The sequence below is a fragment of the Streptomyces sp. CB02261 genome (assembly GCF_001905665.1).
In the GTDB taxonomy this organism is placed as follows: domain Bacteria; phylum Actinomycetota; class Actinomycetes; order Streptomycetales; family Streptomycetaceae; genus Streptomyces.
The window spans coordinates 336,622-393,730 of sequence record NZ_LIVX01000007.1 but is presented as its reverse complement, the minus strand read 5'-3'; the positions used below and the strand labels follow the sequence as shown (position 1 = coordinate 393,730).

The 57,109-nt window shown below is 74.3% G+C and carries 49 protein-coding genes (1 of these 49 cut by a window edge); 27 read left to right on the top strand and 22 right to left on the bottom strand.

The genetic code is table 11. The features are described 5' to 3' along the window. Nucleotides 1–100: 100 nt before the first annotated feature. The 4 genes from AMK29_RS24415 to AMK29_RS24400 all read left to right on the top strand — a co-directional run bounded on the left by AMK29_RS24415 (nt 101) and on the right by AMK29_RS24400 (nt 6,502). Nucleotides 101–352, top strand: a complete 252-nt coding sequence (locus AMK29_RS24415; protein WP_073816657.1) for a hypothetical protein — start codon at nt 101–103, stop codon at nt 350–352. A gap of 129 nt (nt 353–481) precedes the next feature. Then, entirely contained in the window at nt 482–1,258 is a 777-nt protein-coding gene (locus tag AMK29_RS24410; RefSeq protein WP_073816654.1) for an HlyD family efflux transporter periplasmic adaptor subunit, read from the top strand. A gap of 149 nt (nt 1,259–1,407) precedes the next feature. Continuing rightward, nucleotides 1,408–3,525 (top strand): NHLP family bacteriocin export ABC transporter peptidase/permease/ATPase subunit, encoded by a 2,118-nt coding sequence (locus AMK29_RS24405; protein ID WP_241845703.1) that lies wholly within the window; start codon nt 1,408–1,410, stop codon nt 3,523–3,525. Nucleotide 3,526: 1 nt separating this feature from the next. Next, on the top strand, nt 3,527–6,502 hold the full coding sequence (locus tag AMK29_RS24400) for an NHLP bacteriocin export ABC transporter permease/ATPase subunit (RefSeq protein WP_073816648.1): 2,976 nt from the start codon (nt 3,527–3,529) through the stop codon (nt 6,500–6,502). 167 nt (nt 6,503–6,669) lie between these two features. On the opposite strand, the gene AMK29_RS24395 is transcribed toward AMK29_RS24400, so the two are convergent. Continuing rightward, a complete protein-coding gene (locus AMK29_RS24395; protein WP_073816645.1) occupies nt 6,670–7,908 on the bottom strand; it encodes an aminotransferase class V-fold PLP-dependent enzyme in 1,239 nt (412 codons plus the stop codon). Nucleotides 7,909–8,110: 202 nt separating this feature from the next. Here AMK29_RS24395 and AMK29_RS24390 point away from each other — a divergent pair, with 202 nt between their 5' ends. From AMK29_RS24390 to AMK29_RS24385, 3 genes are all read left to right on the top strand, one after another. Further along, a complete protein-coding gene (locus AMK29_RS24390) occupies nt 8,111–8,845 on the top strand; it encodes a FadR/GntR family transcriptional regulator (protein ID WP_073816641.1) in 735 nt (244 codons plus the stop codon). 124 nt (nt 8,846–8,969) lie between these two features. After that, nucleotides 8,970–9,347, top strand: a complete 378-nt coding sequence (locus AMK29_RS35310; RefSeq protein ID WP_158071354.1) for a PAS domain-containing protein — start codon at nt 8,970–8,972, stop codon at nt 9,345–9,347. Further along, a complete protein-coding gene (locus tag AMK29_RS24385) occupies nt 9,263–11,317 on the top strand; it encodes a SpoIIE family protein phosphatase (RefSeq protein WP_079197104.1) in 2,055 nt (684 codons plus the stop codon). Before AMK29_RS35310 ends, AMK29_RS24385 begins: the two co-directional genes overlap by 85 nt. A gap of 30 nt (nt 11,318–11,347) precedes the next feature. Here the strand turns inward: AMK29_RS24385 and AMK29_RS24380 are convergent, their stop codons facing one another. The 9 genes from AMK29_RS24380 to AMK29_RS24340 all read right to left on the bottom strand — a co-directional run bounded on the left by AMK29_RS24380 (nt 11,348) and on the right by AMK29_RS24340 (nt 20,850). Then, nucleotides 11,348–11,977, bottom strand: coding sequence for a LutC/YkgG family protein (locus AMK29_RS24380; protein ID WP_073816638.1), 630 nt, complete (start codon nt 11,975–11,977; stop codon nt 11,348–11,350). Further along, complete coding sequence (locus AMK29_RS24375) at nt 11,974–13,512, bottom strand: lactate utilization protein B (RefSeq protein ID WP_073816635.1); 1,539 nt, start codon at nt 13,510–13,512, stop codon at nt 11,974–11,976. Before AMK29_RS24375 ends, AMK29_RS24380 begins: the two co-directional genes overlap by 4 nt. After that, nucleotides 13,509–14,276, bottom strand: coding sequence for a (Fe-S)-binding protein (locus AMK29_RS24370; protein ID WP_073816632.1), 768 nt, complete (start codon nt 14,274–14,276; stop codon nt 13,509–13,511). Before AMK29_RS24370 ends, AMK29_RS24375 begins: the two co-directional genes overlap by 4 nt. 168 nt (nt 14,277–14,444) lie before the next feature. After that, nucleotides 14,445–15,188: a FadR/GntR family transcriptional regulator gene (locus AMK29_RS24365; RefSeq protein ID WP_073816629.1), complete on the bottom strand. Its 744-nt coding sequence runs from the start codon at nt 15,186–15,188 to the stop codon at nt 14,445–14,447. A gap of 113 nt (nt 15,189–15,301) precedes the next feature. Next, nucleotides 15,302–15,979: an SDR family NAD(P)-dependent oxidoreductase gene (locus AMK29_RS24360; RefSeq protein WP_073816626.1), complete on the bottom strand. Its 678-nt coding sequence runs from the start codon at nt 15,977–15,979 to the stop codon at nt 15,302–15,304. An 18-nt stretch (nt 15,980–15,997) separates the two neighbouring features. Continuing rightward, nucleotides 15,998–17,236: an NAD(P)/FAD-dependent oxidoreductase gene (locus tag AMK29_RS24355; RefSeq protein WP_073816623.1), complete on the bottom strand. Its 1,239-nt coding sequence runs from the start codon at nt 17,234–17,236 to the stop codon at nt 15,998–16,000. A gap of 121 nt (nt 17,237–17,357) precedes the next feature. Further along, a complete protein-coding gene (locus AMK29_RS24350; protein WP_079197103.1) occupies nt 17,358–18,914 on the bottom strand; it encodes an FAD-dependent oxidoreductase in 1,557 nt (518 codons plus the stop codon). Next, nucleotides 18,911–19,630, bottom strand: coding sequence for a class I SAM-dependent methyltransferase (locus AMK29_RS24345; protein ID WP_073816619.1), 720 nt, complete (start codon nt 19,628–19,630; stop codon nt 18,911–18,913). Before AMK29_RS24345 ends, AMK29_RS24350 begins: the two co-directional genes overlap by 4 nt. Before the next feature lie 32 nt (nt 19,631–19,662). Further along, the gene (locus AMK29_RS24340) at nt 19,663–20,850 is read right to left on the bottom strand and encodes a lycopene cyclase family protein (RefSeq protein ID WP_073817212.1); all 1,188 of its coding nucleotides are present in this window, start codon (nt 20,848–20,850) and stop codon (nt 19,663–19,665) included. Between the two features lie 219 nt (nt 20,851–21,069). Between AMK29_RS24340 and AMK29_RS24335 the strand changes: the two genes are divergently transcribed. From AMK29_RS24335 to AMK29_RS24320, 4 genes are read left to right on the top strand one after another with little or no spacing between them, the layout of a single operon-like run. Then, entirely contained in the window at nt 21,070–22,599 is a 1,530-nt protein-coding gene (locus AMK29_RS24335; RefSeq protein ID WP_073816616.1) for a polyprenyl synthetase family protein, read from the top strand. After that, a complete protein-coding gene (locus AMK29_RS24330) occupies nt 22,596–24,116 on the top strand; it encodes a phytoene desaturase (protein WP_073816612.1) in 1,521 nt (506 codons plus the stop codon). The genes AMK29_RS24335 and AMK29_RS24330 overlap by 4 nt, the downstream gene beginning before the upstream one ends. Next, nucleotides 24,113–25,129: a phytoene/squalene synthase family protein gene (locus AMK29_RS24325; RefSeq protein WP_073816608.1), complete on the top strand. Its 1,017-nt coding sequence runs from the start codon at nt 24,113–24,115 to the stop codon at nt 25,127–25,129. The genes AMK29_RS24330 and AMK29_RS24325 overlap by 4 nt, the downstream gene beginning before the upstream one ends. Then, nucleotides 25,126–26,136, top strand: coding sequence for a DUF5914 domain-containing protein (locus AMK29_RS24320; protein WP_073816605.1), 1,011 nt, complete (start codon nt 25,126–25,128; stop codon nt 26,134–26,136). Before AMK29_RS24325 ends, AMK29_RS24320 begins: the two co-directional genes overlap by 4 nt. Nucleotides 26,137–26,243: 107 nt before the next feature. Here the strand turns inward: AMK29_RS24320 and AMK29_RS24315 are convergent, their stop codons facing one another. Next, entirely contained in the window at nt 26,244–27,173 is a 930-nt protein-coding gene (locus AMK29_RS24315; protein WP_073816602.1) for a zinc-binding dehydrogenase, read from the bottom strand. A 96-nt stretch (nt 27,174–27,269) separates the two neighbouring features. On the opposite strand from AMK29_RS24315, the gene AMK29_RS24310 reads away from it, so the two are divergent. Continuing rightward, on the top strand, nt 27,270–27,935 hold the full coding sequence (locus tag AMK29_RS24310; protein WP_073816599.1) for a TetR family transcriptional regulator: 666 nt from the start codon (nt 27,270–27,272) through the stop codon (nt 27,933–27,935). A gap of 173 nt (nt 27,936–28,108) precedes the next feature. Further along, on the top strand, nt 28,109–29,374 hold the full coding sequence (locus tag AMK29_RS24305) for a cation:proton antiporter (protein ID WP_073817210.1): 1,266 nt from the start codon (nt 28,109–28,111) through the stop codon (nt 29,372–29,374). 60 nt (nt 29,375–29,434) lie between these two features. Here AMK29_RS24305 and AMK29_RS24300 read toward each other — a convergent pair whose 3' ends face one another. Then, the gene (locus tag AMK29_RS24300) at nt 29,435–30,013 is read right to left on the bottom strand and encodes a fasciclin domain-containing protein (protein WP_073816594.1); all 579 of its coding nucleotides are present in this window, start codon (nt 30,011–30,013) and stop codon (nt 29,435–29,437) included. A gap of 116 nt (nt 30,014–30,129) precedes the next feature. Then, entirely contained in the window at nt 30,130–31,053 is a 924-nt protein-coding gene (locus tag AMK29_RS24295) for an SDR family oxidoreductase (RefSeq protein ID WP_073816591.1), read from the bottom strand. 272 nt (nt 31,054–31,325) lie between these two features. Between AMK29_RS24295 and AMK29_RS24290 the strand changes: the two genes are divergently transcribed. Beyond that, entirely contained in the window at nt 31,326–32,066 is a 741-nt protein-coding gene (locus AMK29_RS24290; protein ID WP_079197101.1) for a restriction endonuclease, read from the top strand. A gap of 24 nt (nt 32,067–32,090) precedes the next feature. Here AMK29_RS24290 and AMK29_RS24285 read toward each other — a convergent pair whose 3' ends face one another. From AMK29_RS24285 to AMK29_RS24270, 4 genes are all read right to left on the bottom strand, one after another. Next, a complete protein-coding gene (locus AMK29_RS24285; RefSeq protein ID WP_073816586.1) occupies nt 32,091–32,459 on the bottom strand; it encodes a hypothetical protein in 369 nt (122 codons plus the stop codon). A 301-nt stretch (nt 32,460–32,760) separates the two neighbouring features. Continuing rightward, nucleotides 32,761–33,582 carry a class I SAM-dependent methyltransferase gene (locus tag AMK29_RS24280; RefSeq protein WP_241845676.1) on the bottom strand — a complete coding sequence of 274 codons (822 nt, stop codon included), beginning with the start codon at nt 33,580–33,582 and terminating at the stop codon, nt 32,761–32,763. 114 nt (nt 33,583–33,696) lie between these two features. Next, complete coding sequence (locus AMK29_RS24275; RefSeq protein WP_073816583.1) at nt 33,697–34,842, bottom strand: RNA polymerase sigma factor; 1,146 nt, start codon at nt 34,840–34,842, stop codon at nt 33,697–33,699. Nucleotides 34,843–34,850: 8 nt separating this feature from the next. After that, nucleotides 34,851–35,258, bottom strand: a complete 408-nt coding sequence (locus tag AMK29_RS24270) for a YciI family protein (RefSeq protein ID WP_073816580.1) — start codon at nt 35,256–35,258, stop codon at nt 34,851–34,853. Between the two features lie 213 nt (nt 35,259–35,471). Here AMK29_RS24270 and AMK29_RS24265 point away from each other — a divergent pair, with 213 nt between their 5' ends. Next, a complete protein-coding gene (locus AMK29_RS24265; RefSeq protein WP_073816577.1) occupies nt 35,472–36,071 on the top strand; it encodes a hypothetical protein in 600 nt (199 codons plus the stop codon). A gap of 130 nt (nt 36,072–36,201) precedes the next feature. On the opposite strand, the gene AMK29_RS24260 is transcribed toward AMK29_RS24265, so the two are convergent. The 4 genes from AMK29_RS24260 to AMK29_RS24245 all read right to left on the bottom strand — a co-directional run bounded on the left by AMK29_RS24260 (nt 36,202) and on the right by AMK29_RS24245 (nt 44,887). Continuing rightward, complete coding sequence (locus AMK29_RS24260; protein WP_073816573.1) at nt 36,202–37,434, bottom strand: MFS transporter; 1,233 nt, start codon at nt 37,432–37,434, stop codon at nt 36,202–36,204. A gap of 547 nt (nt 37,435–37,981) precedes the next feature. Next, on the bottom strand, nt 37,982–38,569 hold the full coding sequence (gene lepB / locus AMK29_RS24255) for a signal peptidase I (protein ID WP_241845674.1): 588 nt from the start codon (nt 38,567–38,569) through the stop codon (nt 37,982–37,984). A 68-nt stretch (nt 38,570–38,637) separates the two neighbouring features. Continuing rightward, the gene (locus AMK29_RS24250; protein WP_107422679.1) at nt 38,638–40,623 is read right to left on the bottom strand and encodes an APC family permease; all 1,986 of its coding nucleotides are present in this window, start codon (nt 40,621–40,623) and stop codon (nt 38,638–38,640) included. Nucleotides 40,624–41,242: 619 nt separating this feature from the next. After that, the gene (locus AMK29_RS24245; RefSeq protein ID WP_073816561.1) at nt 41,243–44,887 is read right to left on the bottom strand and encodes an AfsR/SARP family transcriptional regulator; all 3,645 of its coding nucleotides are present in this window, start codon (nt 44,885–44,887) and stop codon (nt 41,243–41,245) included. 156 nt (nt 44,888–45,043) lie between these two features. Here AMK29_RS24245 and AMK29_RS24240 point away from each other — a divergent pair, with 156 nt between their 5' ends. From AMK29_RS24240 to AMK29_RS24225, 4 genes are all read left to right on the top strand, one after another. Beyond that, a complete protein-coding gene (locus AMK29_RS24240; protein ID WP_073816557.1) occupies nt 45,044–45,601 on the top strand; it encodes an SDR family oxidoreductase in 558 nt (185 codons plus the stop codon). A gap of 97 nt (nt 45,602–45,698) precedes the next feature. After that, on the top strand, nt 45,699–46,961 hold the full coding sequence (locus AMK29_RS24235) for an MFS transporter (protein ID WP_073816553.1): 1,263 nt from the start codon (nt 45,699–45,701) through the stop codon (nt 46,959–46,961). A 434-nt stretch (nt 46,962–47,395) separates the two neighbouring features. Next, nucleotides 47,396–48,616, top strand: coding sequence for an IS701 family transposase (locus AMK29_RS24230; protein WP_241845672.1), 1,221 nt, complete (start codon nt 47,396–47,398; stop codon nt 48,614–48,616). A gap of 20 nt (nt 48,617–48,636) precedes the next feature. Beyond that, nucleotides 48,637–49,335, top strand: a complete 699-nt coding sequence (locus AMK29_RS24225; RefSeq protein ID WP_073816546.1) for a response regulator transcription factor — start codon at nt 48,637–48,639, stop codon at nt 49,333–49,335. Between the two features lie 61 nt (nt 49,336–49,396). Here the strand turns inward: AMK29_RS24225 and AMK29_RS24220 are convergent, their stop codons facing one another. Continuing rightward, a complete protein-coding gene (locus AMK29_RS24220; RefSeq protein ID WP_073816542.1) occupies nt 49,397–50,155 on the bottom strand; it encodes a maleate cis-trans isomerase family protein in 759 nt (252 codons plus the stop codon). A gap of 245 nt (nt 50,156–50,400) precedes the next feature. Here AMK29_RS24220 and AMK29_RS24215 point away from each other — a divergent pair, with 245 nt between their 5' ends. From AMK29_RS24215 to AMK29_RS24180, 8 genes are all read left to right on the top strand, one after another. Beyond that, entirely contained in the window at nt 50,401–51,555 is a 1,155-nt protein-coding gene (locus AMK29_RS24215; RefSeq protein ID WP_073816539.1) for a LeuA family protein, read from the top strand. 28 nt (nt 51,556–51,583) lie between these two features. Continuing rightward, nucleotides 51,584–51,769, top strand: a complete 186-nt coding sequence (locus AMK29_RS24210) for a lysine biosynthesis protein LysW (RefSeq protein ID WP_073816536.1) — start codon at nt 51,584–51,586, stop codon at nt 51,767–51,769. Between the two features lies 1 nt (nt 51,770). Continuing rightward, entirely contained in the window at nt 51,771–52,625 is an 855-nt protein-coding gene (locus AMK29_RS24205; RefSeq protein WP_073816533.1) for an ATP-grasp domain-containing protein, read from the top strand. Then, entirely contained in the window at nt 52,622–53,677 is a 1,056-nt protein-coding gene (gene argC / locus AMK29_RS24200; RefSeq protein WP_073816530.1) for an N-acetyl-gamma-glutamyl-phosphate reductase, read from the top strand. The genes AMK29_RS24205 and argC overlap by 4 nt, the downstream gene beginning before the upstream one ends. Continuing rightward, the gene (locus AMK29_RS24195) at nt 53,674–54,498 is read left to right on the top strand and encodes an amino acid kinase family protein (protein WP_073816526.1); all 825 of its coding nucleotides are present in this window, start codon (nt 53,674–53,676) and stop codon (nt 54,496–54,498) included. The genes argC and AMK29_RS24195 overlap by 4 nt, the downstream gene beginning before the upstream one ends. After that, the gene (locus tag AMK29_RS24190) at nt 54,495–55,058 is read left to right on the top strand and encodes a type 1 glutamine amidotransferase (RefSeq protein WP_073816523.1); all 564 of its coding nucleotides are present in this window, start codon (nt 54,495–54,497) and stop codon (nt 55,056–55,058) included. Before AMK29_RS24195 ends, AMK29_RS24190 begins: the two co-directional genes overlap by 4 nt. A 104-nt stretch (nt 55,059–55,162) precedes the next feature. Then, a complete protein-coding gene (locus AMK29_RS24185; RefSeq protein ID WP_073816519.1) occupies nt 55,163–56,278 on the top strand; it encodes a Glu/Leu/Phe/Val dehydrogenase dimerization domain-containing protein in 1,116 nt (371 codons plus the stop codon). Further along, nucleotides 56,278–57,109, top strand: the 5' portion of a protein-coding gene (locus AMK29_RS24180) for an AMP-binding protein (RefSeq protein ID WP_079197098.1). The gene runs 869 nt beyond the window's last position; the window shows 832 of its 1,701 coding nt (coding positions 1–832); it begins with the start codon at nt 56,278–56,280; the stop codon falls past the right edge of the window. Before AMK29_RS24185 ends, AMK29_RS24180 begins: the two co-directional genes overlap by 1 nt.

Below are 57,109 nucleotides of genomic sequence, written 5' to 3'. Positions count from 1 at the left end.
CACGCCGCGGCGAAACGGAAGAGCGGCTTCCCCCCTCTTATCCGCCCCCCGGGCAGCCACGGCACAAGGATTCCCCCCATGGAGAAGAAAGGTGCGCCCCATGCGTAACGACATCGAGACCCGCGAGATCGACGACACCGAGCTCGACGCCGTCTCCGGCGGTCTCGTCAGCATCGACGGCGGTCTCGCCGGCGCCGTGACCGGCGACGTCACCCACCTGCTCGGCACCGTCGGCAACCTGCAGACCGTGCAGGGTGTCGAGGGTCTCGTCGCCGGCGTCCCGGGCCTGGCCCAGGGCATCACCGGCGTGTCGGTGAACACCGGCGCCGTCACCGGTCTCGCCGGTCTCTGAGCGAGCCTGCCGCCGTGAATTCCGGACCCTTCACCGGTCCGGGATTCACGGCGGATCCCGTGGGCACAGGACATCGCCGCGCCGAGATCCCGGTGAGCAGAATGCAGTCGAAGGAATAGTCACCCGCCCATGCAATTCCGCCAGAAGGCCCTTTCCAAGCTGCAGTCGCCCGAGGAACTCGAACTGCCGGTGCGCTTCGCGCGCCCTCAGGGACGGCTGGTCCTGGCAGTCACCGCCCTCGTCATCGCCGCCGCCGGATTCTGGGCCCTCACGGGCACCGTCACCGACCGGCTCACCGCCCCCGGCATCCTCACCCACGCCCAGGGCAGGTACCTGCTGCAGAGCCCCGTCGCCGGACAGGTGACCGAGGTGCTCGTCACCGAGGGCACCCGCGTCGCCGCCGGCACACCGCTCGTCGTCGTCCGCACGGCCCAGGGCGACACACCCGTGCGCGCGGTCGCCGCGGGCCGTCTCACGGCGCTCCTCGCCCGCACCGGCGCGGTCGTGGCGATCGGCGCCGACGTCGCGACCGTCGAACGCGTCACGGACCCGGACGAGCCCCTCGTGGCCGTCCTCTACGTACCGGGCGGCGACACCGCCTCCCTCCGCGTCGGCGCCCCCGTGGACGTCAGCGTCCGCTCGGCGGGGCGGAGCGCGTACGGCTCCCTGCGCGGCCGCGTCACCTCCGTCGGCGGCGCTCCCCAGACCCCCGCCCAGATCGCCGGCTTCCTGGGCGACGACGGGCTCGCCGCCTCGTTCAGCCGCCAGGGCAACCCGGTGGCCGTCCTCGTCTCCCTGGAACACCCGCCCGCCGGCGGCGCCGCGCCCGCCGCCGCCTCGGGAACGCCGGTCACCGGCGCCGTCCACCTCTCCGCGCACCGCCCCGTCGACTGGCTGCTCCCGTGAACCGCGCCGTACCGCACGACCGCCGTGCCCGCCGCGCCCGGCACACTCCCCGGACCCGCGCCGCCGCGCACACCCCGCGGAACCGCCGCCGCGCGAGCACGCCCCGGGGCAGGACACCGCGTCCGGTCCGTACGCCCACCGTCCTCCAGATGGAGGCCGTGGAGTGCGGGGCGGCCGCTCTCGCCATGGTGCTCGCGTACTACGGCCGGTTCGTCCCGCTGGAGGAGCTGCGCATCGCCTGCGGCGTCTCGCGCGACGGCTCGCGGGCGAGCAACCTGCTGAAGGCCGCCCGGAGTTACGGCCTCCAGGCCAAGGGCATGCAGATGGACCTGGCCGCCCTCGCGGGCGTCGCCGCACCGGCCGTGCTGTTCTGGGAGTTCAACCACTACGTCGTCTACGACGGCATGACCCGTCGCCCCGGCCGCCGCGGCGTCCACGTCAACGACCCCGGCAAGGGCCGCCGGTTCGTGCCCATGGAGGAGTTCGACAGCGCCTTCACCGGCATCGTCCTCGTCCTCGAACCCGGCCCCGGCTTCCGCCGCGGCGGCCGCAGGCCCGGGATCCTGGGCGCCGTACCGGGCCGGCTGCGCGGCATGTCCGGCACCATGGCCGCCGCCGTCCTCGCCAGCCTCCTGCTGGTCGTCGTCGGCGCGTGGGTGCCCGCCCTGAGCCGGACGTACATCGACATGTTCCTCATCGGCGGACGGTCCTCCCTGCTCGGCACGCTGCTCGCCGCCATGGCCGTCACACTGGTCCTCACCGCCACCCTCACCGCCCTCCAGCAGGCCAACCTCCTGCGCGGGCGCATCGTCTCGTCGACCCTGACCGGCGCCCGCTTCCTGCGGCACCTGCTCCGCCTCCCCGTCGCCTTCTACGCCCAGCGCGGCCCGGCCGACCTGGTGCAGCGGCTGCGGTCCAACGACACCGTCGCCGAGACCCTCGCCCGCGACCTGTCGGCGGCCGGCGTGGACGCCCTCGTCGTCATGCTCTACGCCGTCCTGCTGTGGACGTACGACCCCCAGCTCACGGTCGTCGGCGTCGGCGTGGCGCTCCTGAACGTGGTGGCGATGCGGATCACGGTCCTCGTCCGGGCCACGGGCGCCGGGAAACTCCGCGCCGAGAGCGCCCGCCTGGCCAACACCTCGTACGGCGGGCTCCAGCTCATCGAGACGATCAAAGCCACCGGCGGCGAGGACGGCTTCTTCCGCCGCTGGGCGGGCCAGCACGCCGTCACCCTCGACGTCCAGCAGCGCCTCGGCGTGCCCACCGCCTGGCTGGCGGTCGTCGCGCCCACGCTCGCCGCCGTCAACAGCGCCCTGATCCTGATGATCGGCGGTCTGCGGGCCGTCGAGGGGCATCTGACGGTCGGTCTGCTCGTCGCCTTCCAGGCCCTGGTGACGGCCTTCACCGCGCCCATCGCCCGACTGGGCGGCGTCGTCGGCCGCGCGCAGGACGTCGCCGTCGACGTCGCCCGCCTCAGGGACGTCGAGAACTTCCCGGTCGATCCGGTCCACACCCGCCGCGATCCCGCCGGGCCCGCCCGCCGCCTCGCGGGACACGTCGAGCTCGACCACGTCACCTTCGGGTACAGCCCGCTCGACGCGCCCCTGCTCAAGGACTTCTCGATGACGGTCGGACCCGGGCGGCAGGTCGCGCTCGTCGGCGGCTCCGGCAGCGGCAAGTCCACCGTCTCCCGGCTCGTCGCGGGCCTGTACGCCCCGTGGGAGGGCACGTTGCGCATCGACGGGATGCCGCTGGCGGACATCCCGCGCGGCGCCCTCGCCGCCTCGGTCTCCTTCGTCGACCAGGACGTCTTCCTCTTCGAGGGGACCGTCCGCGACAACGTGGCCCTGTGGGACCCCTCCGTCCCGGACGAGGCCGTCGTCGCGGCCCTCGCCGACGCCGCCGTCCTCGACGTCGTCTCCCGGCGGCCCGGCGGCATCCACAGCCGGGTCGAACAGGACGGCCGGAACTTCTCCGGCGGCCAGCGCCAGCGCCTGGAACTGGCCCGAGCCCTCGTCCGCGACCCCAGCGTCCTCGTCCTCGACGAGGTGACCAGCGCGCTGGACGCGGACACCGAGCGGGCCGTCATCGACAACCTGCGGCGCCGCGGCTGCGCGTGCGTGGTCATCGCCCACCGGCTCAGCACCGTCCGCGACAGCGACGAGATCCTCGTCCTGGACCGGGGCACGGTCGTGGAACGCGGACCGCACGCCCACCTGCTCGCCGCGGGCGGCCGGTACGCCGACCTCGTGAAGGAGCACTGAGGTGACGTCCCCGACCCCCGCCACGGCGACCACCGGCGCTCCGCCCGCGGACCCGGTGGTCGCCGCCCTGGGCGCGCTCGGCACGCCCGTCGACGGCACGGGCCTGCGCAGCCTTCCGCTGGAGGGGCCGTGGGTGCTGTGGCTCGTCGTCCACGGCCATCTGGACCTGTTCGCCGTCGACGTGGCGGGGCTCGGACCCTGGCACTTCCTGGGCCGCCTCGGCGCGGGCGCGCTGCTGCTCGGCCCGGCCGAGGGCCCCGGCCACACCCTCGTGGGGCGCCCCTCCCAGGAGTGTCTGCTGCGCCGGATCGAACTGCGCGAGCCGGCCGCCCCGTCGTACCCGGACCCGTGGCAGGCGGGCGGCTGGTACGAGGGGCAGGAGCACGGATACGGGTACGGCTCCGCGTACGGGGACGGGGACGGCTCCGATTACGGGGACGGGTACGGATCCGCGTACGGGGCCACGCAGGGGATCGGCGCCGTCGGCGCGCCCGCGCTGAGCCCGCTGGAGGAGGCCTTCGCCCGGGGGATCGGCCGTGGCCTGCGCGTCCTGTACGAGGCTCCGCTCGACGGCCGCGCCGACGCCGGGCGGGGCGCGGAGGACGACGAGATCGTCTGGATGCCGATCAGCCCGGGGAGCGTCGGCTACGGCGCCGCCTCCGCGTCGCACGCGGCCGGCACGCTCCTCGTCGACGCGGCGCTGTGGCAGGGCATGGTGGAGCAGCAGCACCGGCTCCTGTACGCCCTCGACGCCTGGATCGAGCAGCGCCGACGCGACCACGAGGACCGTACGGCCGCCGGTCTCGCGGCGGGTCGCGCGGCGGGCAGCGAAGGGGACCGGGCGCTCCTGGCCGCCCTCGGCCGCCCCGGCGGCGGCGTGCGGCGGGGCGGGGCGGACGCGACCCGGACCGTGTGCCGACTGGTCTTCGCGGACGCCCGGATCACCCTCGCCGACGCGACCGGCGCTTCCGGTGCGGGGAGTCCGTCGGCGTCGCCGACCGACCCCGGACGGAACGACCCGGTCGAACGTCTCGCCCACGCCTCCCGCGTCCGCACCCGCACCGTCGGGCTGCGCGGCCGCTGGTGGCGGGAGAACTGCGGTCCCCTGCTGGGCCGACGCGAGCCGGACGGCGCGCCCGTCGCCCTGCTGTGGCGGCGCGGCGGCTACGTGGCGGCCGACCCCGACGGCGGGCGGGAGCGGATCGACGAGGACAACGAAGCCGGGTTCGAGCGGCGGGCCGTCATGTTCCACCGCCCGCTGCCCGAGGGCCGGCTCGGTCTGCCGCGGCTCCTCCGCTTCAGCCTGAGCGGGACCCGCCAGGACCTGCGCGGCCTGCTCCTGGCCGGGCTCGTCTCCGTCGTGCTGGGGGCGACGGTGCCGGTGGCGACCGGCCGGATCCTCGGGCAGTACGTACCGCAGGGGCGCGGCGACCTCATCGTCGTCACGGCGATCGCCCTCGTCGCGGCCACCGCCGTGGGCGCCGCGTCCCTCCTCGCGCAGAACATCGCCCTGCTGCGGATGGAGGGCCGGATCGAGGCCACGCTCCAGCCCGCCGTCTGGGACCGGCTCCTGCGCCTGCCGGCCACGTTCTTCACCGGCCGCTCGACGGGCGAACTGGCCAACGCGGCCATGGGCATCAGCGCCGTGCGCCGGATGCTGTCCGGCATCGCCCCCGTCTGTCTCCAGGCCGGCACCGTGGGCACGGTGAACCTGGTGCTGCTGCTCGTCCACAGCGTGGAACTGGCCCTGGTGGCCCTCGCGCTGATCCTCGGGGTCGCCGCGGTCATCCTCGTCCTCGGGCTGTGGCAGCTGCGCCATCAGCGACGGCTGACCGAGCTCGGCAACCGGCTCGACAACCAGACCTTCCAGACCCTGCGCGGCCTGCCCAAGCTGCGGGTCGCGGCGGCGGAGAGCTTCGCCTACGCCGCCTGGGCGCGGGAGTTCGCCCGGACCAGGGTCCTCCAGCAGCGCGCCGGCCGGATCCAGAACGCGCTCACGGTCCTGGGCGCCGTGTGCCTGCCGCTCTGCACCCTGGTGATGTTCGCCCTGCTCGCCGGTCCCGCCCGGGGCACGATGTCCGCCGCCTCGTTCCTCACCTTCTCCACCGCCCTGACGATGCTGCTCTCCTCGGTGACGCAGGCGACCGGCGCGCTCCTGTCGGTCGCCGCCGTGCTGCCCGTCTTCGAACAGGTCGTGCCGATCCTGAAGGCCGCCCCCGAGGTACGCGGCGACGCAGCCCACCCCGGCACGCTCGGCGGCGCCGTCGAGGCCCGCGGCCTCTCGTACCGCTACGGTCCCGACGGCCCTCTCGTCCTCGACGGCGTCGACCTCCGGGTGCGGCCCGGGGAGTTCGTCGCCATCGTCGGCCCCAGCGGCTGCGGCAAGTCGACCCTGCTGCGCCTGCTCATCGGCTTCGACCGGCCCACCGACGGCAGCGTCCTGTACGACGGCCAGGACCTCGGCGCACTCGACCTGGCCGCCGTGCGGCGCCAGTGCGGGGTCGTCCTGCAGAACGCCCAGCCCCTCACCGGCTCGATCCTCGACTGCGTCCGGGGGGCCGGTGACCACACCCTGGAGGAGATCGAGCGGGCCGTCACGCTCGCGGGGCTCGCCGACGACATCCGGGCGATGCCGATGGGCCTGCACACCATGGTGTCCGACGGCGGCGCCACCCTCTCCGGGGGACAGCGCCAGCGCCTGATGATCGCCCAGGCGCTCGTCCGCACGCCCAGGATCCTGTTCCTCGACGAGGCGACGAGCGCGCTCGACAACGAGACCCAGCGTCAGGTGATCGACGCCACCCGCGCGCTGCGCGCCACCCGTGTGGTCATCGCCCACCGCCTCTCCACCATCATGGGCGCCGACCGCGTGATCGCCATGACGGACGGCCGCATCGTCCAGGAGGGCACCCCCGCCGAGTTGCTCGCCGACCCGACCGGCCTCTTCCACACCCTGGTCCGCCGCCAGCTGGGCTGACGGCTCTGTCCGGGCCGGGTGTTCAGCCCTTGACGGCCCCGGCGGTCAGGCCCTGGACGATGTGCCGGCCGGCGAAGGCGAAGGGGATCATCTGGGTGACCAGGGCCGCCATGAGCAGCGCGGTCCTGGTCCGGAACCCGCGTCCGGCCGGGACGTAGGCCGAGAGTTCATCGCCGTCCTCCGGGGGAGTCGGTGCGGGACCAGGCGCCGAGCACGGGGACGCAGTGCTCGGCGAAGTACTCGAAGTCGGCGGCCGTGTTGTAGACGTGGGTCGACAGGCGCAGGTAGCCCACTCCGCCGAAGCTGGTGAACGCGGCGGCGACGCCCAGTTCCCGGCCCACGCGGTCGCGCAGCGCGTCGGCCTCGGCGCGGGTGGCGGCCAGCGGGGCGGGGAGCCGCACGAGCCGCAGGGCGTCGACCGGGGTGCCGACGTCCACGCGGCAGTCCTCGCCGGTCAGTTCGGAGAAGGCCGCGGCCACGATCCGCTCCGCGTAGTCCGCCAGTTCGCGCATGTACGTGCGGGCCGGGTCCCACCCCCAGGTGTCCGCCACGAAGTCGAGCGCGGTGGGGGCCGCGAGGTAGCCGGTGGCGTCGATGGTGCCCTGGGTGTCGAACCGCTCCGGGAACGGGGCGGGGGCGCCCCAGGAGTCGATCAGGGGGTGGAGGTGGTCCCGCAGCGGGGTGCGCGCGACCAGGGCCGCGGTGCCGCGGGGGGCGCAGCCGAACTTGTGGAGGTTGCCGACCCAGACGTCGCAGTCGACGCCGGCGAGGGGATCGGCGGCGAGTCCGGGCACATGGGCTCCGTCCACGAGGACGGGGACGCCTCGGCGGCGGGCCTCGGCGGCGATGCGTCCGACGGGCATCCAGCGGGCGGTGGCCGAGGTGATGTGGTCGATGACGACGAGGCCGGTCGCCTCTCCGATCGCGTCCACGACGCACGCGTGGGCGGTGTCGGCGTCGGCGTCGAGCGGGACGTGGGCGGTGCGCAGGGTGCCGCCCCAGCGCCGGGCGAGGCGTTCGGCGCCCATGGTCACCGCGCCGTACCCGTGGTCGGTGACCAGCACCTCTCCGCCGGGGCGCGTCGGCACGCCGCCGTAGACTACGCTGGCGCCGGCGCTGGCGTTCGGGACGAGGGCGAGGTCGTCGGGCCGGACCCGCAGGAAGCGGGCCAGTGCTCCGCGCGCGGCGGCGATCTTCTCCGGCAGCGCGGGGAACCACTCGACGGGCGACGCCTCCATCTGCCGGCGCCTGCGGTTCTGCTCCTGCTGGGCGACGAGGGGGACGGCCCCGAAGGAGCCGTGGTTGAGGTGCTTGACCGCCGGGTCGAGCGTCCAGGCGGCGACGGCCGGGCGGCCGTCGGGCAGCACCAGGGGGCGCGGCGCGGGGGCAGGGTCAGGGGTGCTCACAGGACTCCCAAGGGCGCAGGACATCAGACAGAGAAGCAAAGACGTGTGATGACGTGGCCGAGATTCTGTCCAGCACCGGCGGTATTGGCAAGTGTCGAGCCTTTTCATCTGATGACTTTTGATCGGTACACGGCGATGTCGGAGGACTCGCCTAGACTGGGGGCGGCTCGGCGGAGGGCCGGGCGAGGCAGGAGAGGAAGCGATGTCCGCAGTCGACACGGCGTTCCACGGTTTGCGCCGCATGATCTCCAGCGGCCGTCTGGGGGCCGGGCAGAGGTTTCCGCCGGAGGGCGACCTCTGCGAGGAGCTCGGCGTATCCCGGGGGTCGCTCAGGGAGGCGGTGCGCATGCTGGCCGCCCTCGGGGCGGTCGAGGCGCGGCACGGCTCCGGCACCTACGTCTCGGCGCTGCGGCCCGAGGACCTGCTGGGCAGGCTGTCCCTGACCGTCGAGCTGCTGCCGCTGGACGGCCTGCTGGAGCTGTTCGAGATCAGGCGCGTCCTGGAGGCCCATGTGATGGCACAGGCCGCGGCGCGGATCACGCCCGAGGAGGTGACGAACCTCTACGGCCTCCTGGACACGATCGAGGCCGGCGAGGATCCCGCGGAGTTCGCCGACCACGACCACCGCTTCCACGCGGAGATCGCGCGCATCGGCGGCTCTCCCTCCATGCAGGCGCTGCTCACGGTCTTCCGGTCGCGCTCCCGCCACTACCGCGTCTTCGCCCTGCCCGAAGGACCGGAGTTCAAGCGGGCGGGCGACGAGGACCACCGGGCGATCGTGGCCGCCCTGGCGAACCGCGACCCGGCCGCGGCGGCGAGCGCGGCGGCCGCCCACATCGCCCGCAGCGAACGCTGGCTCGGCGCGACCCGGCCGCCGGTCACGGAGGACGCGGTCGACGACGCCCCGGCCCCCGCGGAGGGGCCGCTGCCGGGCTGACCCGAGGTGCCGCGCGGCGGGCGAGAGAGCATCCTGGAGAGCAGCAGCGGCCCGCGGGACCCCAGGGTCGAGCCGACAAGGGGAGACGCATGTGACACCTCCCGCCGGTGGCGATGGGCATCACGTGCCCGACACGGACCGTGTCGCGGCCGCGCTGCTCGACGCCCGCGGCCGTGTCGTCTGGTGGTCACGCGCGGCCGAGGACCTCCTCGGCTGGACGAGCGCCCAGATCGCCGGGACGTCCGCCAGGGACCTCCTGGAGCCGGACGCGACCGGTTCCCGGCCGTCGGGGAGCGCTCGGCGGCTGCGGCTGCGCCACAGCTCGGGCGCGGTGGTCGAGGCCGACGTCCACCTGGTGAGGTCCGACGCCGCCGCGGGCGGGACCCTGGTACTCACCGCCGGCCCCGACGGCCTGGTGTGGGCTGGGACCAGGACACCGCCTTCGCCCGCGCCGTCCTGGGCCAGGACCGCATCGCCGTCGCCGAACTCGACATGGACCTGAGGGTCGTCCGTACCAACGCCGCCTTCGAGGCGATGCGTCCGGCCGGACAGGGCGACGACTGGTTGCGCGACCTGCCGGGCTCGGGCATCCACGGGACCGTGCGGAGTTTCATGGCGCTGGTGGCCGAGACGGGAGCGCCCGTCATCGCGGCCGAGTACCCGTTCGGGGCGGACCGCGTGCTGTCCCTCACCTGCATCCGGATCAGCGATCCGCTCGGAGCGCCCGTCGGCATCGCCATCGCCGCGATCGAGGTCACCGAGAGGTACCACGCGCAGCAGCGTCTCTCCACGGCCTACCGGAACGCCTTCGAGATCGGCGGCTCGCTCGACGTGGTGCACAGCGCCCGCGACCTGGTGGCCGTCCTGGTGCCCGCGCTCGGCGACCTCGCCTGCGTCGACTTCCCCGACGACGTCCTCCAGGGCCGCGATCCTCCCCTCGGCTACCCCGGGGCGGAGGCGTCCGCGCCCCGGCGGGTCGCGGTCCGGTCGGCCGACGGCGTGTGGCCCCGCGGGCTCGCCCAGGTGGGCGAGCCGACCGCGATCGAGTCCGAGAGTCCCGACCTGGCCGCGCTGGTCGTCCGCGGGGTGCTCGTCGCGGACGCCGACCTGCTCCGGGAGATCATGGGGCACGACCCGCGGCTCCTCGCTCGTTTCATGCCCGAGGGCATGCGCAGCGCCCTCGGCTGTCCGCTCTACCACCGGGGCCGGTTCTTCGGGTACGCCGCCGTGTACCGCACGCACGACCCCGACCCGTTCGACGAGGCCGACATCAAGCTCATGCAGGACCTGTGCCACCGGGCGGCGCTGGCGATCGACAACGCCTTCCAGTTCACGCGCGAGCACCACACGGCCGTCGTGCTGCAGCGGAGCCTGCTGCCCCCGTCGGCCACCGAGAGCGCCGCGGCCGAGACCGCCGGCACCTATCTGCCGGCGGGCGGCAGCGTCAGCGTCGGCGGCGACTGGTTCGACGCGTTCCCGCTGTCCTCGCTGCGGATCGCGCTCGTCGTCGGGGACGTCATCGGCCACGGCCTGCAGGCCACCGCGACGATGGCCCGGCTGCGCACCGCCGTGCAGACCCTGGCCGATCTGGATCTCCCGCCGGACGAGCTCCTGATGCGTCTCGACGACCTGGTGCAGCGCATGATGACCGAGGCCGACGAGTCCGACACCCTCGGAGCCTCGTGTCTCTTCGCCCTCTACGATCCGGTGACGCGGGTGTGCCAGATGGCCAGTGCCGGCCATCCGCCCCCGGCCGTGGTGCTGCCGGACGGCAGCGCCGAGTACCTCGCCGTGGTCCCCGGACCGACCCTGGGCGTCGGTGACAACCCCTTCGAGGTGTTCACGACGACGCTGCCGCCCGGCAGTGTCCTCGCGCTCTACACCGACGGGCTCGTCCGCCGGGACCACGACACCGGCGACGGCGAGGCCGGCCTGCTCGCCTCGCTCTCCCGGCTGGTGCGGGAGGGGGAGCCGCTCGACCGGATCGGCGCCGAGCTGATCGCCGGTCATCCCTCCCACGACTATCCCGACGACGACGTCACCCTTCTCCTGGCCCGCACCCGCGCCGTGGCCGAGCACGACATGGCGACGTGGGAGTACCCGGCCGACCCGGCGGCGGTGCACGAGGCCCGTGCCGACGTCAACGGCCGGCTGGAGGCCTGGGGCCTCGACGAGCCGGCGTTCGCCACGGAACTGATCGTCAGCGAACTCGTCACCAACGCCCTCCGCTACGCCGGTGGTCCCATCGTGCTGCGCCTCATCCGCGACCGCGTCCTCGTCTGCGAGGTCTCCGATCCCAGCAACACCCAGCCCCGGCTGCGCAGGGCCCTGAACACCGAGGAGGGCGGCCGGGGCCTCTTCCTCATCGCCCAGCTGGCGAACCGCTGGGGCTGTCGCTACGGGGCACGCGGCAAGACGATCTGGACGGAGCAGGCGCTCGGCGTGGAGCCGCCGCCCCGCCGCTCCCCCTGACCGTCGCGGGGGTATGACGTCCGGCCCGGGTCACGCGTCCGTGCGGATGACCACCACCAGCGCGCGCGGGCCGTGGACGCCCTCCACCCGCTCCAGCTCGATGTCCGACGTCGCGGACGGTCCGCTGATCAGGGTCGTCGGCCGTTCGGGGACCAGCCGGGCCAGCGCCTCGGGGACTCCGACGGCGACGGAGGAGAGGTCGACCACGCACACGTGGACATCGGGGACGAGGGACAGCGCTCGGCGCCCCTGGTCGGCCGAGCCGTCGAGGAAGATCGTCCCGGTCTCGGCGCAGCTCACCGCCGAGGACGTCACCACCGCGTCGAGGGCGGCCAGGCGGGGTGCGGGCACGTCGGCGCGGTCCTCCTCGGCGGTGCCGTCCCAGCCTGCGAGCCAGGTCCGGTCGAGGCCCGCGGGCACGCCGACCCGCCGGGCGCCGAGTCCGTCGAGCACGTCCGCGAGGGTCGCCGCGGTCTCCCCCGCCGTACAGGTCCGCACCCGTGCCTTGTAGTCGACGAGCCGGTCGGTGAACAGCTCCAGGCGCTCGGCGTCCGGGAGGCTGCGGCCCCGCCGGTAGGTGCGGTCCACCGTCGTCGGCGGCTGCGGGGCGAGCGCCAGCGCGTCGCGTACGCGGCCGAGCACCGTCTCGCGTGCGGTCATCGGTTCTCCTCGGGGGTGTCGTCCTCGCCTCGCGGGGCGGCGTCGGCGAGGGCGCGCCGGCCTTCCTCGGAGGCGTACCAGTCGCGGAAGGTGCGCCGGGGCGGGGCGGGGGTGTCGCGGCTGTCGCTCCAGCCCCGCAGGGGTGGCGGCAGATGGGAGATCGTGCGGTCCCGGCCGGCGGCGATCCGGCCGAGGCCGGCGGCCTTCTGCGCGGCCTTGAACAGCTTGGGCCGGCCCATGACGGCGGCGGCGGCCCTCATGGCGAGCCGCTCGGCGCTGCGGCCGGTCTGTTCGGTGTTCTGGTGGCGCAGCTCCACGAGCAGCGACGGGATGTCGATCTTCACGGGGCAGGCGTCGTAGCAGGCGCCGCAGAGGGTGGAGGCGTAGGGCAGCGAGGAGTTGGGGTCGTTCTTCGCGGCGTGCATGCCGGCGAGCTGCGGAGTGAGCACGGCGCCGATCGGGCCGGGGTAGGTCGAACCGTAGGCGTGGCCGCCGACCCGCTCGTACACCGGGCAGACGTTCAGGCAGGCGGAGCAGCGGATGCAGTTGAGGGCCTGTCGGCCGACGGCGTCGGCGAGTGCGGCGGTGCGTCCGTTGTCGAGCAGCACCAGATGGAACTCCTGCGGGCCGTCGCCCGGTGTCACGCCCGTCCACAGCGAGGTGTAGGGGTTCATCCGCTCTCCGGTGGAGGATCGCGGCAGCAGCTGGAGGAAGACCTCCAGGTCCGCGTAGCGGGGCAGGACCTTCTCGATGCCCATGACGGTGATCAGGGTGCGCGGCAGTGTCAGACACATCCGGCCGTTGCCCTCGGACTCGACGACGGAGAGCGTGCCGGTCTCGGCGATCCCGAAGTTGGCGCCGGAGACGGCGACGGGGACGGTCAGGAACTTCTCGCGCAGATAGGCGCGGGCCGCGGCGGCGAGGTCGGCGGGCACGGAACTGAGATCCGGGTCGACGCCCGGGATCTCCGCGAGGAAGATCCGGCGGATCTCCTCGCGGTTGCGGTGGATCGCGGGGACCAGGATGTGCGAGGGGCGGTCGTCGGCGAGCTGCACGATCAGCTCGGCGAGGTCGGTCTCGTGGGCGGTGACGCCGTGGCTCTCCAGGTGCTCGTTGAGGCCGATCTCCTGCGTGGCCATCGACTTGACCTTGATGACCTCGTCGCTGCCGGTGGCGGCGACGAGCCGGGTGACGATCGCGTTCGCCTCCGACGCGTCGCGGGCCCAGTGCACGGTGCCGCCGGCCTCGGTGACCTTCGCCTCCAGCTGTTCGAGCAGCTCGGGCAGCCGGTTCATGGTGTCGGTCTTGATCGCCGCCCCGGCGGAGCGCAGTTCCTCCCAGTCGGGCACCTCCGCGGTGACGGCCAGGCGCTTGGCGCGGATGGTGTGCGTCGCCTTGTGGAGGTTGGAGCGGAGCTGCCCGTTGCCCAGCTCGGTCGCGGCCGCCTCCGGGAACGTCCGCTCGCCGCGCAGATGGCCCTCGCCGTACGGGGAGCGGGGCGGGGCGGCGGGCATGCCGAGGAACGTGCTGCTCATCGTGCGGCCTCCGGGAGGGGGAGCGGCGAGGTACGGGTGGCGGCGAGGATCTGGGCGAGGTGGAGCGTGCGGGTCCCGGACCGGATGCGGGACAGGCCGCCGCCGATGTGCATCAGGCAGGAGGAGTCCCCGGCGGTGCAGACGGCGGCGCCCGTGGACGTCACGTGGTCGAGCTTGTCGGCGAGCATGGCCGAGGAGGTCGCGGCGTTCTTGACGGCGAAGGTGCCGCCGAAGCCGCAGCAGGTGTCCGCCTCGGGCAGTTCGACCAGGTCGATGCCCTCGACGGCCCGCAGCAGGCGGAGCGGTTTGTCCTCCACGCGGAGCATCCGCAGCGAGTGGCAGGTCGGGTGGTACGTGACGCGGTGCGGGAAGTACGCGCCGACGTCCACGGTGCCGTCGACGTCGACCAGGAACTCGGACAGCTCGTACGTCTTGTCCTTCACCGCCGCGACGCCGGCGCGCAGGGCGGCGTCGCCGTACCGGGCGGCGACGGTCTCGTGCTGGTGGCGCACACTTCCGGCGCACGAGCCGGAGGGCATGACGACGGCGTCGATCGCCCGGTCGCCGAACTGCTCGGCGAAGGCGCGGACCAGGGGCACCGGTTCGCGCTGGTAGCCGGTGTTGATGTGCATCTGGCCGCAGCAGGTCTGGTCCGGCGGGAAGACCAGCTCGTGGCCGAGCCGGGTGAGCAGCAGGGCCGTCGCCCGCACCGCGTCGGGGAAGAGGGTGTCTCCCAGACAGGTGGCGAAGAGTCCGATGCGCATGGGGGGACCTCCACGGTCGAAGTATGGTCCGACCATACGCGCGGGCTTCGCTCCCGCCAAGTACCGACCACCATGTGGTCCGACCTTAAAGCGCCTGGGCGCCGGAACCGACGCGGACGCGGCCGACGCGGATGGTTCCGATGGGCGAGAGGGGGCGCGACGGGACCGTCAGCTCGCGGGTGCGCCGGGCTCCCGCTCGCCGACGACCGCGCCGTGGAATCCGCGGATGTGCCGCTCGACCAGGTCCGCCGCCGCGGCGCCCTCGCCGGCCCGGAGGAGGCGGAGCAGCTCGACGTGCTCGGCGTGGAGCCGGTCCACGGTCACGGCCCGGTCCTCGGCCGCCTCCTCCGCCTGCAGGATCAGCGTGCGCACGGACTCACGGACGGCGGAGGTGAGGGTCGAGACGAGGTGGTTGCCGGAGCTCCGGGCGATCAGCACGTGGAAGGCCGTGTCCAGGTCGTTGTACGTGACGACGTCCGGCCCCGCCTCCCGCATCCGGGCGAGCAACGCCTCCGCCTCGGCCAGGTCCTCCTCCGACGCCGATCGGGCGGCCGCCTCGAAGCTGGACCGCTCCAGGACGACCCGCGCCTCGAGAACATCCTCGACGCCGTAGCTGCCGAGGGCGAGGTGGAGCCGCAGCACCCGGCCGAGCGCGTCGTCGGGATTGCGTACGATGCGCGCGCCCGCGTCGGGACCGCGCCCCACGTTCGCGACCAGCGCGCCGATGGTCTCCAGGACCCGCAGGGCCTCACGCAGGGCGGACCGGCTCACGCCCAGCGCCAGGGCCAGCTCCCGCTCGGGCGGCAGGCGGTCGCCCGCCTTCAGTTCGCCGGCGAGCACCTGCTGCTCGATGCTCTCCAGCACGAGCTCGTGCGTCCGCGACTGCCGCACGGGTCGCCACTGGGCCGTCACGGATGCCTCCCCTGTCGGTGTACGGGCACAGAGACCCGCGCCCCGGTCAGGCCATCCTAACTTTGGTCCGACCACAGCCACGGCGTGCCCGGAGGGCTCGGCGGGCCGGAACGTCACGGGCCGTGCCCCGCCCCCGCCCCGCCGGACGTCAGCGCGTCCAGGATCCGGTCCACGGCCTCGTCGACGGTGCGTCCGCGCGGCAGGGTCGGCGGGGTGCCGCACACGGCGCGTTCCGCGAAGCCCGACTCCACGTGGGACAGCCGGATGTCCACGACGGCCGGGCCGGTCCGCCGGCGTTCACGGCGGACCGACGTCAGCCACGTCGCCAGCGCGGCCTTCGACGCGGCGTAGTCCGCCATGCCGGCCGGCGCGGCGTCCACGACGACGCCGGTCACCGCGGCGAGCACCCCGCCCGCGGGCACGGCGGCGAGGGCCGCGCGGAGGACGGCCACGGGAGCGAGCGCGTTGACCGTCAGGAGATGCTCGGCGACCGTGTCGCCGACCTCCTCGGCCGGACCGAATCCGGCGACCCCGACACAGACCACGACCGCGTCCAGACCGCCGAGTTCGCCCACGGCCCAGGGGATCGAGCGGGCGCACCCGTCCAGGTCGTAGGCGTCGAGGCGGCGGGCCGGCGCGTCGCCGCAGGCGGCCGCGACCCGGGACAGGGAGTCCGGGTCGCGGCCCGCCACCGCGATGCGCGCCCCGAGTCCGTACAGCCGCTCGGCCAGGGCGGCACCGATGACACCGGTGGCGCCGGGCACGAGGACACGCGCGTCCTTCACGTCCACGATCCGTCTCCCGTCCGGTCACCGCAGGTCATGCAGCACCTCCCGGGCCGCCCGCGCGCCGGACGCCAGGGCGCCCTGGACGGAACCGGTGGCGCGGTGGTCGCCGCACACGTACCGGCCCGGCGCCACCCGGGTGGTACGCGAGAGCGGCTGGGGCGGCGCCATGGCGGGGAGCGCGTCCTCGATGGTGCGGACGGTCAGCAGGTCCCAGCCGTCGGTACCGGTCCCGTACGCCTCACCGAGCGCCTCCCGCACCTGACGCTCACGGCCCTCCCCGTCCCGGCCGAGGACCGAGGTGGCGACGAGGGCGTGGCCGGGCGGGGCGTAGGAGGGCACGACGTCGCTGAGGACACAGGTGTTGAGGAAGCGGCGCCGGGTGTCCACGAGCAGCGTCGGCTCGCCGAGGGGCGAGCGCGGGGCGACGTGGTAGTACGTCGTCACGGTCCGGTAGCCGGGCAGGGCGACGCCGGGCAGCAGGGCCGTGACGGGCCCGGGGCCGGTGGCGACCACGACGGCGCGGGCCGGGAGTTCGCGGCCGTCGGCCGTCAGCGCGCCCTCGTCCGTGAGCACCGCCACGGGGCTCTCCAGCGCCAGGGCACCGTGCGGCAGGGCGTCGGCGAGAGCCCGGGGGACCGCTCCGACGCCGGCGGTGGGCAGGCACAGGGTGCCGCGCAGCATGCTCCGCCACACCAGGTGGAACACGCGGGCGGAGGTCTCCAGGTCCTCCTCCAGGAACACCCCTGACAGGAAGGGGCGGAAGAACCTCTCGACCAGCGCTTCGGAGACTCCGGCGTCCGCGAGCGCGGTGCGGGTGGTGGTCTCCGGACGGCGCTTGAGCAGGCCGGGGGGCGACAGCATGTCCCGGGCGGACAGCAGTCCGAGGGCGGCCAGGTCGCGGGGTCCGGCGAGCCGCCCCGGCAGCAGGTCGGGCAGCGTGCGCGGGCGGCGGGTGGGATCGGTGAAGCGGAGGCGGCCCGAGGAGTCGTGGATGAGCACACCGGGGGTGAAGGGCCGCAGTCTCAGGTCCCTCAGCGGCAGCCGGCGCCGGACCTGGGGGTACGAGGTGTTGAAGACCTGGAAGCCCCGGTCCACCACGAAGCCCTCGACCCGGTCCGAGCGCATCCGGCCGCCGACCTCGTCGCCGGCCTCCACCACCCGTACGCCGACGCCGGCGGCCGACAGGTCCCGGGCGCACGCGAGCCCGGCGACACCGGCCCCGACGACCAGCACGTCCGTCGCGTCCTGGGCTGCGGACACACGACCACCTCTCCCACCTGTCGGCACGGCTCGCACCGCTCGTTCCCTGTGTTCCGCACGTCACCCGGCGCCGGATGCGGCGCCGCCCGTCCGCACCGTCCGCGCGCCTGCGGCTGCCCGGTCAGCGCCCGGCCCACGCGGCCGCCTTCCGCAGGACGGCGTCACGGCCCCGGTCCGGCACCGTCCACAGCGTCTGCCCGCGTACGCCCCACCGTTCGAGGAGGGCGTTCGCGGCCAGGAACCCGGTCGTGGCCGCGCGCTCCATCAGCGCGACGGGCAGGTCGGTGCGCACGATGTCCCCGGCCACCACCAGACCGGGGTCGGAGGTGCGTACGGCGGGACGGCCCTCGTGGCCGCCCACGGGGAACAGCGGGCAGTCCTCCCGCCACTCGTGGCGGACGTCGACGACCGTGGCGGTGCGGGTCTCCGGGTACACGCGGCGGAGCTGCTCGACGAGGCGCCGCTCCTCGGTGGCGCGGTCCGCGCGGGGGTCGACGGCGTAGGCGTGGAGTTCCACGACGGACCCGCCGGTGCGCGCCGCCCACCGGGCCGCCTCGTCCTCCCAGCGCTCCAGCACGCTGATGTTGTCGAGGCCGCCGAAGCCGCTGGTGCCGAGGAAGCCGGGCCGGTCGGGGGCGACGGGCCGGTCCAGCCACAGCCGCGTGACCAGGAAGGGCGGGGCCGTACGCAGGCCTTCGACGCGCTCCCGCCAGGCGGGGTCGCCCAGCCGCTCCGAGCGGGCGACGAGGGATCGCAGGCCGACGGCGTCCAGGGCGAGGACCACGGCGTCGTGGCGGCGCTCGCCGTGGTCCCCGGCGATCTCGTAACCGCCGTCCCTGGTGGGTGCGACGTGGGAGACGGGGCTGCCGGTGCGCACCTCGGCGCCGTGCCCCCGCAGGTAGGCGACGAGGGGGTCCCACAGGGCGGTCGGGTAGGGCGAGCGGGGCACGTCGAACAGCAGGCCCTCGGCGGAGCCGAGGAAGTAGATGTGGAACATCAGCGCCATCTCGGCGGCCGACAGCTGCCGCGGGTCGGCGAAGAAGCTCCGGGAGAACACCTCGAAGGCGAGGTGGCGGGCGCGTTCGGGGAAGCGGACGGACGCCAGGAAGTCGTAGGCGCTGATGTCGTCGAGGCGGTCGTACACGTCGGGTACGCGGACGTCGAGCAGCGGCAGTGCCGCGACCGGGTCCATGGCGCGCAGGTCCCGCAGCCCGAAGGAGGGGCTGAACGCGACGAAGCCGAGGGCGCTCCACGGCGGGGTGCGCGGCACGTGCCGGAAGCTGTCGCGCATCCCGTCCGCGTGCAGCAGCGGGTAGTCGGGCAGTCCCCGGAGTCGGGCCAGGGCGGGGTCGGTACGGCGCAGCAGACCCCGCAGGTTGTAGTACTGGCGGAAGAACGCGTGGAAGCCACGGCTCATCGTCACGGTGCTGCCGTCCCGCAGGGTCGTCGGCCAACCGCCCACCCTGCCGCCGACGTAGGGCTCGCGCTCGTACAGCGTCACCGCGACGCCCCGCTCGGCCAGCGCGGTGGCGGCGGCCAGTCCGGCGATCCCGGCGCCGATCACGGCGACGGAGTGCCGGGCGTAGGCGCGGCGCGCCCCCGCGTGGGCCGGCAGGACGCGGGCGCGGCGGTCCCGGCCGCGGCGTGCGGCGGGCAGCGGGTGTGCCGGGCCGGTCATCGGCCGTCCTCCCCGCGCTCGGCCACGAAGGTGTGGGTGATGCCCGTCTGCCAGCCCGGCAGCGGCAGGGTCCGGACCCGGTCGAAGCCGGCCGCGCGGAGCCGGTCGGCGAACCGGCCGGCCGTGTCGAAGTCGAGGACGCTGCGCCACAGGTGGCGGTAGAGCGGCCCGTCCCCCAGGAGGGTCGCGGCGGGCTGGACGACGCCCCGGCACACCGTCGTCCAGACCGCCCGGTCGGCGGGGCGTCCGCTGAGGCTGTACTCGTGCACCCCGAGCCGTCCGCCCGGTCGCAGGATGGTCCGGACCGTGCGGAGGACGGCGTCGGGGTCGGAGACGTTGCGGAACAGGTAGGCGGCGAACACCGCGTCGAACGGCCCGTCGACCCCCGCCTCCGCCAGGTGCTCGGCCGGGGCGTGGACGAACCGCACGCCGTCCGCCCACGGTTTGGCGGCGGCCCGCCCCAGCATGCCGGCGGAGGCGTCGACGGCGGTGACGGCGGCGGCCGGGAGGACGGACCGGATCGCGGCCGTCGAGGCGCCGGTGCCGCAGCCGAGGTCGAGCACGCGCAGCCCCTCCCCCCGGCCCGGCAGGCCGAGGCGGCGGACGGAGCGCCGCAGGTGGGAGTGGTAGCCGGGGTTCGCGGCCACCAACGCGTCGTAACTGCGGGACGCGTGGTCGAACGCGGCGGAGAGGTCCTCGTCGCGCAGCAGGGTCATGCGGTCTCCAGGGTCGGGTGGGGCGGGACGGATCAGGCGTAGGGGCGGCGGGGCAGGCCGGGCAGTTCGATCACGGTGCGCAGCATGGGGCCGACCGGGGTGTGGCGGCCGACGGAGAGGTCCTCGAACAGGCCCGTGCGTCCGTCGAGGAAGCGCAGCACCCGGCCCGTGGGGACGCGGGCGAACAGCCGGGAGAACAGGGCGGGACCGTCGACGCGCCCGCTGTCGAGGGCGCGCAGGAGGACCGCGTCCATGGCGCGGGCCCGCGGGGAGTGGGCGTTCGGCGGCACCGGCGTGCGGCCCTGCCGGAGTGCGGCGGCGACCGCCCGGGTCTGCCGCTGGAGTCCGGCGAAGGCGTATCCGGTGGACGGGCGGGTCGCACCGCCCGCCGCACCGATCCGGAACACCGAGACGCCGATCCGGCGGGGCATCGGGGCGTCCGTCATGGGGATCACCCCGGTCTCGGTCGCCACGGTCTCCAGGTCGCCGAGGCCGAGCACGTCGTCGGCGTAGTGCCGTACCGCGGCCTCGTAGCCGCTCGCCGTCAGGAGGCGCGGGGAGAACTCCGTGTACTCGACGAGGGCTTCGCGCGGGCCGGTGGGCAGGACGTAGCCGAAGGAGAGCCCGTCGGGGGGCTGGGGGGTGCGGAAGTCCATCAGTTCCACGGTGCCGGGGTCGAAGACGGGCCGCGCGGTGCGTACGAACCAGCCGTGGAAGTGCTGGAGCAGGGTGGTGCGGGCGGCCGGGAGGCTGCCCAGGGGCCGCGAGTCGAACACCCACCGGGCCTCCAGGACGTCGGGGCGTCCGTCGGGCCGGGTCGTCAGCACGCGGGCCCCGGAGGGGATCTCCTCCACGGTGTCCACGGTGGCCTCCACCCGGCGGACGTTGGGGCTGCCTTCGAGGTCCCCGGCGACGAGGGCCTCGAAGTCGTCGGAGCGGATCATCTTGTACCGCAGCGGCGCGATGTCCCCCTCGATCGCCGGGCCGGTCGGCGGTCGCACCCGCAGGTGGCTCCACTCGGCCCGGACGGCGGCGTCGAACCGGCCGGGGCCCGCCTCCCAGAAGCACCAGGTGCGCGTGGCCGGCCGCAGCGGCCCGGGCGGAGCGTCGACGAGGACCACGGACGGCGTCCGGGCGCCGGGCACGTGCCCGTTCAGCCGGTGGGCAAGGGAGAGGCCGGCGGCTCCCGCCCCGACGATCACCACATCCGCCTTCAGCACGCGGCTCCCTCCGTCCCGGTTCTGCTGTCCGCCACCCGTACGGGTTCCCCCCTCGGCGTCGATCCGGATGCGGTCTTCGGCGGCCGCCACTCGGACAGGTGCGTCCAGACGGTGGCATTCCCGCGCATTCCGGCTACCCGATCCGCACCGCATCCGTATCACGGGAAGGGACGGAAGACGCGGAGAAGAACGATCGATGCCACGACGAGAGGAACCGGGATGCGCCCGACCCAGGCGAAGGACCACCCCGCGGCCGCGCCGTCGCCCCTCCCCCGCCTGGTGGCCCCGTCGGGGTCCTCGCCGCGGCGGAGGCGCGCGGGCCGAGCGGCCGCCGGCGGGGCCCACGGCGCGGGCCCCCCGCGCGGCGCCGCCCTCCGGCAGGTCGAGCCCGTCGCCGTCGACGAGGACGTGCCCGCCGCGGTCGGGCACGTCCTCGACCAGGTGCTCGCCGACCGGCTCGCCCGGGCCGGCGCCCTGGACGCCCTCTTCGCGCGTGAACTGGCCGAGCGGGTCGCCCGCTTCACCCAGGCCGGCGGCAAGCGCACCCGGTCGCAGCTCCTCTGGTGGTCGATGCGCGCCTGCGGCGGATCCGACGGCTCCACGGCCTCGGCCGCCCTGCGCGTCGGGGCGGCGCTCGAACTGCTCCAGACCTGCGCCCTCGTCCACGACGACGTGATGGACGGGGCGACGCTGCGGCGCGGGCGTCCGGCCCTGCACGCGGACGTGCAGGGCCGCTACGGCGATACCGCGGCACCGGCCCGCGCCGCCCGTTTCGGGGAGGCGGCCGCGATCCTGGCCGGGGACCTGGCGCTGGCGTGGTCGGACGACGTGGTGGCCGAGACGCCGCTCGACCGGTGGACGGCGACCATGGTGCGCCGGCTGTGGAGCGACATGCGCACGGAGATGGTGGCCGGTCAGTTCCTCGACCTCCAGGGCCAGCTGACCGGGTCGCGCTCGCAGCCGCGCGCCCTGCGCGCCGCCTGCCTCAAGAGCGCGTTGTACTCGGTCGAGCGGCCGCTGGCGCTGGGCGCGACCCTTGCGGGCGCGGACGGCCGCACCATACGGGCTCTGTGCGCGGCGGGACGCCGTGTGGGCATGGCCTTCCAGCTGCGCGACGACCTCGACGACGTGTTCGGCGACCCGGAGCGCACCGGCAAGAGCCGCGGTGGGGACATCCGCGAGGGCAAGCCGACGTATCTGGTCGCCCTGGCGGTGGCGCGGGCGGAGGCCGCGGGCGACCGGCCCGCCCTGACGGTGCTCGAACGGACGCTCGGCGACGAGAACCTGTCGCCGGCCGGACTCGACGAGGTACGGGACGTCCTGGTGCGCACGGGTGCCCGGGCGGCGGTCGAGTCGAAGATCGACCGCCTGTCGACGCAGGGGCTGCGGCACTTCGACGGCGCTCTGCCCGCCACGGAGGCAACGGCGCGTCTGCGCGGACTGCTGGCCGCGGCGGCGGTGTCCCGGGCGGCTGCGCCGGACGGTTGCCGGAACGCGCCCTCGGGCGCCGGCCCCGACGACTCCCCCGAGGGCCCCCGGGGCGTCGGCCCTGCCGACGCCCCGGAGGTCCCCCGCGGCGCAGGCCCTGCCGACTCCCCCGAGGGTTCGCCGGGCCTCGCTCCCGCCGCTTCCGCTGCTTCTCGTGCCTCCGGCGTCGCCTCCCCCGCCCCGGACGACCCACCGGCTCGCTCGCGACCGGCAGCCGCTCTCGCTCCGGCGGGCTCCGGAGCTCCGGAGGCCCGTCGATGACGCGCACGCTGTCCGGCCGTACGGACCACGTGGTGGTCGTCGGAGCCGGCCTGGCCGGTCTGTCGGCGGCCCTTCACCTGCTGGGGTCCGGGCGCCGGGTCACCGTCGTCGAACGGGACGACCTGCCCGGCGGCCGGGCGGGTCGACTGGAGCTGAACGGCTACCGGATCGACACCGGCCCGACCGTCCTGACCATGCCCGACCTCGCCGACGAGGCCTTCGCCGCGGTCGGCGACAGCCTGCACAAACGGGTCGACCTGATCCCGCTCCACCCGGCCTACCGGGCGTCGTTCGCGGACGGCAGCACGCTGGACGTGCACACCGAGGGCGACGCGATGGCGGCGGAGGTGGAACGGTTCGCCGGGGCCCGCGAGGCGGCGGGCTACCGGCGGCTGCGTGTCTGGCTGGAGCGGCTCTACCGGGCCCAGATGCGCCGCTTCATCGACGCGAACTTCGACTCCCCCCTGGACCTGCTGACCGGTGACCTCGCCCGCCTCGCGGCGCTCGGCGGCTTCGGGCGGCTCGACCGGCGCATCGGCGCCTTCCTCCGGGACGAGCGGCTGCAGCGGGTCTTCTCCTTCCAGGCCCTGTACGCGGGCGTGCCGCCGGCCCGTGCGCTCGCCGCGTACGCGGTCATCGCCTACATGGACACGGTCGCCGGGGTGTACTTCCCGCGCGGCGGCATGCACGCCCTGCCGCAGGCCATGGCCGACGCCGCCGGGGACGCGGGCGCCGAGCTGCGGTTCGGCGAAGCGGTGACCCGGCTGGAGCGGTCGGGCGGGCGCGTCACCGCCGTCGTCACGGCGAAGGACCGCATCCGCTGCGACGCGGTCGTCCTCACCCCGGACCTGCCCGTCACCTACCGGCTCCTCGGCCGGGCCCCCCGCCGGCCGGTGCGGCTGCGGCACTCCCCGTCCGCCGTCGTGCTGCACGCGGGCACGGACCGCACCTGGCCGCAGCTGGCCCATCACACGATCTCGTTCGGTGCCGCCTGGCGCGCGACGTTCGACGAACTCACCCGTCAGGGGCGGCTGATGAGCGACCCGTCCCTGCTCATCACCCGCCCCACGGCGTCCGACCCGGGCCTCGCCCCGCCGGGCCGCCATCTGCACTACATCCTCGCTCCCTGCCCCAACACCGACATCGGCCCCGGCGTCGCCGCCTGGGGCGAGCTCGGCCCGCGCTACCGGGACGAGCTCCTGGGCGAGCTGGAGCGGCGCGGTCTCGACGGCATCGGGTCGGCCGTCGAGGACGATTCCCTCGTCACCCCGGCCGACTGGGCGGGCCAGGGGCACGCGGCGGGCACCCCGTTCTCGGTGTCCCACACGTTCCTGCAGACGGGTCCGTTCCGGCCGCGCAACCTGGTGCGGGGCACGGAGAACGCCGTCCTGGCCGGCTGCGGGACCACTCCCGGCGTGGGCGTGCCGACCGCCCTGGTGTCGGGGAAGCTGGCGGCGGCCCGGATCACCGGTGGCGCCCGGCGTCCCTCCGCCCGAACCGAAGGGGCGGCACGATGACCGCACGCGAACTCGACTCCGCGGGCATCACCGACCCGGTGCTGCGAGCGGCCTACCGCCGGTGCCGCGAGCTCAACGCGGCGCACGGGAAGACGTACTTCCTCGCCACCCGCCTGCTGCCGGTCGATCGCCGGCCGGCCGTGCACGCGCTGTACGGGTTCGCCCGGTGGGCCGACGACATCGTCGACGTACCGGAACCGGGCGGTGACGACGGCCTGCGCGGTGAGCGTCTCGCGGCGCTCCAGCGACGGCTGGACGACGGGCTGCGGCAGGAGGGCGGCGACGAACCGGTGGTGCTGGCCCTGGCCGACACCGCACGCCGCTACGCCATCGAGCACGGTCACTTCCGGGACTTCATGGCGGCGATGAGGTCCGACCTGGAGGTCACGGACTACGCCACCTACGCCGACCTGCGGGCCTACATGCACGGCTCGGCCGCGGTGATCGGCCTGCAGATGCTGCCGGTGCTCGGCACGGTGGTGCCGCGCGAGGAGGCCGAACCGCACGCGGCGGCCCTCGGTGTGGCGTTCCAGCTGACCAACTTCCTCCGGGACGTCGGCGAGGACCTCGACCGCGGGCGGGTGTACCTGCCCGCCGACCTGCTGGCCGGGCACGGGGTCGACAGGGAGCTGCTCCTCAGGTGCCGTGACACGGGCCGCCAGGACCGTCGTGTCCTGGCCGCGCTGCGGGAGTTCGAGGCGCTCACCCGCCGTGTCTACCGCGAGGCGGAACCCGGACTCGCCATGCTCGATCCCCTGTCCCGGCCGTGCATCCGCACCGCCTACATCCTGTACGGGGGCATCCTCGACGCCGTCGCCCGGGACGGGTACGCGGTGCTGCACCGCCGCGCCGTGGTGCCCCGCCGGGAGCGTGCGACGGTCGCGGTGGACGGTCTGGCCCGGGTGCTGGCGGCCAGGCTGCGCCACCGGAACCGGTCCGCGCCGCCGGGTACGCCGGCGCGGCCGGCACAGCCCGCCGCTCCGGCCCGGCCGGTCCCCGAGGAGGTCGCGTGAAGCCCGAACCGTCCGCACGCCGCTCCCGTCTGCCGCTCTCGCTGCGGCGCGGTGCCGTCCCGTGGGACCGGCAGCGGCCCACCTGGCGGGACGCCAGGCCGGGCGTCATCGCGGAGGCGCTGAAGCGCGCGCAGGCACGGCCGTCCGGGAACTGGTACGTCGTGGGGGCCTCGGCCGCACTGCGCGGCGACCGTCCCCTGGCCCGGACGATCGCGGGCCGCGAGGTGGTGGTCTGGCGCGGCGCCGACGGACGGCTGCTCGCCGGGCCGGGCGTCTGCCCGCACCTGGGGGCGCCCCTGGCGGACAGCCCGGTCCGGTGCGGGACCCTCGTGTGCCACTGGCACGGACTCACTCTGGACGGGGCGCCGTTCGGGGGCTGGGATCCGCTGCCCGCCTTCGACGACGGTGTCCTCGTCTGGGTGCGGCTCGACGAGGTGGGCGGGGAGGAGCCCCTGGACGCCCCCGTCGTACCGGTCCGTCCGCATCCCGCGCGCGGGGTGACGGCCGTGTACGAGGGCACCGGCGTCTGCGAACCCGAGGACGTGGTGGCCAATCGTCTGGACCCGTGGCACGGGGCCTGGTTCCACCCGTACTCGTTCGTGGACCTGACGGTGGTCGGTTCGCCCGGCGAGCCCGACGCCGACGACCGGTTCACCGTCGACGTCTCCTTCAAGGTGGCGGGGCGGCTCGTGGTGCCGGTGCGGGCCGTCTTCACCGCGCCCGAGCCGCGTACCGTCGTCATGCACATCACCGAGGGGGAGGGCGTGGGCTCCGTGGTGGAGACCCATGCGACGCCGCTCGGCCCGGACGAGCGGGGCCGCCCGCGCACGGCGGTCACCGAGGCCGTGGTGGCCGCGTCCGACCGCCCCGGCTTCGGGTTCGTACGCCGGGCCGCCCCGCTGCTGCGCCCGGCGATGCGCGTCGCGGCGGCCCGGCTGTGGCGCGACGACCTGGCCTATGCCGAACGACGCTGGCAGCTGCGCTCGACGGGCCGTTTCCCGGGGTGATCCCGGGTCCCGGGCGGGGCTGCCGGCCGTGCGGGGGCGGGAGGTGAAGCGGGGAGCGGCCGTACGGGTGCGGAAGGAAGCGGAGAGCGGCCGTGCGGCTCCGTCCTTCAGCCGATCTCCAGGACCGCCTTGCCGTGGAGCCGCCGCTGGAGCAAGGCGTCGATCGCGTCGGCGGCCTTCTCCCAGCCGCCGCGCCATGAGATGCGGGGGTCGAGTTCCCCGGCGGCGACCCGCTGGGCCAGCCAGGTCAGGTCGGGCGCGAGGCCCGTGCAGGCCGGCAGGAAGAACGTGACGATCGAGCGGTCGTGACGGCCCTGGTCGCCGAACAGGGCGCCGAGGGGGAAGTTCTCGCCCTGGTGCGCGGCGTGCCCGACCGCGACCAGGGTGCCTCCCTGGGCGAGCCTGCTGTAGGCGTCGACGAGGTGCCGGCCGCCCACCAGCTCCACGACGCCGTCCACCGGCCCGCCGACGTCGAGGGGCCCTGCCACCACCTCGTGCGCCCCGTCGGCCCGCAGGCTGTCGCCGTGCCGGCCGGGGTCGCCCGTGGACGCGATGACGTGCGCCCCACCGAGCCGGGCGAGCCGCACGGCGTACCGGCCTGTCCCGCCCGTGGCGCCGGTGACGAGGACGCGCCTGCCGAGGAGCGGACCCGCGCGGTGCAGGGCGCGCAGGGCGCTGGCCCCCGCGACGGGGACGGTGCTGACGGCCCCGGGGTCGGCTCCGGGCGGGACCGTGCCGATCCAGTCGGTGTCCACGGCGCGGAGTTCGGCCCAGGCTCCGTCGATGCCGAGGGTGACGACGGGCGTGCCGGCTGCCGGGCCCGACCCGTCGGCGGCGGGCCGTTCCACCACGCCGGCCGCGTCCCAGCCGAGGACGGCGCCGTCGGGCGCCTCGCGCAGGCCGAAACGCACTTCGCCGTGGTTGAGGGAGGTCGCCGTCACCCTGATCAGTGCCTGGTGGGGGGCCGGTTCGGGTTCGGGCGCCTGACCGAGGCGGAGTCCGGTGGGGGCGGAGCGGTCGACGAGCAGAGCACGCATGGGTGCACCCTTCGGTGAGGATCAAGAACCCCAGTTATGCCACTGAGTGGCATGAGCGCACAAGGGGCGCTCGCCTCTCGGGGTACGATCTCGGCCATGACCGCTGAGCTTCCGTCGACCGACCCCAGCCGGCTCCCGCTGCGGGAGCGCAAGAAGCTGCGCACCCGTCAGGCTCTGATCGACACCGCCCTGGAGCTGTTCACCTCGCGCGGCTTCGGCGGGGTGACCCTCGACGAGCTGTGCGACGCGGTGGACGTCTCGAAGCGCACGTTCTTCCGCTACTTCGCCAGCAAGGAGGACGTGGCCATGGCGCCGACACAGGACTTGTGGCGGACGTTCCTCGACGAGCTGGAGACCCGCGAACCCGTCGGGCGCCCCCTGGTGGAGCTGCTCCAGGAGACCCTGGTCGCCGCGCTCGACCGGATGACGGAGGAGGACTGGGCCGGCCGTGTGCTGCGCAGCCGGCGGCTGGCCGGGGAGACGCCGTCCATGGAGGCGCACGGGCTTCAGTTCTGCCACGAGACCAGCCGCACGGCGCTCGACACCCTGCACCGGCGGCTCGACTTCGACTCCTCCGACGACCTGCGGCCGCAACTCGCCCTGGACCTGCTGGTCGCCGCCTTCCACCGAGCGCTCGACCGATGGACGGCCCGCACGTCCACCCCCACCCGCGCCGACCTGGCCACCGACATGCACAGCGCGTTCACCGCCCTCCCCGGCAGCCTCACTCTGATCGTCACCCCGCGCGTCACCACCGGGTGAGCGAGCCGCTTCGGAGCGCCGCGACCGCGTCGCCGTAGACCGACACCAGGAGCCGGCGTGCCCGAGCGCACTCGGGTGCCGGTCCGTCTGCCCGCCCTCCAAGCCCGGGTCCGCACTCGGCGTACCGCCCCGGCACACGCATGGACGGAGCCGTTTCGGACAGGATGGGCGGGGTGATCCTCTCCGACACCGTCTACCTGGCGATGGGCCTGGGCGCGCTCGGCGCGGCCATCGTTCCGAGGCTCGTCTTCAAGCGGCCTCTCTCGACGCCCATGGTCTTCCTCGCCGCCGGCGCCGCCGTGGCCGCGCTGCCGCTGCCCGTGCCGACGGTGGACCCGGTGCGCGACCGGGTGTGGGTCGAGCACGTGACCGAGCTGTGCGTGATCGTGTCGCTGATGGGGGCCGGTCTCGCCCTCAACCGGCCCTTCGGCCGGCGTGCGTGGGGCGGGCCCTGGCGCCTTCTCGGCATCAGCCTGCCCCTGACCATCGCCGGGACGGCGCTCATCGCCGCCCTCCTGCTCGACTGGCCGCCCGCGCTCGCGCTGCTCGTCGCCGCGGTGCTCGCACCGACCGACCCCGTCCTGGCGGCCGAGGTGCGCGTGGGAGAGCCCACGGACGCGGAGAACGACGAGGACGAGGTCCGGTTCACGCTCACCGCCGAAGCCGGACTGAACGACGGACTCGCCTTCCCGTTCGTCCTGGCCGCCCTCGCGCTCGCCGCCGCGGCCGGCGACGGATGGTCGGCGGACTGGATCGGACAGTGGCTGCTCGTCGACGTCCTGGGCAAGGTCACGGCCGGGGTGGTGGTGGGGCTCGTGGCCGGACGCCTGCTCGGCCTGATGTTCTTCCGCGCGCGGACGGACGCGCTGCGGCTGTCGGAGCACATGGAGGGGTTCGTCGCCCTGGGGGCCACGTTCTTGGCGTACGGAGCGGCCGAACTCCTGCACGGCTACGGCTTCCTCGCCGTGTTCGTGACGGCCTGCACCATCCGGGCGGCCGAGCGCAGCCACGGCTACCACCGCGTGCTGCACGAGTTCACCGAGCAGATCGAACGGCTGCTCACGGTGTGCCTGCTCTTCCTTCTCGGCGGATTCCTCGTGGCCGTCGGCCTGGAGGACCTCACCTGGCAGGGAGCGCTCCTCGCCGTCCTGCTGGTCCTCGTCGTCCGACCGGCCGCGGGGTGGCTCGGCCTGGTCGGCTTCGCGGCGGGGCCGAAGGAGAAGAAGGTCACCGCCTTCTTCGGCATCCGCGGCATCGGCTCGCTGTTCTACCTCGCGTACGCCCTCGGCCACACCGAGGCCTTCGCACCGCACGCGCGTCAGCTGTGGTCGGTGGTCGCCTTCACCGTGCTGCTCTCCGTGGTCGTCCACGGCGCCGCCGCGACTCCTGTCATCCGGCGCCTCGACCGGCTGCGCCGCTCCTCGCCCGCGCCTCCGTGAGGGGAGCGGGTGACGGGCCCGGGGCGGGGCCGTGGCCGGGTCCCGGGCCTGGAGCGTCCCTCACTTCGGCATGAGGACGGTGTCGATGATGTGCACGGTCGCGTTGGAGGTCTGCACGTCGCCGCAGACGATGGTGGCGGAGTCGTTCACCTTGTACGCGTCTCCGGACCCGTCCGTGGTCAGCGTGCCGCCTTCCAGGGTCTTGAACGATCCGTCCGCGAGGTCGGCCTTGTCCACCGGTTCGTCGACCACGTGGTAGGTGAGGATCTTGGTGAGCATCTCCTTGTCGGCGAGGACCTTGTCCAGATCGGCCTTCGGAATCTTGGCGAAGGCGTCGTTCGTGGGTGCGAAGACGGTGACGTCCTTCGCGTTGTTGAGGGTGTCGACCAGTCCGGCCTTCTGGACCGCGGTGACGAGCGTGGACAGGGCGGGGTTCTTCGAGGCCGCCGTGGCGACCGGGTCGTCCGCCATGTCGTCGAGCGAGCCGGCGCCCTCCTTCGGCACCGCGGCGCATCCGGCGCCGAACGTGCCGCCGCCCTCGGCGGCCGACGCCGGCAGGGCGAGGGCTCCCAGCGAGACCGTGAGGGCCGCGCCGGCCAGGGCGGCGGAGACGCGACGCCGGGTCAGCGTGGTGTTCATGAGGTGCTCCTTCGATCGGCCGGACGCCCAGCGGCCGCCGGCCGTGTGTCGGTTGTCCTCTCAAGGAGTGCTTCGGCACCCGAAGGGTCCGCGGATGGGGTCGGCGGCATATTTCTTCACGGCCCGCCGCCGTCGCGCCCGTCACGGCCCCGTTCCGTGCCGGAGAGGCCGAGCGACCGCTCCTCCAGGCGCCCGCCGTGACCCAGGAGGCCCGTCTGGTCGAGCGGGTGTTCCCGCATGAGCCGCGGCAGCGACCGTCGGGACATCAGGTCGACCAGGACGGGATAGAGCGGGCGTCCCGCCTGGGCGAGGCGCAGCCACGGCGGCGCGTAGACCGACGCGCGACGGCGTACCACCCCGTGCTCGATCCAGGCGGCGACCTGGTCCACCGGGTAGACGCGCCGGGCGGGGGCGGGCATGTGCGCGCGCAGCTCCCGGAGCACCGTGTGGCGGTCGACGTCACGGATCATGTCGGTGTCGGTCCAGTGCAGGTAGGCGACGCCGACCGCGACGCCGAGGCCGGCCACCTCGGGGCGGAGGGAGCGGGCGAAGGACTCGGCGCCCGCCTTGGAGGCGCAGTAGGCGCTCATCATGGGGGCGGCGCCGAAGGCCGCCGTGGAGGCGACCTGGAGGAAGTAGCCGTGGGTGGCCCGCAGGCCGGGGAGGAAGGACCGCGCGGTCACGGCGCTGCCGATGAGGTTGACCTCGATGACACGGCGCCAGGTGGCCGGGGCGGAGGTCTCGAAGGGACCTCCCGCGGCGACGCCGGCGTTGGCGATGACGACCGAGGGGGCGCCGAGGTGCCGTACGACCTCGTCGGCGGCCCGGCTCATGGCGTCGTCGTCGGTGATGTCGACCTCGAAGACGTGGCTCTCCGTGTCGAGTGTCGTGGCCACCGCCGTCAGGGTGGCGGCCTCACGGCCCAGGAGGGCCACCCGCATCCCGCGGGCCGAGAGCCGGCGGGCCAGGCCCTCGCCGAGACCCCGTGCCGCACCCGTCACGACAGCGGTGCGTCCCTGCAGATCCCATGAGCGTGACATGTCGCCTCCGTGAGGAAAGGGGCAGAACGGGCGCCCCTGGCTATTCTCACCACGGCGGGATCCGGATGCGCGCGGAGTGGCGGAGGCCGGCCGGCTCCTCCCGGTCAGGTTTCGAGGGCGCGTTCACGGATAGGCGGCGTCCGTCGGGAACATCGACTTCTCGGAGGGGACGCCGCGGCACCGACCGCGGACCGGGAGCGACACCGCCCCACACCCCTCCGGGTCGGGGCCTCGGCGTGCGTGAGCCGTCGAGCAGCGAGGGGAGGGCCCGGATGAAGGCGACCCGGGAGGTCAGGGGTGGGGCCACGCGCCCGCGTGCGCGCGTGTGGCGCGATCTGGTGCTGGCGGTCGGACTCATAGGGATATGCGCGGGCGGTCTGGCCCTCTTCCTCAAGACGGCCGAAGTGGCGGGGGACCGCCGATCGGGGGTGCCGGCCGCGGTTCTCGTGGCGATCGCCGCCCTGGGTGTCCTCGCCGTCGGGCTGGCGGTGACCAGGCACGGCAGGGTGCCGGTCCGGAACCGCGGGGTCACGCGTCTCGCCGGTGTCCCGGAGGAGTCGGCCCCCGTCCTGGACGTCCCCGATGTCGGGGCCGAGGCTCTGGATCACGCGGCGGTCGACGCCGACGGCTTTGAGCACGCGGTCGCCGCGCTCTGCGCGCGGGACGGCTGCACCGCGGTGGAGGTGGTCGGCGGAGCGGGCGACCTGGGCGCCGACGTGGTCGCGGTGACCATGGACGGCCGGCGGGTGGTGCTCCAGTGCAAGCACTACGCGGAGGACAACCGGGTCGGCTCCCAGGATCTGCAGAGGTTCGGCGGCACCTGCTTCACCATCCACGAGGCGGACGTGGCCGTCGTCGTGACCACCAGCTCGTTCACCGCGCCCGCCACCGAGTACGCCGCCACCTGCGGAATCATCTGCGTGGACGGTGAGGCGCTGGCGGCGTGGACGGACCAGCTCGCGCCGGCCCCGTGGGACGCGCTCGCCCCTGATCCGACGACCCCGGTCGCCTGAACCCGCCCCTCCCCCGCCCGCCGGTCACCCGTCGCCGTCGGCCTCGGCAGGCTGGTCCGCCTCGGCGGCATCGGCGCTCTCGGCCTCGTCGAGGGCCTTCAGCCCGTCGCGCCAGCGGGCCGTCCGCTCGGTCGGGCTCTGGTCCCACCACGGGTCCCCGCGCTCGCCGAGAGCGACCTTCGCCCTGTGTACGCGCGCACGTGCCGCCCGCTCGGCCCCCGTGTCGTCCTTCCGCCGCGCCGCCGCCACGCCACGGCGCGCCGCCATCAGGTGGGCGCGCAGCCGCCCGGCGGGCTCCGGAGGGATGTCGGGGTCGGTGGCACGCCACCGGCGGCCGTCGACGACGATGTAGCGCCCGTCGGGCGTGCGCTCCGGCTGCGACCCCGTCGGCATCGGCCCACCACTCCCTTCAGGCCCCCATGGAACCGATCCTGCCCGCCCCCGGCCCCGATCGCAGCCCGGCCGCGCAGGACGACGGCCCGTACCGCCCCGGCCGCGGGCGTACGCGTTCGGGAGAGCCGCCGGATCAGGTGGCTTTCGCGGGGACCGCGTCGGCCTCGCACGCGGGGAGTTCACCCCTGCACGTGGTACGGCCGAAGGCGCCGCTCGCCGTGGCGCGTTGGACGTGCCGACCACGGACGGAAGGGGTGCAGCTGGCCGTCCCACCCATCACGACCGCGGCGCGTGATGCCGGTCACACGGCACGGTTGGCCGTGACGACGTAGTAGTCGAGGCTGCCCTCCTGATAGGCCTTCAGGAAGTTGCGCGGCCAGGTGCCCGGCGCCCACTGGTCCGAGAGCCAGCGGTCCCAGCCCTCCCACACCTCCGGGCCGACGGAGGTGGCCCGCGCGTCCGTCAGGCCGGCCCGGGTGAACGCCTCGGTCAGACGGCCGACGGGACGGGCGATGTCCAGGCCGTCGGCGAACGAGTCGAGCAGGTCCGCGAGCCGGGTGCCGCGGCCCGGGTCGTCGTCCGGAGTGAAGAAGCTCGCGACCACCACCCGCCCGCCGGGCCGCAGGACCCGCGCGGTCTCGCGGGCGAAGGCGGCCAGGTCGTCGAAGTGCTGGGCGGCCTCGACGCTGTGGACGCGGTCGAACGCGGCGTCGTCGAACGGCATGCCCTCCGCGGCGCCCCGGACGAACCGGAGCCGCGGCGGGGACGCGTCCAGCAGAGCGGCGTTGGCGTTCCTGGCGCGGTCCAGCTGCTGCGGATGGATGTCCATGCCGGTCACGTGCTCCGGCCGGTACTCGCGTACGGCCAGCGCACAGCCGACGCCGAGCCCGCAACCGACCTCGAGCAGATGCCGGCCGGTGAGCGGGCCCGCGGCGTCGAGCACGTGCCGGTACAGGTCCTCCTGACTGCGGACGCGATCGTCGACCGAGAGCGGCCCGGCGAGATCGATCGACCGCCAGTAACCGAAGTTGATGAACCCTCCGGCGAACACGGGGACCGAACTGAGGTCGGCCGGCCCGTACGTCTCGCGGACCTGAGCCCGCATCTCCACCGATTCCGCCACGTGCGTCACCTCCACGGAAGAGTGTGCGTCCCGGGTGCACCCGTGTCGACGGCGCCTCGCCCGGCGGCCGACCGGTCGACACCGCCGACGAGACCGCCGCGTCCAGCACCGCCGTCAGCGGTCCCGGCGGTGGTTGAGCCGCGCCGCCTGGCGCGTCAGATGGTCGCGTTCGGCCAGGTGGGTCGCCTTCCGGGCCGCCTCGGCGTACAGCCGTGCCGCCGTCGTCAGGTCGCCGTCGCGCTCGTGGAGGTACGCCGCCACCGCCGTGTGGCGGGGCACCGACGCGTCCACTTCCGCGAGCGCCGCCAGGCCGGCGCGCGGTCCGTCGGCCTCGCCGACGGCCACCGCGCGGTTGAGCCGGACGACCGGGCTGTCGGTCAGGAGCACCAGTTCGTCGAACCACTCGACGATCTGCACCCAGTCGGTCTCCTCCGCGGTGCGCGCGTCGGCGTGCAGCGCCGCGATGGCGGCCTGGGCCTGGAACTCGCCCAGCCGGTCGCGGGCGAGGGCCGCCTGCAGGATCGCGACGCCCTCGGCGATCGCCCCGGTGTCCCACCGTCCGCGGTCCTGCTCGGCGAGCGGCACCAGGCTGCCGTCGGGCGCGGTCCGGGCGGCGCGCCGGGCGTGGTGGAGCAGCATGAGGGCGAGCAGGCCCGCGACCTCGGGGTGGTCGATCGCGGCCGCGAGCCGGCAGGTGAGGCGGATGGCTTCGGCGGCGAGGTCGACGTCACCGGAGTAGCCCTCGTTGAAGACCAGGTAGAGGACGCGCAGCACGGTGGCCTCGTCCCCGGTCCGGTCGAACCGTTCGCCGGTCACGGTGCGCTTGGCCCGGCTGATCCGTTGCGCCATGGTCGCCTCGGGCACCAGGTAGGCCTGGGCGATCTGGCGGGTGGTCAGCCCGCCGACGGCGCGCAGCGTGAGGGCGACCGCAGACGACGGCGTCAGCGACGGGTGGGCGCACAGGAAGTAGAGCTGGAGTGCGTCGTCCGTCGCCGCCCCGGGGCCGGGCGCCGGCTCGGCGTCGACGCGTTCCTCGCGGCGGCGGCGGGCGGTGTCCGCACGGGTCGCGTCGAGGAACTTGCGCCAGGCCACGGTGACCAGCCAGCCCTTCGGGTCCCGCGGCGGATCGGCCGGCCAGACGCGGACCGCCTCGACCAGCGCGTCCTGGACGGCGTCCTCGGCCGCCGCGAAGTCGGCTCCGCGGCGGACGAGGACCCCGAGGACACTCGGGGTGAGGCTCCGGAGCAGGGCCTCGTCCATCGGCGTGGTCACTCGGTGACGGTGGGCGGGGCGGTGAGGAAGGGACGGAGTTCGAGCCACTCGTGGATCGGCTCGCCGCCCGCTCCGGGCGCGGCGGACAGTTCCCCGGCCAGTTCGACGGCGCGCTCGTAGCTGTCGACGTCGATCACCATCCAGCCGGCGATGAGGTCCTTGGTCTCGGCGAAGGGGCCGTCGGTGACCGGCGGGCGGCCCTCGCCGTCGTAGCGGACGAAGGTGCCCTCGGGGGCGAGCGCCTGGCCGTCGACGAACTCGCCGGTCTTCTCCAGCCGGGCCGCGAAGTCCTGCATGTATCCCATGTGGGCCGAGATCTCCTCCGGGGTCCACTGGTCCATGGGCACGTCGTTGACCGCTGCGGGGGCGCCTCGGTAGTGCTTGAGCAGCAGGTACTTGGCCATCGTGTCTCTCCTCGCTCTGGTGCGACCCATTCTGGTCACGTCCGAAGCGGGGACGGAGCCGTCGACGCGTTCTCGACACGGCTCCCGAAAGTTTTCTCCGGGGAACCCGGAAGGGCACGGATCGTGCCTCTCCGGGGAACCGGAGGGGCACGGATCGTGCCGGGGCGCACGGCTCGCGGTCCGTCCACCGACGGAGGCCGTTCACTCGTCACGGTGGACCCGAGCCGCGTCACCCACCGGACCCGTGGCGACTGCGGCAGCGTGGTCGCCATGCGCACCCGCCGTCTGACCGTGCTCGTCCTCGCCGCGTTCCTCACCAGCGGATGCGTGGCCGTCCCCACGGTCTCCGCCCCTCGCACGCCGGTCCGCGCCGCGGACCTCGCGCCGGCCGCCGACCGGCCGCCGGCCCCGCTGCCCACGTGGCCGGTGCCGACCCAGGCCCCGGCCCGCGAGGCCCTCGCGGCCACCGATCCCCGACCGGCGCCCCCGAAGCCGGCGCGGGCGGTGCCTCCGGGGGCCGGGCCCGCGTCCGCCGCTCCGGCACCCCGGCGTCCGCCGGCGACGCCCGACGCCGTGAAGCCGGCCCGTCGCTGGGCGCCCCCGCCGAAGCGCTCCACGGTGACGAAGAAGAGGAAGGCCCCGAAGGCGTCGACGCCGTCCACCCGGAGGACGAGCGCGAAGCCCCGGGCCCCGAAGCGGCAGCAGCCCCGGGTCGCGCAGACGCCGGAGATGCGCCGGCTGTGCCGTCAGGCCCAGGACATCCAGGCGCCGATGGGCGCGGCCGAACTGTGCCGCGGCCTGTACGGCCGCTGAGCGACGCCCGTGGCCGACGGCCGGGAGGGACGGCTCCCGGCCGGCGCGGTACGGGCACCCCGCCGGTCGGAGTCCGGTCAGCCCTCGTGCGGGACGCCGTGGTACAGCGCGCGGACCGGCGGCGGGGGCGTCACGTACCGGAGCGGCGGAGGGTCCCGCTCGACACCATGAGCAGTGCGGCGGACAGCACGATCACGGCGCAGCCGGCGAAGACGGATTCCGCCCCCCACGCGGCCGCGGTCACACCGGTCAGCGGGTACAACAGCGGTGCCAGACCCACGGTGCCAAGGGTCAGCACGGCGGTGACCCGCCCCAGGTACTCGGGCTCGCTGTGCGTCTGCACCAGGGTGTGGGCGATCACCCCGGCCACCCCGCTCGCCGCACCGGTCATCGCCGCGAGGGCGGTCGCGGGCGCCAGTCCGGGCGCCACGGGGAGCAGCGCCAGCGCGCCCGCTGTCAGGGCGAACAGGACTGCCGCCACCGTGCCCGCCTTGCGTACGTGGGGCCAGCCGGTCAGTACGACGGCGCCCAGCGCGCCGCCGACGCTGAAGGCGCCGAGCATCCACCCCACCGACGAGGCGCCCCAGCCCCGCTGGTCGGCGAGGACGATCAGCGCCAGGCTCACCGGTCCGGAGAAGCACATCTCGCTCAGTCCTATGACGGTCAGCAGCGGGGTGAGCACGGGATGGCGCCGGATGTAGCGCAGACCGTCCCGCAGGTCCGTCCAGGCGGGCTTGTCCCCCGCCGGCACGTCGGTGCCGGTCAGCGGGCGGATGCGTACCGCGAGCAGCAGGACGAAGGAGGCGAGGAAGAGGATCCCCGAGGTGGCGAACGCCCCCGGGGTGCTGCCCACCGACAGCGCCACACCCGCGATGGCCGGCCCCAGCAGGTTGCTGGCCCGCACCGCGAGGGCGCGCATGGCCTGGACCCGGCCCAGTTGGTCGGGTGCGGCGATCCGGGGCGGCAGTGCCCCGACCGCCGGCATGAACATCGCGTCGACCACCCCGAACACGGCCGCCAGCGGCAGCAGCAGCCACAGTCCGGGAGAGGCCAGCCAGAGGGAGCAGGTGGCGCCGAGGATCAGCACACAGCGCGCCGCGTCGCTGACGATGATGGTGCGCCGGGGGCCGAAGCGGTCCGCCACCACTCCCCCGGCGAGCATCAGCAGCGCCCTGGGGAGCGCGCCGACGGCCGTCACCAGACCGGCGGTCGACGGGCCGCCGACCGCCAGCGCGGCCCACGACAGGGACAGGAAGTACACCGAGTCCCCGGCCACCGAGGCGGCGTAGGCGGTGACCCAGCGGAGCACGTTCCCGTCGCGGTAGGCCGGGCGCTGCGGCTCCGCCTCGATGGTGTCTGTCACTGGTCGAAACCCTCGCGTTCGCCCCGGCGGAACCGCTTCGCGCATGCGGGGCGGATGCCCCGCTCGGACGGCCCGTCACCTGTCTACCAGAGCCCCTCGATGCGCTATGCCCGGTTCGGACGACGCCCTCGCGATCGACGGGAGTTCCGGCTTGAACGGCGGGGAGAGTCCATGGCGGGCTCCGAGGTGGCCGGCGCCTCGTCCTGCGGTACCTCGACACGCGGGCCCGGAGCACGTCCTGACCCCTCCGGGGGTCGAGGTACGGGTGGTGCGGCGTCGGCGTCGAACGGGGCCCGCCACTCCTCCGGGGCGAGCGCCGGGAACTCCAGCCCGTCGAGGCGGGCGGTCTCCGACGGGTCGGCGAGGGTGCCCGGGCAGGCGGTCGGGGTCCGCAGCCGCGGAAGCCCGAAGAGCGTGCCAGGTTGGGCGGTTGGGCCTCCCGCACGCCGATGCACGGCGCTTGAGACCGCTGGGCGGCGGCCGCCGCGCCGGGGACGCCACGACTGTTTCCCCGCCATGTGTCCGCCGGGTGCGGCGGGACGGGCCGTCATCGGACGGGGTGCCGCCTCCGTCCGGTGATCTCCGCCGCGAGCGCGCCGAGGACGAGGACGAGCCCGAGCAGCGCCGTCAGTCCGGCCCCGACGAGACCGGAGCGGTCGTCGAACGCGCGGGCCAGGACCGCGCCTTCCGGGACGGTCCCCGACCGGTCGTCGAGGAAGAACCGGGAGTCGTTGGAGTTCGCCCGGTGGTCACCGAGCAGGAACAGCCGCCCTTCGGGGACCACCACGTCGTACGCGGGGGCCGTCGTGCCCGAGGGGTCGCCGTCGTTCACGTACGGCTCCTGCAACGGCTTCCCGTTCACGGTCACCGGCTCTCCGGGCTCCTGCGCGACCCGGTCCCCGCCGACGCCGACGACCCGCTGGATCACCGCCAGACCGCCGTACCGACCGGCGGTCCGCTGGAGCACCACGTCCCCCCGCCGGACCGCTCCGGCCTCGGTGCGCTCCAGGAGGACACGGTCACCCGGCGCGTACGTCGGCCGCATGGCGTCGCTCGACACCTCGGCCGTCGTGTACCCGGCGCCGACGTACGCGACCACGCCCACCATCAGCACCAGCCCCAGCGCCCCCAACACCCGGAAGACCGTTCTCACCATTCGCTCGCCCCGCCCATCGTTCCTCCTTGTTCTCGGCTTCCGGGGAGTCAGCCGCCGACGTGGATGCCGGGGCGGCGGTCGGGGTCGGGTTCGTGTCTGCGGATGATCTCCCGGGTGACGGGGGCGGTGTCGCCTCGGCCCAGGAGGAAGTAGCGGAACATGTGCTTCAGGGGGCTGCCTTCGGCCCAGGCGAAGTAGCAGTGCGGCTGGACGCCGGTGGTGTCGCGCAGGGCGAGGAGAATCGCGGCGATGGCGTTCGGAGCGGCCGGGGCCTCGGCCCGCAGGACGCGGTATCCGTCGACCGCGACTCCACGGACGGCGAGGACCTCGCTGAAGTCGGACGGGTCGACCACGTCTATCTCCAGGAACAGCACGTCCGCCGGCCCGGGGACCGGGTTGGTGCCGCGCTGCTCGCGCTCCTTGTCGCGGTACTCGGCCCCGTCGCCGGCCTGGCGGCGGTTGGCGATGATGTTGATGGCGTCGTCGTGGGCCAGGGTGTCGGCGATGAACCGGCGCGCGGCCTCGTCGAAGACGATGCGGTCGGCGCGCAGTTCCGTGGTCCGGGACACACGGGAGATCAGGGACACGACGATGATGCCGGCGATGAAGAAACCGGAGATGGTGATGCCGTCCGGCTTGTCGACGATGTTGTACACCAGGGCGTAGAGCAGCACCAGGGTGAGCAGGGCGAACCCGGTGGCGACCACCCGGCGGCCGCCGCGCGCGACGGAGACGGTGACGGCGAAGGCGCCGGAGACCATCATGGCCAGGATCCCGGTGGCGTACGCGCCGGCCTGGGCGTCGACGTCCGCGTCGAAGGCGAACGTGATGAGGATGCACAGGGCGGTGTAGACGAGGACGACGGGCCGTACCGCGCGGCCCCATTCGGGGGCCATCCCGTAGTCGGGCAGGTAGCGGGGGACGATGTTGATCAGCCCCGCCATGGCGGACGCGCCGGCGAACCACAGGATGAGGATCGTGCTGATGTCGTAGACGGTGCCGAACGCCTCCCCGACGTGCTCGTGGGCCAGCCAGGCGAGGGCGCGGCCGTTGGCCGCGCCACCGGGCCGGAACTCGTCCCCGGGGATGAGGACGGTGGTGACGAAGCTGGAGGCGAGCAGGTAGACGCTCATGACGAGCGCGGCGGTGGTCAGCAGCCTGCGGGTGTTGCGGATGCGTGAGCGCAGCCGTTCCTCGTCGTCCGCGCCCTCGGCGGCCACCAGGGGCATCATGCTGACGCCGGTCTCGAATCCGGACAGACCGAGCACGAGCAGCGGGAACGCGAGGAGCGCCGGTGTCATCAGGTCGCCGAAGCCGGCGCCGCCCTCGACGAGCGCGTCGGTCCAGGCCGAGAACGCGCCGGGCGTGGTGACGACGTGGGCCAGGCCGACGCCGATGACGACCGCGTTCAGTGCGAGGAAGATCGCGACGAGGGGGATGGCGACGCTGACGGCCTCGCTGAAACCGAGGAGGAACACGCCGCCGAGGACCAGGAGCAGCGCCACGGTGAGGGCCACCTCGTGGCCGTGCAGGGCCTCGGGGAAGAAGGGGTTCTCCACCACGTGGACGGAGGCGTCCGCCGTCGACAGGGTGATGGTGATGATCCACGACGTGGCGACGAACCCGAGCAGGACCAGGACGAACAGCTTGCCCCACCAGAACGGCAGCAGGTCCTCCAGCATCGCCACCGACCCGGCACCGTGCGGGCTCTCCTTGGCCACCCGCCGGTACATCGGCAGCATGCCGAGCAGGGTCAGCGCCACGATCAGCAGCGTCGCCAGCGGGGAGACGGCTCCCGCCGCGAGCGCGGCGATGGCTGGCACGTAGGCAAGGCTGGAGAAGTAGTCGACGCCGGTCAGGCACATCACCTTCCACCAGGCGTGCGGCTCCGTCTGCCCTCCGCCGCCCCCCGGCCCGACGGGCTGCACCTGGTGGCGCAGCATCCAGCGCGCCAGTCGGCCGGTCGGCTGCGGCAGCAGCGCGGGGCTGGCCACCACCTCGGGCACGGCGGCCGGGCCGTTCGTGTCCTTCATGACTCCCATCGACTTCCTCACTCCCGCCCCTCGGGGCCCCGTCACCGCACGCGCGGCGACGCGATCACCGAGTATGGGACCTCCGGACACCCCGTATGACCGGGGCGAAAGGTGTCATGCGTGCCGGTTCCGACGCGCCCCGACGAGGTCCGGAATCCATGCCGGGCGGCCCGGCACGGTCCGGGCGCTGGTGCCTCCGCGGCACGGGAGACGGCAGGAATCCGTCGTCCGCCGGGCTTCGGCCGGGCCTCGGGGTGAGAGCGATCGGGGCACCGCGGCGGACGGCGGCAGCTCGGACACGGACGCGACCCCTGCTCCCAACAGCTGCCCCTACCTGGGGTGTTGTGAGCACACGGCGCCATCGGCGAGGGAGCCTGTCGATCGCGACGGCGGCGCGGAACAGCCCCTGTCAGGCGCCCAGCGGCCCCATGGCGCCGCGAGCGGCCCCGAAGGCGATCATGCCGACGCCGACCACGGCCGGGGCGTGGACGACCCGGAGAGACACCCCTGCCAGGACCCCGGGAGGCACCACACCGAGAGGCTCATGTCGCCCCCGGCCCGTACCCCGCCCCGGCACAATTCCTGTCGGATTCTTAACGCCGGGACAGCTCCGTGGCGGTCATCGGCCGCGCACCGGTCGGCGTTCCCGGGAGAGAGCCGTACGGGCCTGGTGGACCGCCTCCTCCGGGTCCAGCCGACCGCCCCTCTCGTACGCCTCCGCGAACGCGTCCGCCCCCAGCGCCGCCGTCGCCGCGGCGGTGACACGGTCGACGTCGGCGCGTTCGGCGGGCGGCAGCGGGGCCCCGGCCCGGCAGCGGGCGGCGGCCGCCGCGCCGAGGAGGACGGCCGCGGAGGTGACGGCGGGGCCGTCGCCGGGGAGGGCGGCCGCGCCGGCGAGGCCCTCCAGGGAGAGAGCCAGGGCGCGGGGCTCGGCGAGGGCGCGGGCGATCTCCAGGCCGGCCAGATGGTGGGCGGCCGCCCCGCGCGCGTCGCCGCGCAGCTCGGCGACGAAGCCGAGCTCGGCCAGGAGCAGATGGTCGCCCGCCTGCGAGGAGACGTCGGCGTATCCGTCGCGGATGTGCAGCAGGTACGCCTCGGCCCCGTCGAGGTCACCCGAGCGGCGGGCGCCGAGGGCGAGGCCCATCTCGGAGTGGATCTCGCCGTACTTGTAGCCCTGTTCGGCGGCGATCCGGCGCGCCTGTTCGTGCAGGTCCCGGGCGCGGTCCCAGTCACGGGCGAGCAGCGCGAGCCGGCCGAGCCCGGAGAGCCGCGCGGACACCTCCGCCTCGAGGCCCAGCTCGCGCGCCATGCGCAGCCCTTCGTGCTGCCGGCGCTCCGCGTCCTCGTACGCGCCCTTGATCTCGGCGAGCGCGGCGAGCGGGGAGACGGTCTGCAACTCGCCCCATCGATCGCCCAGTTCCCGGAAGATCCGAGCGCTGCGCATGCCGTCGCGGCCGAGCCCCGCGAGGTCACCGCAGACCAGCGCGAGCGTGGCGCGCAGACCGAGGGCGGCGGCGGTGCCCCACTGGTCCTCCGCCGAGGTGAACAGGGTGAGGGCGCGGGTGTTCAGCTCACCGCTGCCGGCGGCGTCCCCCGCGCTGAACAGGCCGTACGCGCAGAGCCAGAGGGCACGGGCCCGGCGCACGGGGTCGGGGATGGTGTCGGCGGCGGGCGCGGCGGCGGCCATGGGACCGCGAACGTCGGACGCCGTGGCGGCTGCCGTGTGATCACCGGTGAGCAGCGCGAAGGCGGCGTGCAGCAGGGCGAGTTCGGCGGGAGCGGCGGGGGCGGGAGGGCAGGAGTCGTGAGAGCACGAGTCGGCGAGGCTGGACGAGGTGGAACGGGAGTCGGCAGGACGGGGCGACGCGGCGGGCGGCTCGGCTGAGGCGTGGGCTCTGCGGTCGGGGGCGCCGTCCGTCGCGGCCAGGACCACGCCGAGGCTGCGGCGGGCCTCCGTGAGGCGGCCGCGCAGCAGCCACCACCAGGCCAGGGCGGTGACCAGCCGGACCGCCTCGGCCGGCTCCCCCGCGCCCGCCCGGCGCACGGCCTCGTCGAGCGCCGAGCGCAGGTTGCCCGCCTCGGCGTCGAGGCGGGCCAGCCAGGGCCGCTGTCCGGCGCCGCGCAGCTGCGGCTCGGCGTGTTCGGCCAGGGCCCGGTAGTGGCGCAGATGCCGGTCCCGTACGGCGGTGAGGTCCTCCATCTCGTGGAGCCGTTCGGTCGCGTACGCGGCGACGGACTCCAGGAGCCGGTAGCGGGGTCCTGTGGGCCCGTCCACCACTACCACCAGGGACCGGGCGACCAGCCGGGTGACGAGGTCGAGCACCTCGTCCCGGGTGACTCCGTCTCCCGCGCAGACCGCTTCGGCGGCGGCCAGGTCGCAGCCGTCGCTGTGGGCGGCGAGACGGCGCAGGACGATGCGTTCGGGGGCGCTGAGCAGCTCCCAGCTCCAGTCGATCACCGCGCGCAGCGTCTGCTGGCGGGCCGGAGCGCCGCGCTGACCGAAGGTCAGCACCCGGAAGCGGTCGTGGAGCCGCGCAGCCAACTCCCTTACACCGAGGGCCCGTACGCGGGTGGCGGCGAGCTCCAGCGCGAGCGGGATGCCGTCGAGCCGGCGGCAGATCTCGGCGACGGCTCGGCGCTCGGGCTCGTCCGGCGCGTCCGGGTCGCGCGGGAAGCCGGGCGTGGCGGCGGCCGCGCGCTCCATGAACATACGGACCGCGTCGGCGGGCGGGAGCGGCTCGACCAGGAACATCGCCTCGCCCGCCAGGCCGAGCGGCTCCTGCCCGGTGGCGAGGACCCGCAGACCGGGGGCGGTGCGCAGGAGCAGCTCGGTGAGTTCCGCGGCGGCGTCGACGACGTGCTCGCAGTTGTCCAGGACCAGCAGGGTGCGGCGGTCGCGCAGGGCGGCGGCGAGGCGGTGCGGCAGGGAGGGGGTTCCGGTGCCGGTGCCGGGCAGCGAGCGCGGGGCGTCGTCGCGGATGCCGAGGGTGGCGGCGACGACCTGGGCGAGGTCGGCGGGGGTGCCGGAGCGGATGCCGGAGAACTCCACGAGCCAGGTCCCGTCGGCCAGTTCCCCGTCCCGGTCACCGTCCCGCTCGGCGGTGGCCGCCGCCACGGCCAGCCGTGTCTTGCCGACGCCGCCGGGCCCGGTGAGGGTCACAAGCCGCGCGTCGGAGAGCAGCCGGGAGAGTTCGGCCAGCGCCTGGCGCCGGCCGACGAGGGGGGTGAGGGGGACGGGGAGGTTGGAGTGGGAGGGCGGGGCGGAGGGCGCTCCGGCCGGGGCATCCGCGGCGGCTGGAACGACCCCGCCGACCTGGACGCCCGCGGCAGCCGACGCGTCGGAGAGAGCTCCGGCTCCCCCCGCGTGTGAGCCGGGCGTCGTGCCCTGTACGGACGCCCGCGCGGCGCCGCCCGCCGGAGCTCCGTACGCGTACGCCCCCGCGTGCGGGCCTGACGCCGTGCCCTGTACGGACGCCCGGCCCACCGGCCGCGCGGCGCCGCCCGCCGGAGCACCGTACGCGTACGCTCCCGCGCCCAGTCCGGGTTCCTGTCGCAGCACCGCCGTGTGCAGCGCCGCCAGTTCGGGGCTCGGGTCGACCCCCAGCTCGTCGGCAAGGCGGGTGCGCAGGTCCTCGTACGAGGCGAGCGCCTCGCTCTGGCGCCCCGCCGCGTACAGGGCCTTCATCTGCACGGCCCGCAGGCGCTCCCGCAGCGGATGGAGGGCCACGAGGCCGGCGAGCTCCCCGGCGAGGAGCGCGTGGTCGCCCGCCTCCAGGCGTGCCTCCGCCTGCTCCTCCAGCACGGAGAGCCGCTGTTCCGCGAGGCGCTGGGCGGCGGCTCGTACGAAGAGGCCGTCGGCGAAGTCCGCGTACGCCGGTCCGCGCCACAGCTCCAGGGCCTCGGTGAGCAGCGCGGCCCGCCCGCGCGGGTCCCGGACGGGGCGGGCCTCGGTGACCAGAGCGTGGAACCGTACGGCGTCCACCTCGTCGCCGTCGAGCCGCAGCCGGTAGCCGGGGGGCTGGCGGACCACCCGGTCGCGGCCGATGACCCGGCGGAGCTGGGAGATCTTGGCCTGGAGGGCGCCCGAGGGGTTGCCGGGAGGCGCGTCGCCCCACAGGTCGTGGATGAGACGGTCGGCCGAGACCGGTCCTCCGTCGTGCACGAGCAGGTCCGCCAGCAGGGCCCGGACCTTGGCTTCGGGGACTTTGACCTCCCGCCCCTCGCCGTCCCACACCACCAGTGGCCCGAGTACCCCAAACCGCATAGCCGCCACCGTACATGTCCGACGGACCGGCGCCGCGGCCGCGGCGGACCCGAAGGTTTCCCGAAGGTTCCCCGAAGTGCCCGGGCGCAGAGTCGTCCTCACCGGTGGCACGGCTCCACCGGCGAGGAACGGGCGCCCCTGGAGGGAGCGGCAACCATGACCAAGTACGCGCACAGAAGAGCCCTGGTCGCCGGTGAGGCGACCGGCATCGGCCTGGCCATCGCGAAGCGTCTCGTGGAGGGCGGGGCGACGGTCCTGCTGACCGCCCGTACCGAGGAGGAGCGCGCGCACGCGGTCGCCGAACTCGGCTCCACCGCCCGCGTCGTCTCACCGTCGGCGGTGGAGGCCGCCCTCACGGGAGACGGCGCCACCGCCTTCGGCGGCGTCGACCTCCTCTTCGCCGACGCCGTCCCCACCGCGCGGCCCCTGCTGCCGCACCTCAAGGACGGCGGCGCGATCGTGCTGACCGCTCCCACCCCGTGCCCCGACACCGTGCGGGCGTTCGCCGCCGAGCTGGCCTCCCGGGGCATCCGCGTCAACGCGGTGGCCCCGGGGTGTATCGAGGCGCCGGGCGCCGGCGCCGTACCCCTGCCGCCGCTGGGGCGTCTCGGTGCCGCCGAGGAGGTGGCCCGCGCGGCGCTCTTCCTGGCCACGGAGGCGACGTTCACCACGGGGGCCCGGCTCCCCGTCGACGGCGGCCTCGGCCGCCCGTGAACCGGCGCCCGACCACCGCCTCCGTCGCCCGGCCACCACCGTCCCGTCCCCGTCCCCGCACCCCCTGCCTTTCTTACGGAAACCTGGAGCACACCCCATGAGCACCGCACCCGACACGGCGCCCGCCGCCGCTGTGGCCCCGGACCCGAAGAGCGGGGGCGACGCACAGCAGAAGCTTCCGCTCTTCGCGCTGCTGGCCCTCGCCACCGCCGTCTTCATCACCAGCCTCACCGAGACCCTCCCCGCCGGTCTGCTGCCCGCGATGAGCCAGGACCTGCGGGTGAGCGAGTCCGCGACCGGTCAGACGGTCACCGTCTACGCGATCGGCACCGCCCTGACCGCGATCCCGCTCACCGCGGCGACCGCGGGCTGGCGGCGCAAGAAGCTGCTGCTCACGTCCATGGGCGGCTTCGCCCTCGCCAACACCGTGACGGCCGTGTCGTCGGTGTACGAGCTGACGATGGTGGCCCGGTTCGTCGCCGGTGTCGCGGCCGGTGTCGCCTGGGCCCTGCTCGCCGGGTACGCCCGCCGCCTGGCTCCCGCCCACCTCACGGGCAAGGCGATCGCCATCGCCATGGCCGGTATCCCCGTCGCGCTCTCCCTCGGCGTGCCCGCCGGTACGTTCCTCGGGGACTGGCTCGGCTGGCGCGTGGCCTTCCTGTCGATGACCGCCCTCACGGTCGTGCTCCTGGTGTGGATCTTCGCGGCGGTGCCGGACTATCCGGGCCAGGGGCGTGGCGAGCGGCCGAAGCTGCTGCCGACCCTGCGCATCCCCGGGGTCTCCCCGGTCCTGTTCGTCACGCTGGTCTTCGTGCTGGCGCACACCATCCTGTACGCGTACATCGCCACGTACCTCGACGACCTGGGCCTGGGCGGCTCCACCGGTCTGATCCTGCTGGTCTTCGGCGCCGCCTCGCTGGCGAGCATCTGGATCGTCGGCGCGCAGATCAACCGCCGGCTGCGCGGTCTCACCGTCGGCGGTGCCCTGCTCGTCGCCGTCGCCGCGCTGATCCTGGCCGTCCTGTCCGACTCCACCGCCCTGGTGTACGTCGCCACGGTGCTGTGGGGGCTGGGCTGGGGTGGCGTGCCGACCCTGCTGCAGACGGCCGTCGGTGACGCGGGCGGCGACTCCGCCGACGCGGCCCAGGCGATGCTCGTCACGCTCTGGAACGTCGCGATGGCGGCCGGCGGCATCGTCGGCGGCATCCTGCTCGACGTGATCGGCAGCGAGTCGTTCCCCTGGACGGTCCTGCTGCTCCTGCTGCCGGTGATCGCGGTCGTGCTCTACGCCCGGCAGGCGGGCTTCCCCGCCCGGCGGCCGGTGGAGCCGGCCGAGGAGTCCCCGGCCCCGGCGGCCTGACGGACCGACCGCCGGAGGCCCTCCCCCGTCCTCCGGCGGTCACCCCGTGGCCGTACCGGGGGCCTTCGGCGGTCGCCCGTGGCCGTGACGGAGGCTTTCGGCGTTCTCCTTCCGCTCACGGTCCCGTCACCGGGACGCGGTCCCCGCACTCCGTGCGCCGCGGTGTGCCGTGGCCGAGTTCATGATTTGTTGACACTTCACCGGACGGCTCCGCGGCACGGCTCCCGCACTGGTAAGACCGGGTTCCGGCCTGGCAGCCGTCCCTCTCACGCGCTTCGTCGAAGCGCGTTTCCGCAGGTCAGACCGCGATCTGACAAAATAGGCGGCCGAGCCGGGCAAACTCCGTCGCGGACGGTACTTTTCACCTCGTACTGATGTGCCATGCATCTGCTCGGGAACGGGCGATGGCGAGTATCGAGGGGGCGTAGCGTTTCATGTCGTCAAGTGAGGTACGCGCGGCGGTGCCGGGCGACGGCGCGTGCATGCAGACGTTCATGGACGAGATCTTCCGGGTGTTCCAAAGGCCGGAGCAGCGCCGTTGGGCCCAGGCGTACCTGTGGGCCCTGATCCATGGGTCGGGCAAGAAGACACCCCGCAGCATGGCACTGGCGAGGTCCTTACCCTCGGCCGCGGCACACGGCCTCCACCAGTTCATCAACGCCAGCCCCTGGGACTGGACCCCGGTTCGCCGCCGGCTCGCCGCCCGGGTGGCCGCGCGGACGACACCGCTCGCCTGGACGGTCGCCGAGCTCCTCATCCCCAAGCGCGGCGAGCACTCGGTGGGCGTGCACCGGCGTGTCGACACCGTCACCGGCCGCGCCGTCAACTGCCAGCGCGCGCTGGTCTTCTTCCTCGCCTCGGGCACCCAGTGCTACCCGGTGGGCTGGAGCCTCGTGCTCGACGGTACGTGGGGCCCGGACCGGGAGCGCGGGCGCCGCGCGCGCGTCCCCGCTTACGAGGCCGGGCGCACCGCCGCCGACCACGTCACCGGGTACGCCGCCGAGGTCGCGGCGCAGCCCCGACTCCCGCGCGTGCCCTGGGTGCTGGACCTCACCCGGTGCGACCAGGCGGCCGGGGTCCTCGCGGGCCTCGCCCGGCAGCGGGCCGACGTGGTGTGCGAGGTCCCCCCGGACCACCCGGTGCTCCTCAGCGGGCAGCACACGCCCGTCGTGACCACCGTGAGCGCGCTCATGGAGGTGCGGCACGCCCGGCAGACGCACGTCCTGCTCCGGCAGAGCCCCGACGGCCGCGTCCGGGCCGTACCGGTCCACGCGTACGCGGGCACGGTGACCGCGCCCCGGTCCGCGTACGGCGACGACGGGGGCGCCCGCCCGTACCGCATCCTGGAGCGGCCCGACCCGGACGGACGGCAGCCGCCCCGGTACTGGCTCACCTCGCTCACCGAGCACCGGGTGGAGGAGGTCCTCCGGCTGGCGCGCAGCCACACCGCGGCGCTCTCGGCCGTGACCACGCTGCGCCGGCGGTTCGGCGTCCTCGACTTCGAGGGCCGTTCCTTCCCCGGCTGGCACCACCACATGACCATGGCCTCGGCCGCCTACGTCCACCAGCACCTGTCCGGCGCCCCCGGAGCGACAGCGCCGCCGGGAGCGCCGTCCCGCGCCCCGGCCGCCGCGCTCTCCGGCGCCCGCGACTGACCGTAAGCCGAGGAGAAAGGGTGGGGCACGTGAGACAGGTACTCGTGGTGGAGCAGGACGCGTCCGCCGCGGCGGCCATGGTGGGCGATCTGCGGCGGCAGGGATTCACCGCCCGCAGTGTCGCCACCGGGGAGCAGGCTCTGCGGGTGCACGCCGAGGCGGATCTGGTGCTGTTCTCCCTGGAGCTGCCCGATATCGACGGACTCGAATTGTGCCGGTCCCTGCGCAACGGCGGAGACACGGCCCTGATAGCGGTCACCGACGCCGATTCCGAACTGGAGCGGGTCCTCGTTCTGCACGCGGGCGCGGACGACTGTGTGGTGAAATCCTGGGGAATGCGAGAGGTGGGGGCCCGTATCGAAGCGGTACTGCGCCGCGTCCACCCCCGGCAGGCCCTTCCGGCCGCAATTTCCCTGCGCCATCTCCATATCGATCCGCATCTGCGGGAAGTACGGCTGCACAATCGGCTCGTCAGTGTCACGTCGAAGGAATTCGAACTGCTCTACACCCTGGCCGCGACCCCGGACACCGTGGTGACGCGGAAAGAGCTCATGGCGCGGGTCTGGGGAAGCGACTGGGGGCACACCAGCCGCACGATCGACACCCATGTGAGCAGCCTCCGGGCGAAGCTCGGTGCCAGCGGCTGGATCATCACGGTCCGGGGCGTCGGCTACCGCATGGGGTACGCCTGGCGGATGCCGGAGACGTCCGCCGGCTGAGCCGGCACCGACGCGAGGGCCCCGGGGACGCGTGCGACCACGCTCCCCGGGGCCTTCGCCGTCAGACCGTCGCGCCCTCCAGTCGGCGCAGCAGCGGGTGGTGCGCCTCGCCCCTCTCCCCCACCGCCCGCCGCGCCCACCAGGCCGACGCCAGGTTCGAGGTCAGCAGGGTGCGGTGCGGGTCCGACCGGGCCACCTCGGTGAGGGCGGCGAGCGTGCCCATGCCCGTACCCGTGAAGAGCAGGGCCGTGTCCGAGGGCAGTTCCCGCTCCCGTATCCGCCGCAGGATCGCCGCGGTCGTCACCGCGTACGGGTCGAAGCGCGGGTCCCCGCCCGGCGCCGGGGCCGTCTCCGCCGGGACGAGCACCACGCCGTCGACCGTGAGCCCGGCCCGCTCCCAGAAGGCGCGGGAGGTGTCGGTGAGCCACGGCTCGTACGGGGAGACGAGCGTCAGCCGGGTCACGCCGAGCGCCTCGCAGGCCGCGAGGATCGCCTGCGTGGACGACTGCACGGGTGAGCCGGCGCGCTCGGACAGCTCGTCGCAGAAGGCCCGGTCGCCGGCCGGCTCCAGCAGGTAGTGCGACGCGCTGCACGCCACCACCGTGGCGTCCAGGCGCAGCGCACCGAAGCTGCCGAGCAGGTCGGGGAGCACGTCGTTGTACGTCTCCAGCATCTCCCGGAGACCGGCCCCCGGGGTCACCGGGAAACGGGAGGTGTACACATTCATTCCGGCGCCGAGCAGATGGTTGAACTCGGGTTCCGCCGTCGGGTTTTCCGGCGGCACGACGACCCCTAGCCGGGGCAGCGAGAAGAGATCCATGCTCGCACCGTAGGACGCGCGTGACGGCAACGGGGCCTCTTCGTCCGCTATTTGGCACGCCCGCACACCCCTCTTGCACTCCTTTTCCTTCTTGACATTCCTTGACACACCGCAACACAGCCCTGACACGGCAGACGTTGCCCTTTCCGGCCAGGGGCCGAAGGATATGAGGTGTCAGCGAATGCAGGACCGCGATACGCGGCCCCTTGATTGCAGACCCTTTTCGGGAAAGAGGAGCAAAGGAAATGGCAACAGAAGGACCGGAGAAACTGGAGAGGCCGCCCCGTATATCCGATGCGACGCTGCGGGACTCCGCCCACATGGCGGGGGTCGAGTTCGGCCCCGGGGACGCCGCCGCCATCGCGGACCTGCTGGTGCGCACGGGCGTCGAGCTGGTCGAGGTGGGCATGGTCTCCGGCCCCGACTCCAAGGACGCCGACCTCGTCCTCGCCACCCACGAGGCGGTCACCCCCGAGCGCAGCATGACGCTCGTCGTCGTCCGCGACCGGCGCCAGGTCGCCCGTGCGCTGGACGAGGCCGAGCGCCTGGGTGTGCGGCACATCATGTACTCCATCCCCACCTCGGAGCAGCACGCGCAGCTGAAGCTGGACTCGGCGAGCCCGAAGTTCCTCCAGGCGCTGGCGCGTTCGGCGATCCAGCAGGCCAAGGAGCGCGGCTTCCACGTCACGTTCAGCGGTGAGGACGGCGCCCGCACGCCCAGGGAACGGCTCGTCCCCTATGTGGAGGCGGGGTTCGCGGCGGGGGCCGACCGGTTCCGGCTCGCGGAGACGGTCGCGTACCTCTCGCCCTGGCAGATGGAGGAGGTGATCGCGGACATCACCGCGATCGACGGCTCCGAGATCGAGATCCACTCGCACAACATGCTGGGCATGGCCGTCGCCAACTCCCTGGCCGCCGTCCGGGCCGGCGCCCAGTGGATCTCCGCGACCGTCGGCGGCATCGGTGAGCGCGGCGGCAACGCCCCGCTGGCCGAGCTGCTCACCTCGCTGCGCGTCATCCACGGCGACACCCGCTTCGACCTCAGCCACCTCACCGAGCTGTCCCGGATCGCCCTCAGGGGCGCCGGCCTCGGGGAGGCCTTCCAGTCCGGGCCGACCACCCCGCACGCGTTCGCGTACGAGCTGCCGGGCCAGCTGAGCCACCCGCACGCCTACGAGACGCTGCCCGCCGAACTCGTCGGCAACAGCCGCGAGTTGCGCGTCCGCAGCCGCCTCACCACGGCCCTGGTCAGCTGGGCCCTGGCCGACTCGGGCCTGGAGGTCGACGTCGACGCCTTCACCTCCTGGCTGGCCGAGCGGCAGGAGCGGGACGGCCGCCCGCTCCTCGACCGGGACACGATCCGCAAGGCCGCCATCGACTTCCGCCCCGTCCCCGCGTAACCCACCCCACCTTCTTACGGAGTTCACGATGTCCACCGCCACCCTGACCGGCGTCTGCCCCGAGTGCGAGACCGACCTGACCGTCCCCCCGGTCACCCAGGGCGAGACCCTCTCCTGCCCCGAGTGCATCCTGACCCTCCGCGTCGAGGCCGTCGAGGACGGCCGGCTGACGCTGGAGATGGTCGAGGTGCAGCTGCGCGACTGGGGCCAGTGACATGGGCGCTCTCCGTCCCGTCGGGCTCGTCGCGGACCGGATCGCCTGGGAGGAACGCCTGCTCATCGAGGCGGCCCCGGCCTTCGGCCTCCGCATCGACTGGGTCAACGACGAGTCCCTCTCCCTCGGCCACCCGGACGCCCCGGCGATCAAGGGATACGACACCCTGCTGATCCGCAGCCGCAGCTACACCCGCGGCGGGCTCATCGCCACCCTCGCCGAGGCGGCCGGCGTCCCCACGCTGAACACCGCCCGGGCCATCCACGCCTGCGAGAACAAGGCCGCCCTGCGCGCCCTGCTCCAGACGGCGGGGGTGCCGGTGCCCGACCACCGGCTCGTGCTCTCCCGCAAGGACTTCGACAAGGCCCTCGCCGACCTGCCGCTGCCCCTCGTCCTCAAGCCCGTCTTCGGCGGGATGGGCAAGCGGGTCACACTGATCCGGCACGCCGACACCGCCCACTCCGTGTACGACTACATCGAGGACCTCGCCCACGCCTTCGAGCAGGCCAGTGTCGTCGAGCCGTACCTCGGCGGCAGCTCGGTGCGGTGCCTCGTCGTCGGACGGGAGCTGATCGGCGCCGCGGAGTTCGAGAGCGGCGGCAGCGACTGGCGCAACAACGCGGCCCTGGGCAACAAGAACCGCGCGGTCGCCCACGACCCCGACGTCCTCAAGATCGTCGACGGTGTGGTGGACGTGCTCGGCCCCGGGATCTACGGGGTCGACCTCTTCGCCACCCCCGACGGCTACGTCGTCAACGAGGTCAACCACGCCCCCGGCTTCCGGGCCGTGGCCTCCGCCACCGGAGCGGACATCCCCTCGGCCATCGGCCGTCACGTGCAGGAGCTACTCGCATGATCCGCGCAGGAGTCGTCGGCGCCTCCGGGCTCGCCGGCGGCGAACTCATCCGCCTCATCACCCAGCACCCCGACCTGGAACTGACCTTCCTGGGCGGCTCCTCCCACATCGGCCGCCGCCCCTCCGAGCTCCACCCCGGCCTCCGCCTCGACCACGGCCTGACCGTGCAGCCGGTCACCGACGAGGTGGCGGACAAGGTCGACGTCCTCTTCCTGGCCACCCCCGCACCGGTCTCGGCCGAGCTGTCCTCGCTGCTCGCGGACCGCGTCCCGGCCATCGTCGACCTCAGCGGCGCCTTCCGCATCCGTACGCCGGAGCTCCACGACCGCTGGTACCCGAAGGTCAAGCGGCGCACCGACCTGGCGGACCGCTTCGTCTACGGCGTGCCGGAGCTGATCGGCGACCAGCTGAAGGACGCCGCGCTGATCTCGCTGCCCGGCTGCTACGCCACCGCGATCACCCTGGGCCTGGCCCCGCTCACCCTCGGACTCGGGCTCGACCTGAAGACGGTGGTGGTGGACGGCAAGAGCGGGTCCAGCGGCGGCGGCATCCAGCTGCGCACCTCCGACCTGCACCCGTTCCGGGCCGGGGCCATCGCCCCGTACTCCCCGACCGGGCACCGGCACGCCGCCGAGGTCGGCGACTTCCTGGAGCGGAGCAAGCCCGGCACCATCGGGAACCTGTCCATGTCGGCGTACGGCGTCCCCAACGTACGCGGGCTGCTGACCAGTTCGTACGTGTTCACCGACGACAAGGTGGACCAGCGCGAGCTGAACCGGGCCTATCTGCGCTTCTACAAGGGGCGCCCGTTCGTCCGGGTGCGGCGGCACAACGAGACGCTGATCCCGGTGCCCGACCCGCAGGTCGTCCTCGGCTCCAACTACGCGGACGTCACGGTCCTGCTCGACGAGGAGGGCGGCCGGATCGTCGTGCTCGCCGCGCTCGACAACCTCGTCAAGGGCGCCGCGGGCCAGGCCGTGCAGGTGACGAACCTGCGGTTCGGCCTGCCGGAGGAGACGGGGCTGACGCAGCAGCCGGTGATGCCGGCATGAGCGCGGACCGCACCGTCCCCACCGTGGTCAAGCTCGGCGGCAGCTGCCTGGACGACCTCGACGGCACCTGGTGGGACGACCTGGCCCGCCACGGCCGGGACCGCCCGCTGGTCCTCGTCCACGGCTGGTCCAAGCCGCTCAGGAAGCTCGACGCCCGCTACAGCGAACCCTCGGCGATCCTGCGCGACCGGTACGGCAACCAGAGCCGGTGGACCACGCCCGAGGTCATCGAGGACATCAAGACCGTCAGCGCCGTGCTGGCCGAGGACGTCCTCACCCGGCTGGAGAGCCGTGGCATCACCGCCGAGCGGCTGCTCGGCAGCGACGGCCTGGTCAGCGCGGGCGAGGGCGAGCGGTGGTGGTGGCGGGAGAAGCAGCTCGTCGAGCTGGAGAACCTCGTCGGCCCCATCACCGGGGTCGACCCGGCCCCGCTCAAGAACCTCCAGCCCGGCCACGCCTACCTCGTCACCCCCCTCGCCCGGAACGCTGCGGGCCAGGAGGTCAACACCGACGCCGACCGGGCCGCCGCCGCGATCGCCGGCGCCACCGGCGCCCAGGACCTGGTCCTCGTCACCGACGTCGGCCACCTGCTGATCGACGGAGAGCCGGTCCGCAGGATCAGCGCCCGGGACGCGGCCGCCTTCCGCGACAAGGGCGCCAAGGGCGGCATGCGCAAGAAGCTGCGCGCCGCGGGCGAGGCCCTGGAGCAGGGCGTCGAACGGGTCGTCATCGGCAGCGCCGCCGTGACCGAGCTGCTCGCCGGCTCCACCGGCACGGTCATCACCAGGGCCGCCACCCCCACGACAGGAGCGAGCGCATGACGCGGTCCCGCGTGCTGGTCGTCAACAACGGCACCCTCTCCCTCAAGCAACTCCGTTCCCGCTTCGAGGAGTTGGGTTCGGACACCGAGGCCGTCGACGCCGCGTCCGTACCCGCCCGGGTGGACGGCCGCTACCAGGCGATCGTGCTGAGCGGCACCAAGGTCCGCGCGTACGACAGCGCGTTCTACAAGCCCCTGATCGACCTGGTGACCACCACGGACGTACCGGTCTTCGGCATCTGTGGCGGGATGCAGATCCTCGCCGTCGCGGCCGGCGGACGCCTCGCGGAGGGGCCGCAGCGGGTCGGCGGCTACGAGGTGCAGGTCGACACGGAGGAGCCGCTCTTCACCTACGTGAAGCCGACGGTCACCGTCTTCCACCGGCACACCCTCTACCTCCAGGAGGCTCCGGCGGGCTACCGCTCGATCGGCCGCTCCGAGCACGCGCCCGTGGAGTTCCTGCGCTCGGACGACGGCCGCGTCCACGGCGCCCAGGCCCACCTGGAGTTCCGCAAGGACGGCCTGGAGATCCTGCGGGGCTTCGCGCAGCTCTACCAGTGACCCGAACCGCACCGACACACCCGCCTCACGCACCGGCCCCGCGCACGGGCCTCACTCGCCGGTGCGTACCTGCCCCACGCACCTGACAGAACAGGGATCTCACCATGACCGCACCGGAAGAACCGCAGGACCCCGCCCTCACCGTCCACCTCCACGGCAGCGGCGGCGCCATCAAGGGATGGGTGGTCGTCGACACCCTCGTCGACGGCCTGGCGATGGGCGGCACCCGGATGACCGCCGGGGTCACCGAGGAGGAGGTCGCGGGCCTGGCCCGGGACATGACCGAGAAGTTCACCCTGGCCGGGCTCCGCATCGGCGGCGCCAAGGCCGGGATCGTCGCCGACGGAAGCGACCGCGAGGAGACCTTCCGCACCTTCGGTCGCACGGTGAAGCCGCTCCTGCACGGCGGCATCCACCTCGGCATCGACATGGGCGTCACCCCCGCCGACCGGGCCGTCTTCTTCGAGGAGGCCAAGTACGACCCCCGCTACCGCCTCGGCGCCCCCGACATGCCGATCGACTGGCGTACGTACTACGAGCCCCTGATCGACGCCACCGGCCACGGCGTCGGGGTCGCCGCGATCACCGCCCTGGAGGCGAGCGGCCGCACGGGGCCCGCCCACGTCGTGGTGCAGGGCTTCGGCGCGGTGGGCCGGGCGGTGGCACGGTTCCTGGAGGACCGCGGGCACGTCGTCGTGGGCATCGCCGACGTCCAGGGCACGATCAGCGCGGACCGGTTGCCGGTCGCCGACCTCGTCGCCATCACCGACCAGTTCGGGGCCATCGACCGCACCCGGCTGCCGCAGGGCGTGAAGCTCTCCGCCGAACCGGACGCCTGGCTGGACGTCGACGCGGACATCCTGATCCTGGCCGCGCAGAAGTACGCGCTCACCGCCGAGAACACCCACCGGCTCCGCGCCGGCCTCGTGGTGGAGGGCGCCAACCTCGCCTCCAGCGCGGCGGCGAAGGAGAAGGTCGCCGCCTCCGGGGCCGCGCTCGTCCCGGGCGTGATCGCCAACATCGGCGGCGCGGCCTCGGCGGCCCTGGCCGTCACCCGGGTCGTCCCCTTCGACCTGCCGGCCGAGGCGCGCAAGGCATGGGTCTTCGACTGGGTCGGTGACCGGGTCCGGCAGAACACCCGCGACCTGCTGGAGATCGCGGCCTCGCGGGCCGGGAACCCGCTGCCCGAGCTGCTCGCGGCCCGCCGGAAGGAGCGCTGATGAGCACGGCGGCGAAGGAGCGGCCGGCCCCCGTCGCGACGGCCGATCCCGAAGAGCGCGCCGCCGAGTACCGCCGTCGGGGCTGGTGGCGGGAGGAGACCTTCCTCGACGACCTGCACCGCCAGGCCCGTCTGCGTCCGCACCGGCTGGCCATCGCGGGCCGGCGCGTCGCGGAGTCCCGTACCGACACCCTCGACTACGCCGAGCTGAACCGGCTCACGGACCGGTTCGCCCTCGCCCTGCTCGAACTCGGCGTGGAACGGGGCGACTTCGTCGCCGTGCAGCTTCCCAACCGGTGGGAGATGGTGCCGCTGATCTTCGCCTCGATCCGGGTCGGCGCGGTCATCATCCCGATCTCGCCCATCTGCACCGAGGAGGAGCTGCGCCACCGGCTCGCCCTCACCGAGGCGCGGGTGTGCATCACCCTCCCCGAGTGGTCGGGCACCCCGCTGGCGGAGATCGCCGTCCGCCTCAAGGACGAACTGCCGTCACTGCGGCATGTGTCGGTGGTCGACGGCCCGCTGCCCGAGGGCACGATCCCGTTCCACGAGCACTTCGTGGCCGGGGAACGGGAGGAGCGGGAGGGGGCCGCCGCGCGGCTGGACGGTCTGGCGCTCGGCGCGGACGATCCGTTCGTGGTGCTGTTCACCTCCGGCACCACCGGGCTGTCCAAGGGCGTCCTGCACAGCCAGAACACGGTCCACTCCGCCGTACGCGGGTACGTCGACGCGTTCGGGGCGGGCGACGACTGGGTGGCCGCGGTCTCCACGCCGCTCGTCCACTACTCGGGGTTCGCGCAGGGTGTCCTGGCCGGCGTCATGCTGGGCGGCA

What these genes read in the sequence shown, in the direction of transcription:
- AMK29_RS24415 (WP_073816657.1), top strand. Translation starts at nt 101, where the DNA reads ATGCGTAACGACATCGAGACCCGCGAGATCGACGACACCGAGCTCGAC.
- AMK29_RS24410 (WP_073816654.1), top strand. Translation starts at nt 482, where the DNA reads ATGCAATTCCGCCAGAAGGCCCTTTCCAAGCTGCAGTCGCCCGAGGAA.
- AMK29_RS24405 (WP_241845703.1), top strand. Translation starts at nt 1,408, where the DNA reads ATGGAGGCCGTGGAGTGCGGGGCGGCCGCTCTCGCCATGGTGCTCGCG.
- AMK29_RS24390 (WP_073816641.1), top strand. Translation starts at nt 8,111, where the DNA reads ATGTCCGCAGTCGACACGGCGTTCCACGGTTTGCGCCGCATGATCTCC.
- AMK29_RS24380 (WP_073816638.1), bottom strand. Translation starts at nt 11,977, where the DNA reads ATGACCGCACGCGAGACGGTGCTCGGCCGCGTACGCGACGCGCTGGCG.
- AMK29_RS24375 (WP_073816635.1), bottom strand. Translation starts at nt 13,512, where the DNA reads ATGAGCAGCACGTTCCTCGGCATGCCCGCCGCCCCGCCCCGCTCCCCG.
- AMK29_RS24370 (WP_073816632.1), bottom strand. Translation starts at nt 14,276, where the DNA reads ATGCGCATCGGACTCTTCGCCACCTGTCTGGGAGACACCCTCTTCCCC.
- AMK29_RS24350 (WP_079197103.1), bottom strand. Translation starts at nt 18,914, where the DNA reads ATGACCGGCCCGGCACACCCGCTGCCCGCCGCACGCCGCGGCCGGGAC.
- AMK29_RS24345 (WP_073816619.1), bottom strand. Translation starts at nt 19,630, where the DNA reads ATGACCCTGCTGCGCGACGAGGACCTCTCCGCCGCGTTCGACCACGCG.
- AMK29_RS24335 (WP_073816616.1), top strand. Translation starts at nt 21,070, where the DNA reads ATGCGCCCGACCCAGGCGAAGGACCACCCCGCGGCCGCGCCGTCGCCC.
- AMK29_RS24330 (WP_073816612.1), top strand. Translation starts at nt 22,596, where the DNA reads ATGACGCGCACGCTGTCCGGCCGTACGGACCACGTGGTGGTCGTCGGA.
- AMK29_RS24325 (WP_073816608.1), top strand. Translation starts at nt 24,113, where the DNA reads ATGACCGCACGCGAACTCGACTCCGCGGGCATCACCGACCCGGTGCTG.
- AMK29_RS24315 (WP_073816602.1), bottom strand. Translation starts at nt 27,173, where the DNA reads ATGCGTGCTCTGCTCGTCGACCGCTCCGCCCCCACCGGACTCCGCCTC.
- AMK29_RS24310 (WP_073816599.1), top strand. Translation starts at nt 27,270, where the DNA reads ATGACCGCTGAGCTTCCGTCGACCGACCCCAGCCGGCTCCCGCTGCGG.
- AMK29_RS24300 (WP_073816594.1), bottom strand. Translation starts at nt 30,013, where the DNA reads ATGAACACCACGCTGACCCGGCGTCGCGTCTCCGCCGCCCTGGCCGGC.
- AMK29_RS24295 (WP_073816591.1), bottom strand. Translation starts at nt 31,053, where the DNA reads ATGTCACGCTCATGGGATCTGCAGGGACGCACCGCTGTCGTGACGGGT.
- AMK29_RS24290 (WP_079197101.1), top strand. Translation starts at nt 31,326, where the DNA reads ATGAAGGCGACCCGGGAGGTCAGGGGTGGGGCCACGCGCCCGCGTGCG.
- AMK29_RS24285 (WP_073816586.1), bottom strand. Translation starts at nt 32,459, where the DNA reads ATGCCGACGGGGTCGCAGCCGGAGCGCACGCCCGACGGGCGCTACATC.
- AMK29_RS24275 (WP_073816583.1), bottom strand. Translation starts at nt 34,842, where the DNA reads ATGGACGAGGCCCTGCTCCGGAGCCTCACCCCGAGTGTCCTCGGGGTC.
- AMK29_RS24270 (WP_073816580.1), bottom strand. Translation starts at nt 35,258, where the DNA reads ATGGCCAAGTACCTGCTGCTCAAGCACTACCGAGGCGCCCCCGCAGCG.
- AMK29_RS24250 (WP_107422679.1), bottom strand. Translation starts at nt 40,623, where the DNA reads ATGAAGGACACGAACGGCCCGGCCGCCGTGCCCGAGGTGGTGGCCAGC.
- AMK29_RS24245 (WP_073816561.1), bottom strand. Translation starts at nt 44,887, where the DNA reads ATGCGGTTTGGGGTACTCGGGCCACTGGTGGTGTGGGACGGCGAGGGG.
- AMK29_RS24240 (WP_073816557.1), top strand. Translation starts at nt 45,044, where the DNA reads ATGACCAAGTACGCGCACAGAAGAGCCCTGGTCGCCGGTGAGGCGACC.
- AMK29_RS24235 (WP_073816553.1), top strand. Translation starts at nt 45,699, where the DNA reads ATGAGCACCGCACCCGACACGGCGCCCGCCGCCGCTGTGGCCCCGGAC.
- AMK29_RS24230 (WP_241845672.1), top strand. Translation starts at nt 47,396, where the DNA reads ATGTCGTCAAGTGAGGTACGCGCGGCGGTGCCGGGCGACGGCGCGTGC.
- AMK29_RS24220 (WP_073816542.1), bottom strand. Translation starts at nt 50,155, where the DNA reads ATGGATCTCTTCTCGCTGCCCCGGCTAGGGGTCGTCGTGCCGCCGGAA.
- AMK29_RS24215 (WP_073816539.1), top strand. Translation starts at nt 50,401, where the DNA reads ATGGCAACAGAAGGACCGGAGAAACTGGAGAGGCCGCCCCGTATATCC.
- AMK29_RS24210 (WP_073816536.1), top strand. Translation starts at nt 51,584, where the DNA reads ATGTCCACCGCCACCCTGACCGGCGTCTGCCCCGAGTGCGAGACCGAC.
- AMK29_RS24205 (WP_073816533.1), top strand. Translation starts at nt 51,771, where the DNA reads ATGGGCGCTCTCCGTCCCGTCGGGCTCGTCGCGGACCGGATCGCCTGG.
- argC (WP_073816530.1), top strand. Translation starts at nt 52,622, where the DNA reads ATGATCCGCGCAGGAGTCGTCGGCGCCTCCGGGCTCGCCGGCGGCGAA.
- AMK29_RS24195 (WP_073816526.1), top strand. Translation starts at nt 53,674, where the DNA reads ATGAGCGCGGACCGCACCGTCCCCACCGTGGTCAAGCTCGGCGGCAGC.
- AMK29_RS24190 (WP_073816523.1), top strand. Translation starts at nt 54,495, where the DNA reads ATGACGCGGTCCCGCGTGCTGGTCGTCAACAACGGCACCCTCTCCCTC.
- AMK29_RS24185 (WP_073816519.1), top strand. Translation starts at nt 55,163, where the DNA reads ATGACCGCACCGGAAGAACCGCAGGACCCCGCCCTCACCGTCCACCTC.